The following is a 57,671-nucleotide window of genomic DNA, read 5'->3' on the forward strand; positions in this document are numbered from 1 at the left end:
ATATTAATATTAAAATATATATTTGCAAATTACAATATACATAATTAGGTACATGAAATAAAATAATAGACCAAAGATGCGTTGTATATTCTGTGTCAGACAAGGAAGCAAGTTTGGCTAATAGCGAGCTATTAACTAAATTTACTGACGCAGTATGACGCAAAACAGACGAGCATACTGGTCTATTATTTTTTGAATGTGCCTTAAATCATATATATTGCCTAAAGTATTATATCATATAAAAGAGTTCAAATACACATTGATTCAACTCATTTTATAATCACCGTTAATATATCTTCTAAAATTAAGCACATGAGAAAGCTTTATTAGGACTATATAGTTTAACTTTAGTTATCCTTAATTATAGCCAAAATTTAAACTTATCAACAATTTATAAAAAAAATTTTTATTAATTGTACATTTTTTTAATTTTTGTTACTTATAAAAAAACTTAGAGCAACTTTAAAATAAGTTAACTCTAAGTCTGTTAAAACAATATTTTTTTCATTAACCCAATATAAACTATAGTTCCTACAAAAATATAGGTTATGCTATAAACAATCGGCATCATAAGTATATTTAATGAAAATTTAACTGCATTAATACAAGAACTAGTTATATTACTTACAGGAGGTAAAATCCACATAAATGTTTTCATGATGGGACACTCATTTACTATTGGTATTTTTACAATAGTAATAATTATAATTAAGAATAATATTAATATTGATTTATTTGAATTTCCAATAATTCTAGTTTGAAAAATCATTCCAAGCAATACTCCCATAAATGCAGATAATATAAGAATTAAAAAACCTAATACAATACTATCCACTCTAATTCCATCATTATTAAGACTACTAACTAATGGCCATATTACCCCTATTAATGATAATAAAATCCCTATAATAAACATAAATGCTATTTTTGAAATCCAATATAAATTTCCATTGTTTATCTTAAGAAATACGATTTGTTCTGTTCTCCAATCCTGCAATTCACAATAACCGAATCCCATCCATGTCATTATACAAAATACTACACTAACACAAATTGTAACATCTGATACAAAATCTACTGAGCCTGTACCATAATAAATCAACTGAAATAATAAATAAAATATAAATGGTACCATAAACTTATTATATTTAAGATATATTTTAGAATTATATTTTAATAATGCTATCATAATGTTCCTCCGTTTATTACTTAAAATATTTCAATATATAACCATAATTTAACATTTCCAAAAGTACTTTATTGCTACAACTTTCTTTTACCTTTAATTTCAAGATTCCTTGCTTCTCATCACATTCCAAAATATCTTCAAATTCTGAGATTAATTTTGTATTAGCTTTTTCTTCTTTTTCAAATATTAGCGTATTATATTTAACTTTTTCTATTTTAAGTTTTTCTAATTCAATTAGTTTCCTATCTTTAATTCTAATAACCCTACTAGATAACTTATCTACTAAAAATTGTTCATGGCAAGACATAATGACAGTTACGCCTTTAGATATTAAATTTTTAATAATTCTAATAAAATTCTTTTGTGAATTAATATCTTGTCCTGACAAAGGTTCATCTAATAATAATACATCAGAATTAGAAATTAATGCTTGAATTACTGCTACCTTTTGTAATGAGCCCTTAGATAAATACTTCATTGGAACATCTTTCATACTTTCTAAATAAAACTTTTCATAAAAATTATTTACCTTAAACTTAAATTCTTCTTTTTCTATATTATCTAAGTTTGCTATACATTTCAAATATTCTTCTACTGTTAAATTTAGTTTTGAATAATTCTCAGGTATATAATTGAACTTTATTCCTTTATCAATTATTACCTTACCACTACTCAAACTTGTAAGTCCGGATATCATTCTAAGAAAAGTACTTTTCCCCATTCCATTATTTCCTAAAATAGCTACACTTTCTCCTTTTTTAAAGTTGATATTCACTTTATCAAAAATTATCTTCTTTCCAAACTTCTTCGTTAAGTTCTCTACCTTAATTATATAGTCTTCCATATTTTTTCTACCTCGTAAAAATAGTAATGATATTTGCATGTCAGATTTTCTTAATTCTCCACAACAATTATCACTACTATCTTCAATATAAACATTAATTTAAAATTTATTTTATTGTTACTGTAAAACTAGTAGATGTCTTAGTTATTGAATCTACTGTTACTTTTGCTGAATATGTCCCACTAGCTGGTGCATTAAGATCTACACTAAATGTACCATCACTTTGTATTACAACAGCATTATTAATAACTTGTGGATTTAATGACGATCCACTCTTTAATAATTCAACTGCAGCAACTTTACCTGATTCACAATCTACCTTACCTGTTACAGTTACTTTACCTTTATCATCTGATGTAGGTGAAATATTTATTATTACAGGATTTTTAGGTTTTATTTTACAAGCTATATCTGATTTACTTGATACCTTATATGCTGTAGCCGTATTAGTATCTGAAGTTATCCCTGTCCATTCATAAGCAAATTCGCTAATTCCTGAAATTCCACTTATCATTGCAGGCGTTATTGTGATACTTACATTATCTTCTGCAAGTACTGCATCACCTGATTTAATTGATGTGCTAGTATTAGATTTATTATTTACTTCAGTTAAACTTACTCTACTTCTATTAATGTCTATTGAGCTCGTACCACTTAATGTAATATTAAATGTATAATAATTTAATATTTTAGAATTTGGTGCATTATTTATTTCAATTTGTTCTCCTATCTCTTTATTGTTAACAAATATCTTATAGATTCCATTTTCTAATCTCTTTGTTTTTACCTTACCTAATGCATCATTCATTACTGATATTGAAGTTCCTACGTTTCCATTATCTAATTTTTTCTTTAAGGTTATTGTTCCAACTCCATCCCATGCACTACCATCTTTATTAATAGTTATGATTGCTTCATAGCCTTTTTTCAATGCATCTTCTGCTGATTTTAATGCATTTGTTGCACTTTCTATTTGCGATAATGTTGAGTTTTGATTTTGTTCAACTTTTATAGCATTCATTACTGCTGGTACATATTTACTCCAAGTTTCTTGTGGATAATCTGTTTCAACCTTCTTCCAAGTAGTACGATCAACCTCCATAGCATTATCTAAAGCTGCTTTTAATTCTTCTCTTGCTTTTTTTAATTTATCTGCCGCTTCTGAGTTTGCATCATCATTTTTCTTCAATCTTGTTTGAGTCATAACTGCATCATTAAACGTCTTACTAATAATTCCAACTTCATCTACAGTGTATTCTAGAGGTCTATAAACACCCTTAGCAACCTCTGTTGTATATTTATTAGTTGATTCAATTAAATTTGCATAATCTGATTTATTTAATCCAAGAGCTTGTGCAGATTTACTGAATCCATCTGAATTAAATAAATTTACAAGGTTTGAATATTTAGTATCCCCAGCATCTTTTTTCATTGCATCATTAATAGCATTCAAGCCATCTAAAACCTCTTGAGCTATCTTATTAACATAGAAGTACCCTGATGATTCACGTTCCAATGCTCCTATTGTTATTTTAATTTTATATGCCCCTTTGCCTAGCCCTGTAAAATCAGTTGTAAGATTTCCATCTCCATCTATCTTCACATCTGATCCACTCTTTGTAGCAATTAAAGCACCATCTTTAAATAATTCAACCTTTGCATTTTGATTTTCATATTTATATATCTTCGCGGTAACTTTAGCATTACCTGAATTATCATTAGCTGCTACACCATTTATATTATTTATTATCACTTCATTTGGAGAAACTTCACAAACAAGTTCTACCTTCCCATGTGCTTTTAAATCTTTAATTGAGTATGAAGCAGATTTTGATTCTTCTAAACCATTAATATTTTTCCATGAATAAGTAAATTCTTTTGTCTCATTACTATTAGCATTCATTGTAAGCACTAAATCATTATTAACATCATCAAGTATAGCATCACCAGATTTAATTGATGAATAACCAGTTACAGTATTACCATATTTAGCAGTAATTTCACCATCTATAATATCTGAATTTTTCATTTCAAATTTTACTGTGTAATAATATAAATTTTCTTCAGGTAATTTAGTACTAGTACCCTTATCAGGTACTGTTATAGACTTCCCTGTAGGCTTTCCATCAACTAATATCTTATACTCTCCTTTAGTTAAAGTTGCCTTATATGAACTTTCTCCACCACGATCTGCTTTTATTGGAGTAGACAATCCTTTTTGGAAACTTATATTTCCCTTAAAATCAGTCCACTTACAATCATCAGTTGCACCGTTTTTATAAATATTAACAGTTACTAAATGTGCCCCTGTTAATGCATCCTTAGATGAATTTAAATAATTTATTGCACCTTCTACATTTGATAAAGGAGAATTATCATCACTTTCAACTTCTTTTGCATTTGTCAAAGCTAGCATATACCTATTCCAACTATCTTTAGTATTTTCTTCTTGTTGTGCTATTAGGTTTGTCCTTAAAGTTCCATCAGAATATTGTTCATTAATAGTTTTAGTTAATTTTTCTTTTGCCTCTTTTAATTTCTTATCTGATTCTGTTTTATTATCATTTTCCTGTTTTAATCTAGCTTGGCTTACAACAGCCATGTTAAATGTATTCGAAATTCCTACTGCTTCACTTTCAAGCTCTTTTTTATATGCGTTTTTATCAGAATTTCCTGATATATAATTTCTAGATTTTATATCATCATAAATTGCCTTTGCAACACCTAATTGATAAACTTGATTTTTATCAGATGGCAACTCTAATTCTTTATACTTATTATATTGGATTTCACTTGCTCCAATCGATAATATATTATTTTGAGTTAATTTTTCCTTAACTGCTAATACTTTTGCATCTTCATCACCTTGAATATTTACGGCATTATTTATTTCTTCTACTGCCTTACCTAATTTTGTATTAAATCTCTTAACATATGCAATAAAGTCCTTTGTTAAAGGAGTTGCATCTCCCTTTGAAATAGTAGCTGTTAATTTTACTTTTACATTATTACCATTACCCTCAGGTCTAGTTACTTTCCCAATAACATTATTCTTACTTGAAGGGTCTTCTTCAATAGTAATAACTTTATCAGTATCTCCATCAACATTATTAGCTGTCCATTTAATTGTAGTGCCATATGTTCCTGTCGTTGGTAAATTCAAATCTGAAGTTACTAAGCTTATATCACCTAATTTAAGAGCATCTGCGGCATTTTGAATATCACTATTTGATATATCATTCTTTGATAACACTTTAAACTCTTCTGAAACTGCACTTACCTTTCCTACTGTTACCTTCGCTGTAAATGTCCCTGCTACCATGTCTATAAATGTACATCCTATATATCCATTGCTATTTATTGCTACAGTTTGTGTTTTTCCTTCCACTACTTGTCCTGTAGTTTTATCAATTAATTCAATAGTTGCTTTTGTTCCAGATGCAAAATTCTTTGCGTTTGTAGTTACTTTAACGCTGCTTACTCCTGAATCATTAGTAAATACTTTAGATGTTACCTTTGCAAGTTGTAACTGTTGATTATCTGATCCATTATTTGACTCACTTCCAGAACCTGATTCTGATCCACCAGAAGAACCCTTTTTAACCCATTTAGCATGTAACTTAAGATTTGATCTTACTTTTGTATCATCTGTAAATTCCTTATCAAAATCTTCATCCTTGTACCATCCATCAAATTCATAGCCGTCTCTTGTAGGCTCATCTGGTAAGTCTATTGTTTTTCCTGGTTTTATTCCAGTTATTGATGATACCTTACTTCCCCCATTTGAATCAAAAGTGACCTTAAATTTAATCTTTACTTCTTTAACATCATCAAATATATCATCTTCATCCTCTTTATAAGAAGAATTATTTGAATTAGCCCCCCATGATTCACCATTTTCAGTATACGGAGGTTTAAACTTATCATCTAAGATGTTGTTATTTATATCAAAGCTCTTATTGGGAGTTGGTATTTTATCTCCTACTGCTATACCTTGTTGATTAAATGTATATGATCTACCATTTATAGAAACATTGCCTGTCTGCATAATTCCATTCCCACCAAAAGCATAAACCTTACCGTCAATTTCGATTATGCCTGTCTGCATTACACCAGTAGAATCTGTATAATACCATGCACCCCAGTCATTGATCCAACCTTTTCTCATGTTTCCACTATAATCAAAATAATACCACTTTCCATCAATTGATTTCCAACCTATTGCTTTAGAATTATCCTCTATCCAATTCCAATTTCCGTAATTATCTTTATTCCATGATGCTGAAACTCCAGTCGGTGCAACACTTAAAACAGTTGTAGCTGCAAGTACTGCTGCCACAGCCTTCTTTAAAAGAACATTTTTCATTTGATCTCTCCTAACCTAAAAAAGTAATATTAAATTTAATAATACTTTTTTTAAAAACATACTCTTTCACTTATTAAAATTTATTTAATAAATACATAAATATTTAATATAATCTTTCATTATTAATCCTTAATATATTATATAATACAATAATACCAAATTTTATTAAGTATGTAACCCTAAAAAGTAAAAGTAACTACATAATCATTTAATAAATATTCATTATACAGTAATATAAATCTTGTTTAGATTTATACGTAAAAATAAGATTAAAGCTGTATCAAAATAAATACTAGAACAAAAGTGGCTACGCTACATTTTAATGGAAAATTAGCAGTTGATAATGGACAACTGTGGTTGAAAGCCTTCGGCTTTCTGAAAAATATATATTTTAAAAATTACAAAGTGATTTCATCCTAAATTGTGAATTCAAAATCTCTTATTTACCTTAGATTTTATCAGCCTTTTAAGCTTAAGAAATTCTATGCTAGTCTAAAGATAAAAAAAGTTGATATTAAGTATGAAACTCATACTTAATATCAACCTTCGTTTAAACAAAATAAAAAAATATATAAATATATTTTTTAAGACTTCCCTTAATAAATATTAAAAAATTGGAATTATATATAATTAATAAATTCATCCTTTTTATATCCATACACCTTTATAGAATTATTTAAAATTTCTCCAGGAACATGGATTTTTCTTAATATATTAACAATTTTATTTTTCATTTCTTCATTATCAACTTTAATTTCTAACCATTCAATAGTATCATATCCCATCAATTTAAAATGATAAAACCATTCTCCATCCCAATTGCTTAAATAACCATTATCAATATTTTTCACTCTCCACATTATTGTTTCATGGTATTGATACATTGCTAATCTAATTTCTTTCCATTTTGTATTATTCATCAAACTATTAAATTCCTTAAAATTCATTTACTCTTCACTCCTAATGGTAGAATCCTTTATATAATACCATTATACTGTTAATTAATCGTTTTTAACTTCCTCTTCTGCTTTGATTTCTTCCTCACTAACCATAGATTGAGTTTTTATGTAAGTTAAATATTGCCTAAAAAGTACATCAACTAAAAGGAAAAAGAATGCTGTTGTTTCATGTACTCTACCTTTATCAAGATTGATTTTTGCAGTTGATATGTATAAATTATATTCACAATTTCTTGCTAATATATTGTCACTAAATTTAGTCATTGATATGGTATTAATTCTATTCATTTTAAAAATAGTAGTTATCCCTTTTAAAAGTTCATTATTTCCAGATAATGATATTGCTATAAATACATCTTTATCTGTTATATCTGAAACTACAGTTTTTAATTCTGTTTCTCCTTCTATTACATAAAAATATTTACTCACTATTAAAAATGTTCTTTGCATTTCTTTTGCTACTGCTGTTTGAGTCATCCCTGTTCCATATACAAATACTCTCTCAGCTTTCTGTATTAATTCACATATTTTAGAAAGCTTTTTAGTATCTAAATGCCTTCTAGTTTCTTCTAAATCTAAATAAAATTTGCTTACATAATCTTCTTCAGTATTTTCCTCTTCTTGTTCTTCCCATCTTAAAAATACTTTAAATTCACTATATCCTTTAAAACCCAATTTTTGAGTGAATCTTAAAATTGTTGTCCTTGATACATTACAATTATCAGCAAGGTCATTTATAGATATATTTCGACATTTCTTTTTATTACTACATATAAACTTTAAAATATATAAATCATTTTCATTAAGCTTTGAATAATTATTATTTACTACCTCTTCTAACCTCATCTCTACTCCCCCCGATTATTATAATTATATCAAATAAATATAAAATAATGTATATCAATTATTTTATATGATATGCTATATAATGGAAAAATTCTTATATAACATCTTAATTTAAAGATGTTAATGAACAGTCTACAATTTACAATTGTGGTTGAAAGCCTCTTACTTTCTTAAAATATATATTTAGAAATCATATTATGATTTCATCCTAAATTGTCAATCGTACATTCTCCATTATCAATTCAAAAATATTTCTTTAGGCACATGAAAGAAAATAACAACTCCAAGATGCTATGTATATTTTGCGTCAGACAAGGAAGTAGAGTGGTTTAATAGCGAGCTATTAAACCACTCTGCTGACGCAGTATGACACAAAATAGACTACATATTGACTTGTTATTTTTTTGAATGTGCCTTAGCATTAACTTTTTTCAGTGTTTCAAGTTGCAAAATCCTATAATTTTCTATGCAAAAAAAGATTGCTTAATTTTGAGTAATTCAAAATTAAACAACCTTTCATACATTACAAATTTGGTTATTTTGTGAGAAATATAAGTAATAATTAAAAATTAATTTCTAAAATTCACATTCTGAAACATAAATTTTCACACAATGTAATTTTATATTTTGATACTCGAACTTACTCAACAATTGTGTGTAAATCAAGTTTCCTTTTAACTTTACAAGTATATAATAAACTTTATTTTAATTCTGGCCAGTATTCTTTGTTAGCTTCAATTAAATCATCAAGGATTTGTTTTGCAACTTTTGCACTTGGTACTGTCTTTGATAATGTAATTGCTTGCCATAATTTTTGATATGAACCTTCTGCCCATGCTTCAACTGTTAATTTTTCTACTGAAACTTGTTGTTCCATTAATCCTTTTTGGAATTGTGGAATAGTTCCAACAACTAATGGTTCTGGTCCTTGACTTCCAACTATACATGGTATTTCAACCATTCCTGTTTTATCAAAATTTTCAATAGCTCCGTTGTTTTCCACTATTAATAACATTCTTTCTTTAGTGTTATATGCAATAGCTCTAGCTAAATCAACTATATATGAAGCATGTTCATCAACATGTAATTCACAACCTTTTGCTGTTCCTGCATTTACAACTTTTTCACATTCTCCAAATACGAATTTTTCTCTTCCGTCCATAACTTCATTTGCTCTAGTGTATTCTTTATTAGAATGTTCTACAACATAATCTTGGAATAAGTAGTACTTTAAGTATGTGTTTGGTAAAGTTGTTGGATCTACTGCAAATACATCTTTTGCTTTTCCAAAAGTATCATTCCAGCTAGCATCTGTATGTTGGTATTCTTCAACATCAACATTATATCCGTATTTAGCAACATGTTCTTTTATCTTTGGCATTAAGTCGTTTCCTTCTTTATCTTTAACACTTGTCCACCAACCAAAATGATTTAATCCAAAGTATTTGATTTCCATTTCTTTTCTTGAAGATAAGCCAACTATTTTAGCCATATGTTCTTCAATTCCAACTGGCATATCACAGATGTTTAATATCTTTGAGTTTGGTCTTAACTTTCTAGTAGCTTCTGCAACTATTGCTGCTGGGTTAGAGTAATTTAACATCCATGCATCTGGAGAATATTTTTCCATATAATCAATTATTTCAAGTATTCCACCAATTGAACGCATTCCATACGCAATTCCTCCTGGTCCACAAGTTTCTTGACCTAATACATTATATTTTAATGGAATTTTTTCATCTAATTCTCTCATTGCATATTTACCAACTCTAATGTGAGCCATTACAAAATCAATATCTGTAAATGCTTCTTCTGGTTTTGTTGTTTGCATAAATTCTATTTCAGGTGCTCTTTCTTTTAATATTATTTCACATGCCTTAGCAACCTTATCTTGTCTTTCAGAGTCATTATCATAAAATTTAATCTTTCTAATTGGGAATTTTTCTAAGTTTTCAAGTAACATTAATACTATTCCTGGTGTAAATGTACTTCCACCGCCTGCTATTACTACTGAGAATTTTTTCATTTTTCATTCCTCCTAAAATTACTATATTTTATCCATTAGCTAATATCTGTAATATTCATAACAGCTATATACTTCTGGATTGATTTTGCCATCTTTTAAATTGATGATTGTCTTTTTGTTAAATTATATTTATTATTTAATATGATTTATTGCCATTATAGGGTTAATCATATATTTAACTTTTTAAACTGGGGTATGTTTTAAGTAAATGTTAATTTAAAACATACCCTTAAAATCTTATCCTAAACTTTATAGTAATGATTCAAATCTTTCCCTAACTTGTGGTACTGATAATCCTACTATAACTTGTATTGCTTTTCCTTTATTAACTAAACCATGTGCTCCGGCTTCTACAAAGACACTTGTATCTTTTACTAAGCTTGGATCTTTTACTGTAACTCTAAGTCTAGTTGCACAATTAGTAACATCTTGAATATTATCTTTTCCACCTAAAGCTTCTAAAAATGCTTTTGCTTTAACATCTCTAGCATCTTCTCCTTGTGATGAGCTTTCTTGATTCTTTTTAGCTTTATAATCAGCTTTTCTATATAGCTTTTCTTCTCCACTATCTGTACGTCCTGGAGTTTTAAAATCAAACTTAAGTATTAAGAATCTAAATACAAGGAAATAAATTCCTGTAAATATTAATCCTATTATTATTTGAGTTATATAAGTTCCTGGATGATATTTAAATAATGGAAGCCAGTTTTGAGCTGCCCAATCTATTAAACCTGATCCAAAGTTACCTGTTACTCCAAATGCAAATGATGTTGCTGCTAATGTTGCTGCTAATAATGCATGTACTAAGAATAATACTGGTGCAATAAATAAGAATGTAAATTCAAGTGGTTCAGTAATTCCTGCAAATACTGCTGTTAATGTTGCTGGAATTAAAAGTCCTGCTACTATCTTTTTCTTTTCTGGTTTTGCTGTTGCATACATTGCTAATGCTATACCTGTACAACCAAAGACTTTTGATAATCCATGTAAAGCAAATCCACCTTCTGGGAACATCTCTTTTAATGTATGAGCTGTATTAGTAAACTCTTGTATATGAGCTGGCCAATAACTTTGAATTCCTTCATTAACAACTGCTGGTCCAAATATAAATGGTGTATAAATAAAATGATGTAATCCTGTTGGTATTAATATACGTTCTAAGAATGTATATATCCAAACTCCAAATACTCCTGAAACTTTCAAGAAACCTTGCATTGAATTAATTCCACCTTGAATAATTGGCCATATGAAACATAATGCTAATGCAACTGGTATCATTACAAAGAATCCAATTATACATACAAAAGATGATCCTTTAAATACCCCTAACCATTCTGGTAATTCTGTATCAAAATATTTGTCATGAATGAATACTGTAATTGCTGAAATTAGTATTGCTCCAATCATTCCTAGATCCAATGTTTTTATGTTAGCAATCATTGCTAGTCCACTTGTTCCACCTGGTTCTAAACTATAGTCAACACCAAATGATGGTCCCCATAAATTAAGCATCGCTGCCATAAAATAATTGAAAGTGATGTATATAACTAATGATTCTAAACAAGCACGTGCATTGTTTTTCTTTGCTAATCCTATTGGAAGTCCGATTACAAATAATAATGGTAATTGTCTAAACACAGTCCAACATCCTTCTTCTATTACGTACCAAATGTTGTACCACATAGTTCCTTTTGTTGCTATCGAACCCATCAAATCTGGATTTTTAAATAATATTGATAGTGCTACCATTATTCCTGAAAATGAAAATAATAATACCGGTGTAAACATAGCGCCACCAAATCGTTGGATTTTTTGCATCATAACATTTTCCCCCTCATCATTTTTCTGTTGTTGTATTGCTTTGTTGTGTTTATATTATCACCCTAAGATTACGTTTACAATAGACTTTAGATATGTAGTTCTTTTTCACACACATTGGTATTTGTTATTATTTATGTGAAATTTCACACCTTGTAGATATGCTATTGTTTTTACTTTAATCTATCTTTAAAATTAGAATTAATCACATTAAAAGATAATAATGTACAAGCATTAATCTATTATTTTTGTGATTATGCCTTATATAAATTAACCTTAAAGTTTATATAGTTCTAAAAATAATATATTAGTATCTTATTAATCCATATTGCTACATTCTCATTAACACATCTTGATACGCATTAATATATTATTTTTAGTATCATATACCTAATGTAAACATTTAACCAAATTAAGAAAGGATGATAATAAATAATGTTTAATTTTTTTAAAAAACCATTACATATCATAGCACCAATTTCTGGCCAAACAATAAGTCTTGATAAAGTTCCAGATCCAGTATTTGCAGAAAAAATGGCAGGTGACGGTGTTGCTATAGACTCTACAGATGATACAGTAGTTGCCCCTTGCGATGGTACAATAACACTGATAATGGATAGTAAACATGCATTTGCAATGACTACTGATGAGGGAATTGAATTATTAGTACATGTAGGTTTAGAAACTGTTGAATTAAATGGAGAAGGGTTTGAAGTTTTACAAAAAGTAAACACTAAAGTAACAGCTGGAACTCCTATCTTAAAATTAAATAGAACTTTCATAGAATCAAAAGGAGTTTCTCTAATAACTCCTGTACTTATAGTTAATCATGACAAATTAAAACTATTAACTCCAATAGTTAATCAAACAGTTTGTTGTGGAGAAACTCCTGTTATTGAATATAAACTATAATTAAAAAACAATGTTAATATTATAGTATAAACAAAGTTATTAGTCGCAGTGAAACTTGCTTTCATCTGAAGATTAGAAATTGTTATCAATGAGCCTATAACCGTTATGAAATTAAAGATACTAGTTATCGAATAAAGCTCATGTAAAGAGAAATTTACTTAAATATATTAAATTAATATGGACCTATCTAAAAAAATCCTCCAAAGTTATAATTTTTGTACCTTTGGAGGATTTCTTATAACAACTCAAAAGCTGCATTTATAAGGCTTTCTTTTTTCTATCTGATTTTTTTATTTAGACCCTATTGAGTTTTGTTGCATATAATCATCTATTTCTTCACATTCTTATAATAATTATATATAAATTTAAACTAAGTTTATTTTTTTAGTTATCTTAATCTTAAATTTTAACAAATACTTTTAAAGGTGTGTATAAATATGAAAAGTAATGTAAAAAGTAACTTAACTTTAATTAAAATAAAAATATTTTTAGTAGTTGTATTATCTATTTTTATATTTTATCTATTTGGTAAAAATAATTTAGTTGTTGGAATAGGTGCTGTTATTACAGCATCAACGATATTCAAAGAAGATTATAAAGGTAATATACTCTCTACTACTTTATTGTTTTCCACAATAAATGTTATTATAGGCATTTTTGCATATATTACAAATATAAATCCACTTTTAGGAATAATCCTTACATTCTTTATAAGTTTTATTATTTATTATATATTTAGTTATGATGCTAAGCCATTAAAAAGTCTTGGTTTTATAACAACATATTTAAACTTAGTATATTCTCCAGTTGAATTAAACTATATGCCTATAAGATTACTTGCTCTTATATTTTCTGGAATATTAATAATGTTATTATACTCTGCCTTCTCTAAATATGATTTTCATAAAATTATAAATAACGAAATTATAGAGATTGTAGATTTAATTTTAGACGAAATAAATTTAATTTTGACTGATAAAACAATACATTCTAAAAATAAGTTAATTAATACAAAATTAAAAAATATTGAACTAAAGATATATGAAAAAATAGAAAAATCCAGAAAAGACTTAAACAGTATTTATATAAAATATATAATAATAGTTTTGTGTAAAAAAATTAGTACACTTATTCCTCTCTTAAAGAAAAGAGGAGGTAATATAGTTCTTCTAAAAAAAATTAAAAAAATATTTGAAGATATAAAATTATATATATTAAATGAAAATAATTTGGAAAATCTAAAATTCAACCTAGAAAATCATTATAATAATCTAAAAACAAAAAACTTATCAAATGATATAGATAAATATAATTATTATAGTTTAAAAGCTTCAATAGAAGAAGCTTATATTTGCATAAAAGATATAGATAATACTACCTCTATTTATATGAATCAAACTATTAAATTATTAAAATTAATTAAAGAAAATATGTATGGATTAAAGAATAATTTTACAATGACTTCATTAAGATTTAATTTAGCCATAAAAGCATCTATATTAATTTCTTTATCTATTTTTATAGTAAATTATTTTCATATATATGAAGGACAATGGACTATATATGCAATAATAGTATTTTTATTGCCATATGCTGAACAGACTAATCAAAAAATTAAAGATAGAGTAATTGGAACAATTATAGGTTCTATTTTATTTAATATAATAAACTTTATTATAAATGGTAATATAATTTTTATGATAATTTTATTAATTATATTTGCGTATTTTTTAATCTTTACAGTTTCTTATGATATAAAATGTATATTTATAACCTTTACTTCTATGTTAAGTATTAAAATAATGTATCCTACTAATGTAATTCTTATATTAACTGAATACAGAATCCTATTTACATTAATAGCTGCAATTGTTACAGCTATTATAATAAATATTTTCTTTCCTTACACATTAAGAGACGATACTATAAATACTTTAACAAAATATATAAATTTAAATCAAAGTATATTAGATGAATTAGAGAAAGATAAGATAGATAAAAATAGATTAGATATTATGATACTTACTGATAATTATCTTTGGAAAAAAATAAACTTCAACAATAAAGAATTAAAATTTAATGATATTGATAATTTATTAAGTGAGCAAAGCAATTTTATTACTGATATAAGTTTTTTATTTAAAACAGGTAGTTATTTAGATGATAATCATGCTTTTATAAAATCAATATCAGAAAATTTGAAAGTAACTATTAATCAAGAAGATCTCGAAAAAAAAGCAAAACAAATTTTCACTTCATTAAGCAGTGATACTGAAAGATTAATATTAATACATATATGTAAAATACACTCTCATGTAAAAAATATATATTTATTAGCTCAAAAAATTATTAATAACTTATAAACTTAAATATGGAACAAAATTAGTATAATAAATTTCTATATTAAAAAAGTGATAAGAAATTAATTTCTTATCACTTTGAAATGTTTTTTTGTTTAATAACTATCCAGCTGAAGGATTGATCTTACTTATTATTGAAATATTAATATACAAACAATCGTTTAACTTGTTTAATGTCGACATATGTATTTGAGTTAAACTATTATGAAATCAACATGATAATTAATGGTAATAATCGAAATTTTGTCGCAAAACAGATATAATTAAAATTCGGATTATTTTTAAGCTGAATAGTTATCTTGTAACTATATATTTACATAACATATGGATTAAGTAAACCGTTATTCTTCTAAATTCAAAAAACAATACACCAAAGGCAAATAAATAACTTATCTGTATTTAATGTATTGTTTATTCTTAATTATTCTTTTTATTCCTTTTTTTTTCTCTTTAATGCAATAAAATAAACTATTCAAGTTCATTTTTGGGATTATTTAACTTAAATTAAAGATTATCAAAATAAATATCAAATATAATTTCATCATCTTCTACCCTTATTTTAATATATCCTTTATGCAAATTAACTATTTCTTGTACATTATACAATCCATAGCCCCTTGTATCATTACTTTTAGTTGAATATCCCTTTTTAAATATTTTATTTAGATTAATATCTTCTGAATTAACTACTTGGTTTTTAATAACTATATGTGATTTATTAATTTCAGAAAAAATCTTAATATCTATATTTTTTTCATTGCACTCATTTCTTAAAACTTCATCAAAAGCATTGTTTAATAAGTTGCTTAATAAATTAGAAGTTTCTTGATAAGTTAATATATCATCAAGAACATAATTTTCTATCTCATAATGAAAATTAATATGATACTTTTTTGCTTTACATAAACTTCTATATATTATAGATTTAATAACTACATTCTCTATGTATATAAGCTCATTTATATTACTATCATATATATCTTCATCTTTTATATAATTAGTAATTGCTTGTTTTATTTCTTTTTCATCTAAAACTTCCACTATTCCTCTTATTGTATTTTTATAATTAGCAAAATCATGTTGTCTTCTTTTTATTTCTTCCACTATTTCATCAATAAGATTGTTATATTCATTTGAAAGTTTTAACTTTTCTTTTTCCTTTATTACTTTAGTAAGATATAAGTATATTAATATTTGAGAAATAAACAATACACTTATTATAATTATACTTATATATGTATTATTAAAAATTATTTTACTATCATACTCACAAATAATTTTGAAAACTATAACATATACACCAAATATTGAAATTAAATATATTAAAATATTACTCTCGATATTATCAAAACTAATTTTCTTCTTCCCAAACTTCATCTTTGAAAATATAATTACTATAATCAACACTAATGATTCAACAACCATTCCTTGACGTGTATAAGTAGATATAAATCTAACAGCAATTAGAGAAAATATTAATTGTAGAATTATATCTACAAATAACACTAGAAGAAACACTAATACAGTATCTTTTAATCCCTCTTTATATATAACTTTAAGTACTGTAATAATAGCTATATATGATATAATAAAATTTAATTTAAAATGCTGATTTCCTGTAAGTATAATAGAAGAACTAATTATACAAAAAAATAATTTATATAAGTTATTATTATTTTTTGTTAAGCATGTCCATAAATAAATCACACTAATTGAATCTATACTATTTATTACAAAATTTTCTAACATACTATCACTTTTCCTTTGTTAAATTCATATATAGAAATTAGTATCTAACAAAAATACTTCTCCCTATATAATCCTATCATTTCACTAATCTTATACTAAATATCACTCCCCATCTTCTTTAAATAAACGTAACTACATCATTACACTACTACACTACTATTATCGTACTTAAAGTGAATTTTTTTAGAAAATTTTAAAAATATATTAACTTTAATAAAAATAATAGTTGATTTGTCGATTTCTGGTATGTTCTATTTTAAAATAAATTTAAATAATCTTTGAAAAAATGTATTTTTTCCCATAAAATTATACATTTTTAATAATATTAGATATTATTAGATAATATTGATAAATATTAGATTAATTTGATAATTTTTCATAATAAGTTATAATATTATATGTATATATTTACCTAAAATATAAGTGAGGTTAAAATGTTAAAAACATTATCAAATTTAATATCTAAATATTTAGCTCAAAATAATAGTTCTTTAACAAAAAATGATTTGCTAAAAATACAATATTCACTACAAGTAATCTTAGGAGATTTAATTAAATTCTTGATTTTATTCTTAATATTTTTAAGTTTAAATGAATTATCTATTTTTTTATTTTCATTTATTATTTTAATTTCAATAAGATTATTCTTAGGTGGTATTCATTGTAAAACTTTTAGTTCATGTTTAATATTTAGCGTAATTTATTTTTTAAGCATATTATTTTTTAGTAACTTATCAATTAAATTACCTACTAATTTTTATTTATTATTTTTTATATTTTCGATTATTACTATTTTAATTTTTGCTCCATGTAATAATGGAAAAAGGCCTATAAAAAATAAAGTGATGTTAAAAATATTATCTTTAATATCACTTACTTTTTGGAGTATTTTATTTTTTAGATTATCTAATACGAAAATATGTAATTGCATATTTATAAGCATATTTTTACAAATACTTCAAGTAATTATACTTAACATAAAAGGGGGAATTTCAAATGCAAAAATCTATAAGACTTTTTTCAACAGTATTAATTAAACTATTTGGTTTAATATCACACTCAACTTGTACTGGGTTTTATGGCGAACCAGATTATCCTGAGGAATTAAAATAACTTATCTAAAAAAATACTAATAAAATGAATAAAAAAATATTATAGTTTAATAAACGAATTACAAAAAACATTAGATAATCTGAAAGTTAAAAGCAATAAAGAATTAAATTTTAACATCATATAAACTTTAATCCTTTTAGGTACTTTTCTTTTGGTAAAACTACTAATCCAAACCTTAATGAAATATAAAAAAATCACCTATAGGAAGACACTTTTTTAAGTTTCTTCCTATAGGTACCATTTTACACTACACTAAATAATATAATTTTTTATTTAGTGTAGTGTTTTTTCTTTATTTTTTCTTATTATTATTTTAGAATATAAAAATTTCTAATTAATTCACTTATATTAGAAATTTTTAAAGCAAATATCAAAGATAATCTCATCAGATTCTAGGTTTATTTTTATATGTCCTTTATTAGAATTAACTATTTCCTGCACATTATATAATCCATAACCCCTTTTATCATGATCCTTAGTTGAATATCCCTTTTTAAATATTTTACTTATATCAATGTTATTAGGATTAGCAACTTGGTTTTTAATAATCAAATGTGATTCATTCATTACAGCGCAAATCTTAATTTCTATATTTTTTTTATTACACTCATTTTTTATAAGTTCATCAAAAGCATTATTTAATAAATTACTTAATAAATTAGAAATTTCATGATAATTTAAAATATTATCCAAAATATTATTTTGGATTTCATATTTAAAATTAATATTGTATTGTTTAGCTCTACATATATTTCTGTATATTATAGACTTAATAATAAAATTATCAATATATATAAGATTATTTATATTATTATCTGATACATCTTCACCTTTTATATATTTAATAATTGCCGGTTTTATTTCTTTTTCATCTAAGACTTCCACTATGCCTTTTATTGTATTTTTGTAATTAGCAAAATCATGTTGCCTTCTTTTTATTTCTTCTACTATTTCATTAATAACAACATTATATTCAGTTGAAATCTTTAATTTCTCTTTTTCTTTTACTAATTTAATGAGATAAATATATATCAATATTTGAGAAATAACTAGTACACTCATTATTAGAAAAATTAATAATAAATTATTTAAAATTATTTTATTATCATAATCCCAAATAAATTTAAAGACTATAGAGTATATACTAAATATTGATATTAGGTAAATTAATACACCACTATCTATAGGCTTAAAATTAATATTTAATAAGTTCAATTTTGAGAATATTAATATACCTGATAATATTATAAACTCTACAATAACTGCCTTAAGTGTATAGTCATAAATAAATCTATCAATAGCTAATGAAAACATTAATTGCAAAATCATATCTATGAGCACTACTAAAAAGAACTTTAATATTATTTCCTTTATATTTTCTCTATATATAAGTTTAATTATTGTAATATTTATTATATATATAACAACAAAGTTAATTCCTAATTGTTCAGTAATTGTAATCATAGGTGAAATAAGTAATACTGATAATAATAATTTAAATATATTATTATTTTTTTTAATAAGGCTTGTATATAAATATAATATATTAATTGTATCTAGCCCATTTATAAGAAAACTACTTAACATAGTATCACTTTACCTTTTTTAAACTGGTCTATAACATTATTTTTAAATTTATACCCTAAAAATGCTTGTTCAGAAGTTCCATTAAAATATATAATACTTAACTTACTATCTACTTTTTCTATTTTAGATATATGATCTACATTTATAGCAAAAGCTCTATGACTTTGCAGTATATTTTCTGAATCAATTAATTTCATTATTTTTTTTAAACTTATGTTAGTAGCTGTATATGTTCCTGTTGGAGTATGTATATCACAATTTTTTCCCTTTACTTCAATAAAAACAATTTCTTTTATCTTTATTCCTATATATATTCCACATTTTAATGTTACAACAATTTCTTTATTATCTTCTAAAGTTTTTTTATTTTCATTAAGAATAATTCTATTCAACATGGCATATACATCATCTTTATCATATGGTTTTAATATATAATCATAACAATGTACCTGTTTAAATGCTTGAGTTATATATTCAATATGAGTTGTTAAAAAAATTATTTGATTAAATTCATATTTAGGAATATTTCTAATCTTTTTTGCAAGATCCAACCCTGAAGATTCTTTTAAACTAATATCTATTATAAACATGTTAATTTCGTTATTTTCTATTATTTCTAAAGCACCACTTTCACTATCTGCTTCATAAACTCTCACAAAATCATATGTAGAAGTTAACATTTTCTTTAAAATAGTCCTTTGCATAAAATCATCTTCTACTAAAATAATTGAGTACAAAAAATCCCTCCAATCCAAATTTTAATCATTTACTACTTTTATTAAATTTAATAATTAAAACTTTTATATAAATTTTAATTCTTTATTTAATAATTCTAAATGAGATTTCTGCCCCGTTTTGCTGTTTTGCTATCTAAAAAATCTGTTTTAATAAAAATATTAAATTTACTTTAATACTCTCTTTAAAAGCTTTCTTTGTCTATGATACAACATTATAAAATATTATACAATTTTCATGCTATAAACAAACTTTTTAGTTAAATTATTATAATTGAACTAAAATACTATTACTTTATATTGTCGTATCAATATAAAATTTTTTTAGTAAAAATCTATATATTCTTAATAAAATAATAAAAATATGCCCTCCTTATATTAAACAATTTTATTCTTTAAACTGTTTAATATAAGAAGGGCATATAACTCTTAAGGAAAACTACTTTAATAAGCGACAGTTAAAAACATAACAATTTCTAACTGTCAGTTCAAAGCAAATTTTACCCGTGTCTAAAACTTTGTTTATACTACAATATAAACTGTTTTTAAACATAATTAATTCATGCTTACTATTTTTTTAATGGGCCTTCATTTTTAGCTTGTACTCCTATATCAGCGAAATCTGAGAATAGTCCGTCTACATTAACGTCAAATAATAATTTTCTAATAAGTTCATCTGCATCTTTAGCGTACTTAGGTAAATCATCTTTACGTACTGTGTATGGATGTATTTCAAGGTTATTATCATGTGAATCTTTTACAAAGTTTGGATTACAAACTAAATCACTCTTTTTTTGTTCCCCATTTTCATCTAATATTTGATCTATAGATGGTCCTACACCATCAGCATATTTTGATATTTCTTTTAACCCTTTAGCTGAAAGTAAATATGGAACATCATCACCTTTGTTATCATCCCAATCTGAATGACCTATTAATTGAACTAATTTACATTTAGGTTTTAGAGTTTCCTTAAACTTCTTTAAATAAGTTGGATCAAAACATTGAATATAACACTTAGCATCTTTTTTATTATATCCATATTTATCAAGCATTTTTAAAGTTATCTCACCTATATCAAATCCATTTTCTTTATAGAATTTAGGGAACTTTAATTCTGGATATATTCCCACATCACGTCCTGTACTTTTATTAAGTCCTTGAATCAGTTGAATTTCTTCCTCTAAAGTTGGTACTTCAAAATGAGAATTATCTAAGATAAATCTATCTTTGAAAACAGGATTTCCTGTTGCGAGGTCTATACGTTCATGTACACTAAGTTTTTTAATTTCATCTAATGTAAAATCAACTATATAATACCTTCCATCTAAACGTTTTCTTTCCGGGTAAAGCTTGGCTACATTAGTTGTAGTATCTAAATGAGTATCATGCATTACTACTGGAATACCATCTTTAGTAATATTAACATCTGCTTCTATATAATCTACGCCCATTGCATATGCCATAGAATATGCTTCCAAAGTATGCTCAGGTAAATATCCTGATGCTCCTCTATGAGCAATTATTTGTTTTTGTGGTTCAGTAGCAGCATGTACTTGTGTTGGCCTTACTAAGGCAAATTGTGTAATTGTAAGTGCTGATAGTACTAAAGCAATAGTTTTTGCATGCATTTTTGTTTTCATAATAAACTCCCCTTTTTTTAATCATATTTTTAATACGAAAACAAATTTTAAAAAGTAAATATTTAAATTTTTAATTATATATTATCTCTTATACATACAAATATATTATCTCTTATATAAATTTCAAATTATATTTTCTCTTTTTAAACGTTTTCTTAAATATTTTATGTAATTATTGTAATATTTAAACATTAAATATTCAAGCAAATTTTTACAAATTATTTTCTATTTCAATCTCAATATTATACAAAATATATTTTTTTATATCATAAAATATAAAACTTTTAATTTTTTATTTACAATAATTTGTTTTAGTTTTAATTTCATTAAGAAAAATATTAAATTTATTTTTCTTAATGAATAATTTTCCAAGTGGTACTATAGAAATGTCGATTTTTTACGCTCCCCATTTTTTAATAATTATAAAGAAAATATGATAAGTAAATTCCTATCTCCATAAGCTTATAAAACAATCTAAACATTTACTTAAAACTTAGCGATATTTTTAAATAAAAAATCATAAATCAAATATATTTTTCTTATATCTTTTCGGGTATCTTTTAAAACATTCTTAACATTTAGTATAAGAGCTCACTAGTATTGGAATTTACTTTTAAAATTATCTATCTCTATTTTTATAAATTACATTTTAATATAAGTCATACATTAATTTAAATTTTAATAATTTCCTAAAAATAAAAATACACCAATTCTTAGTATTAAATTTATTTATAAAACAATTATACTAAAAATTGGTGTGGTTATTTATAAGTAAGTTTTTTATTAAATGCTCTTAATTAAAATATATATTAAATTAATATTATGTTTTAAATGAATATTGATATTTTAGTATAAGGGCAAACTGGCATTTTAAAACATAGGCTAAATTAAAGATTTTCTATTAAAAGCTTTCTCCCAGTCTTCTATAAATTTATCAACACTCCAATCAGTCATTGGATGTTCGATTAATTTATTAAAAATATCTTTTCCAACTGTAACAGAATGTCCACCTAATTTGCTTATTTCATGTACTTGTTGAACATTTTTAAAAGAAGCAGCTAAAACTTTAGTAGATAGATTATATTCTCTTATCATATTTATTAAACATCCAACAACACCTACGCCATCACCACTTAAATTATCAATTCTATTTACATAAGGAGCTATATAATCTGCACCTGCAACTGATGCCATTAATCCTTGTTGAGCTGTAAATATAGCTGTAGCAGTTATATTAAAATCCTTTGACTTAAGAATTTTTATAGCTTTAATCCCATCTTTTGTAACTGGAATCTTAATATATAAGTTTCCCCCTATATTTTCTTTTAAATACTCTGCATCTTTGATCATACCTTCAGTAGAAGTGGAAATAACTTGTGCATGTATCATTGTTTCTTCCCCAACAACAGTACGAATCTCTTTTAATAAACTTATTAGGTCTTTATTTTCCTTGGAAAGGATACTTGGATTTGTCGTCACTCCACTAAGTGGATAATACTCCATAGCATCTTTAATTTCTTCAATATTTGCTGTATCTATCATATATATCATAATTAATTCCTCCTAAAATACTTCTTCTGTTCTTGATATTATATCTTCTTGAGTAGTTGAATCTAACGTTACAAATTGAGCACAATAACCAGCTACTCTAACAATTACATCTCTATATTTTTCAGGGTCCTTTTGAGCTTCTCTTAAAGTTTTAGTATCTATTACATTAAATTGTATATGCCATCCTTTCATTGCAACAAAAGATTTTATAAGATTAATAAACTTTGTAAATTGATCTTCTCCAACTAATAAATTAGGTGAAAATTTCATATTTAATAATTGTCCACCGGTAATTAATATAGTAGGTAACTTAGTTATAGATTTTAAAACAGACGTTGGTCCTTCTATATCTGATCCTTGCATTGGAGATGCCCCTTCTGCTGCTGGAGTCCATGCGACTCTTCCATCTGGAGTAGCACCTGTTACACATCCCATTGGTACATTAGAAGAAATTCCAGATGTTGAAAGTCCATAAATTCCACCAATAGGTCCTCTACCATATCTTGTTGTTTTATATTTTGATATTTCATTTATATAAGTTTGATAAACATCTTTTGCCATATTATCAACATAATCTATGTCATTTCCATACTTAGGTGAAGAAGATAATATTTTTTTAACTTTAATTCCTTCTAAACCTTCAAAATTATTTTTTAATGCACTCATTACTTCTTCTTTAGAAAGTATATTTTTATCAAAAACAATATCTTTTAAAGCTGATAATGAATTGGTTGCATTTGCTAAACCAACTTGAAGACCTGCAACTATATCATAAACACTTCCGCCTTCTTTAATAGATTTTCCTCTACCTATACAATCATCTACTAATGATGAACAGAATATATCTGGAAATTCTTCAAGGTTTGTATCGGCAATTTTATCTAATGCAACAGTTAATTTTGTGTAGTAAGCTATGTTCTTTTCCCATGCTGTCCATAATTCTTCAAAATTATTAAAGTTTAATAAATCTCCATTTCCACTAAGTAAGGTTTCACCTGTTCTTTTATCATATCCATCATTTAAAGTTAACTCTACTACTTTTATCATGTTTAAAAAGCTCATACCAGTACATCTATATCCCCATTTTCCAGGAACTGCAACTTCTACACACCCTACCATTGTATAATTATATGCATCTTTATAATTAACACCTTTATTTAATAATGCTTGTATTATTATCTCATCAGTATGAAGTGCTGGCATTCCAAATCCTGTTTTTATAACATTTGCACATTCTCTTATAAATCTTTCACTACTATTAGAAAAAAGTCTTGCTGAAAGGTTTGGTTGAGTTAATTTCATTTCCCCAACTGATTGCAATATTAAATAACTTAAATCATTTGTACAATCTTCTCCAAATTCATTACATCCTCCAATTGTTACATTTTGATAAGTTGGATATCCTGCTCCATACCCTGCATGAGATGTTGGACGAATCTTTAATATAGAAAATAATTTTATCCATAAACAATGTAATAATTCTTTAGCAAAATCTTCTGTTAAGGTTCCATTTTCTATTCCTTCTTTATAGTAAGGATATAAATATTGATCAACACGACCTAATGATGCTGAGTGACCATTACTTTCTATTTGTATTACTAAATGTACAAACCAAATCATTTGAACTGCTTCATAAAAGTTTTTTGGAGCTTCTTTTGGTATTCTTGAACATATATCTGATATTAATAATAATTCATTTTTTCTATTTATATCTTTTTCTTTAAGTGCTAATTCTTTAGCAAGTTCACTATATCTTAATCCAAAGTTTATGATAGCTTTATTTATGATTATTACTGATTCTAAAAAAGCTTTCTTTTTAAATCCATCATTTGCACTTATATCAATTTTTTCTAAAGCTTTTTCTGCTTCTTTTATTATTCCAGAAAGGCCTAATTTTAAAGCTTTTTCAAAGTCTGGAACTATATGACCATCTCCTGAAGTCATATTTCCTTCTCCATGTATTGCCTTAACATTAATTGCTTTTTTTATTTCTTTTGGCATTATTCCATAGCACTTATCTCTTAATGTTTTGCCCTTCCAGTATTGAACTATTTCCAAAAGTTCATCTATATTTTTTTCATCTATATAGAAATTATCTCCTTCTCTTTTATTAAAATTACCACATTCTTTTAATTCATCTTCTATCCATTGAACAGCATATTCAGGAAATATTGGTGCTGTTCTTTCATCAGAACTTTGATTACTAACTATAAGTTCACCATCTTTAATATAAATACTCATATTTTCTAAAGTCTTTTCTACAGCCTTAGCTCTCTTTATATATATTGGCTTATCTTCATTTTCCTTATAAGCTTCAGTAAAATATCTAGCTCTTTCAATACAAACAGAAGGAGTTTTATTAAGTACGCTCTCTCTTAATTTTTTTATTCTTTCACTTTTAATTGTATAATCTCTCATTTTTACTAACCTCCTATAACACATTTAATATTATTTTTTTCAATAATTTCTTTTAAGCTTTCTGTTTTATCCTTATTAGGCGTTTTCATATCCTCAAGATCATAATTTCTATTTAATTGATTATACTTTTCTTTACCTAATGAATGATAAGGCAATAAGTGAATTTCTCTTATTCCATTTCTTAAAGCTATATTAATAACTTTTTTTATATTTTCTTCATTATCATTAAAAGTTGGTATTAATGGAATTCTTATAATTATATTGTTATGAACTTTACTTAAACTTTCTAAATTTTTAATTATTAGAAAATTATCCACACCTATAAATTTTTTATGAAGTTCATTGTTAGTATTTTTAATATCAAACATAACTAAATCACAAAATTTTGATAAATTTAAAAGAATTTCAGTATCTCCAAATCCACTTGTTTCAATTGCTGTATTAATATAATTTTCTTTGCATTTTTTAAGTAAATCTAATGTAAATTCTCCACTGCTTAATACTTCTCCACCTGATAATGTAACTCCACCTCCAGATTTAGAATAAAAAATTTCATCTTTAATAACTTCTTTAAATACTTCATTTATAGTCATTTCTGTTGCAACCAAATTCAAAGCATCTGTAGGACACATCTTCGTACATTTACCACAACTAGTACATTTATCTCTATCAATTTTTATTAGATTATCTTCAAAAGAAAGTGCATTTTTATCACAATTTTTTATACAACTTCCACAACTAATACATTTATTCTTGTTATAATATAGTTCATTTTTTTTACTTTGAGTTTCAGGATTACTACACCATATACATTTTAGTGGGCATCCCTTAAAGAAAACTACTGTTCTAATTCCAGGTCCATCATGGGTAGCATATTTTTCAATATTACAAATAAGTGCTTTCTCCATAATTTGTATTCAGTGAGATACATACTCTTATGAATAAATTCTCACTAAACTTCACCTCCTTCAAGTAGTATTATTTTTTATCATTTAATTTTATTTGTTATTATTTATTATTGTTTGATTTTATTTTAACCCTCAATTTTATATTTGTCAATAATTTTAATATCATTTAGTATTATTTATTATCATTTTAGGCTATAATAATAATTAATTATTATGTTATTATAATTATGAATTAAATTATAAAGCTATGATTTAAGTAAATATTGATATTATAGTATAAACAGAATTCTAATCATCAGATAAAGTTTATATTTAACTAATGGTTAGAATTAGTTATTTATTGACATGTAACTGCTATAAAATTACAGATACTTGTTATCAGATAAAATTTGGATTTTCACTTTTACTTAAGAATTCTAAGAAGAAAATTCCAATGCCATTTTTGTTCTTATACTAATATCAATACTATTTTAAAATATAGCTAATTATTAAAATCAATTGTTTTATTTTAGGAAGGAAGTACAAAATGTTTCAAGAAGAAAGATTACAAGAAATAATAGATATAGTTAATAAAGAAGGAAAAGTTTTTGTTAAAAATCTTAGTGAAAAATTTGGTGTGTCTGATGGAATGATACGTAAAGATCTTCAAAGATTAGAAAGTCTAGGTAAGCTAACAAGAACTTATGGTGGTGCTATAGCAAATAATGAAATTAAAAAAACTTTAAATATTGATACTAGAATGCATAAAAATGTTGAAAATAAACACGTAATTTCAAAAAAAGCATTTAATATAATAAAAGATTCTGATACATTATTTTTAGATATCTCTAGTGTAAACTTTTTATTAGCAGAATTAATTGCAAATAGTGATAAAAAAATAACCTTAATAACAAATATGTCATCTATACCTGAATTATTTAAAAATAATTCTAACTGTAAACTAATTGTTATTGGTGGAATTTACAATAAAGAATTAGGCGGAACAGTTGGTGCAGAAACTATTAATACATTAAAAAAATATAGATTTGATAAAGCCTTTATTGGAAGTTCAGGCATAAATTTAGAAAATGGAGATATTTATAATTTTGATTTAGAAGAAGGAAATACAAAACAAGAAATAATTAATTCAAGTAATAATTCTTACATATTAATAGAAAATGAAAAATTTTATTCTCATGGTATATATACTTTTTCAAATTTAAATGACATTAATGGAATAGTTACAGATAAAATTCCAGATAGAAATGTAGTGAAAATATTAGAAAGCTTTAATGTTGAATTATATAATTAAATTTTTAAGCAATGTTACTATTTTAGGCATAATTATTTTTACTAGCACTTTTAACATTTTCACTGTGTGTAAGTTCTAATAACCAAATCATAGATTTAGACTATCACTTATAGTGTTACTTATAGATAAAATATCAAAAAAGTAGCCCCATGATCGTAAAGGAAGCTACTTTTTTAATCTAGTAATAACAGTTGCCTAAGCAACTTAGATTCTATATTATAGGGTGTTTAAAACATATTAGCAGTATGTTTTAGCCCTATTTTTTATTAAAACTCTCTTCTATATTGTCCGTAGAATCAACAGGATTTACAATATGTTGTCTATTTTCACCTGATTCATAAACTAAACCATTTGATGTTTTAACAACATATTTATATTCAAAATTCATTCCTAAAGGAAGAATTATACTATTTGTTGATTTCCAAATTGGCCAACTCTCACCACTTAATTCAGGTGCATTATTTATATCCCAATTTCCCAGTTCAGGAATATTGCCTACTACATATACTTTTTCTCCAAATTTTGTATTATCATTAAATATAGAAAAACTTAATTTAGTTTGTGGGAATTCTTCTGCATCAAATTTAGGATCATAATGACTTCTCAAATTAACAAATTCACCAAAATACTTTTTTGCAACGTCTTTATCTCTTATAACAATAAGATCATCATCTGAAACAACTGTAGCTGAAAACCAATTTGCAGAACCTGTAAGGACAGTTTTTCTATCTATTACAGCAAATTTATGATGCATAGTAGAATATTTATTTCCGTGATAATTAGTATGAACTTTAACCACATCTATTCCATTCTCTGAAAGCCATTCATCTGTTAAATCATTTGGAGTTGTCTTTCCATAATATTCCCCTTCATCTGCAATATTACTTTCTAAAACTAATCTAACTTTTACACCTCTTTTTTGAGCTCTTATTAATGCATCAAGCATGTCCTTTTCTACACCATTATCATTAAAATTTAAATGACGTAATGTAAACATTGATATGACTACTTCATCCTTTGCATTTTCAATTTCATTATAAATAGCTTTAGGAATATTATGATATTGAGAATAATATACATTGATTTTACTTGCTGCATTATTCTTATATGTAATCTCTCCTAAACCTGCAACACTTTGAAAAATTTGCTCGTAAACAGAAGCTAATTCTTTTGAAGTGAAAAAAGATACATTTTCACAATTTTGCTCAGCAGCTCCATACTCCCAATTATAAGAACCAGTTGACACCACATCTCCATCATATATTGCAATTTTAGTATGATTTGAAGCTGCAAATCCTTCTCTACATACTCCTAAAACTTCAATTCCTGCTTGTTGCATCTTTTTGTATTCAGTTTCCCAAGTTTTTGATGCATACATATGACTAGAATCACTTAGTATTAAAACTTCTACACCTTTATTATGAGCTTCTATCAGTTTATCAACAATTCTATAATCATTTATATCATAATAAGAAGCATGAATATAATGATATCCATCAGGATCTTCTTGCTTGTTTTTTATTACTTTTTCAATTTCTTTAATAACTCTACATTCTGGATTACCATAAGGTGCAAAATATACATCTGTTTTTGGTATTGAATCTTTAAATTTATGAGATATAGTTTTTGCTAAAGATGTATCCACCACTTCATTAGGATTTATATAATCATTATCTTTTGCAACTTTAGGTATTCCTATATTGCTTTTTAAATTTGTTTTATCTAAATCCTTTAAAGTTGCAATAAGATATTTATTTTTTGATGGGCATAATTCTCTTTTTCCATCATTATTTATATCTTTTAAAATATTGTATGTAATATATACATTTTTTATTTCACCATTCCAACTAGGGTTAGTATCAATATTTATTATATCAGTTCCCCACTTTTCTTTGCCATTTTCTATATTCCCTTTATATTTTAAGTAATATAAATAATGTTCAATAGCTCCATTTTCTCTTTCTATATGCATATTAAGAGTCATTTTTTTGTGATATTCATAGTTATTTACCCCTAAATCTACATAAGCTCTAATTATATCTTTATTTTTATTATCCTTATCAAACCAAAAGCCATAATCTATAGGTGTTGCAAAATCTTCTTTTTTGACTTCTATATTTTCATTGTTTTCTTCTATATCTTCAACATTTTCTTTGGCATCTTCAGTTATATCTATAGCCTTATCTTCATCTTTTTCAACTTTTTCAGTTGTAACAGTACAATTTTCTTTATTTTCTGTTTCAATTTTATCTAATTTATTATCCTTGTTTAAATCATTATTCTCACTATTTAAATCATTGTTTTTAATTATATTATCCGTATTTTGATTATCTAATTTATCATCTTTAATTTTATCTTCTACATTTTTTTCGTTTACTTCAGATTCATTTGACATATCAGTTATATCTATAACATTTTCTTGATTTATTTCAATTTTATCAATTGTACTTGCAAATGTTACTCCATTTAAATTAACAAATGTTATAAAAATTACTGTTAAAACTAAAACTTTAATGCTTTTAAATTTACTCAATTTAAATTCCTCCTATGAAGTTACTATTTATATTTTTACTCTTGTGATGGTAGCCAATTATTTAAAGTATCTCCATATTCTCCACTAACCTCAAAAGCTCTTGATGTATCTGAAATATCTATAGTACGATTTGCCCCATTTTCCCATTCTTCATTACCGTTTGCTCTTACTATTACATATTTATATTCAATTTTACTTCCTTGTTTAATATCAGCTTTAACAAACCAATCTGGAAATAAATCATCAGATGTTGACATTTCTAATCCACTTTCTACCTTCCATTCTCCTAACTCTGGTACATTTCCTACAACAACAACCTTATCTCCAGGCTGTGTTAATGAACAATTTGTATGAAATAATATAGGTGTCTTTTCTCTAATCTCTTCACCTTCAAAAGTGCTTGATATACCTTTATATACATGTACTAAATCTAAAAAGTTTTGGTGATATCTTTTTGCAATATCTCTATTATTTAAAATTAAAATATCTTCATCATTAAATTTTGTACCAGATGCTGTCCAGTTAGCAGATCCTGTTATAACTGTTTTATCATCAATCACACAATATTTTTGATGCATAGCTGAGAATTTTGATAATTTATTACCAACTCTATATAGCTCTATATTAGGTTGATTTTCTAACTCTTCATCTATTTTAGAAAAATCGCATTGCTTCTTTTCCATTATTACTTTTACCTTTACCCCCCTTTTAGCTGCATCTAATAAACTCTTACCTATGTATTTATTAGTAAATGTAAACATTGAAACTTCAATAGATTTATTGGCTTTTCCTATTTGTTTTTCAATATACCTTGATAAACCTTGTTCTGGAGAAAAATGAATAGATACCGCATCACTATCCTGGTCTTTTTCTATTTCAAAAGGTTTTTTTTCAAATAATTGAAGAATTTGATTTCTATAAATTCTAGCTACTTGTTCATTTCTTATAAGAATCATATTTTCATCATTACAATATGCAGCTGTGGCATTCCAATTAAGTGATCCAGTCATAACAGTTTTTTTATCTATTACAACTGATTTTAAATGCATTATTGAATAATTTGTAGTTCCTACTGTCTTTTCTGGCTTAGATTTCACAACCTCTATACCATTTTCTTCTAAATAGTCATCCCCTTTATTCCATTCTTTAATTGCATTGTCCTTGTCCACCACAACTTTAACATTTACTCCTCTTTTTGATAATTCAACAAGTTTAGATAATATTGGTGTTAAACGTATATTATAATGTGCAATAACTACTTCTTCTTGTGCTTCATCTAAAACTTTAAGTACTTTTTCTACTTGATTATCAAACGGTGAAAAAGATACTTCAGCATCTAAATTCGATCCCTCTAACTTATCTTCATTAAGTTCATAACTTACAGCTGCAGCAGTAGTTGATTTATTAACACAACTAGCATTTGCTGGAATAGCTTGTGTTGAAATAAACATATTGCAAGCTATTAAGACTGATGTTATACAACATAATATTCTGTTTCTTTTCATTGTAATTACCCCCTAAAATTTAAAATCGTTAATTATCATACCCTAATAATTTTTGGAAGTAAATACTTAAAATTGTAATATTTTGTAGATATTTTGTTTAATTACTATTTTCTTAATAAAATACAAAAACCATATATTTAATAACTATTTTTTTGTTATAAATCACAAAATATTAATCAAAAAATTAATAAATAAAAATTTTTAACAATATATACAATTATTAAAATAAAATAATATTAGGGTAATATATATAATTATGAAACTTTATAGCAAACTATGACAGAATATTATAATTAATATATTATTTTTAAAATTAAAAGTATAATTGTTTTTAAATTACAAATTTATTTATAAATCATATTAATAAAAATAATATAGAAACCTATTCATTTATTATTTTATTTAAGGCATAATCAAAAAAAATAACAAGTCAATCTACCAAGCCTAATTTTCATTATTTAAAATATAATCTAAAACAGGATCTTTTTTAAACTAATTAGTATACTTACTTGACTTTATGTATTTATTAAGGTATAGTATAACTCTAGACAGGAGTTATTTAAAAACTATGTCTTATAATATTAACGCGGGGTGGAGCAGTTGGTAGCTCGTCGGGCTCATAACCCGAAGGTCGTAGGTTCAAGTCCTGCCCCCGCAACCATAAAAACACCTATACTTATGTATAGGTGTTTTATTATTTTAGGCTATGTTTTAAGTTAATGTTAATATTATAGTATAAGGACGAACTGGCATTGGAATTTGCTTTTTAGAACTCTTAATGAAGATTTGTACAATTAATTGCTTGTCATCAATCTTTGATTGGGAGCATGCATTAATTGGACTAAGCTTTATTTTAGAGTTCTTAAAGTAAATTCCTTTGTCCATGAGTTTTATACTATAATATCAACATATTTTTAAAACATAGCTTTATATTAAGATTTAAACATAAACTTCAAATATATCTTTATTTTTAATATTTAATTTTTCCTATTTAAATTAATCTCCACCTTTATAATCTACTCCAATCTACTTTGCAATAACTTTCCTTCCTAAAATATACTTTCTATACTAATAGTATTATAATAGATAGATAATACCAAAAGCATATTTACTAAAATAAAGTTTCTTTATTTAATTCTAGAATGATTGCTTATTATATTAGGCACATGAAAATAGGATAGAAAATGGACTTTTTATTTTTTCATTGTGCCTTATTAAATCTAGACGTAATTTAAAATAGAAAAGAGTGATTTTATGTTTCTTGATGTCAGCAAAGACTTTATTAAAAAAGATCTTAATTCAACAAAATATAGGAAAAGGAATTTTAACCAAATAAACTTATTATTTCAGCTAAGTAAGAAAAATGATTTTACTATTGATAATCAGACTTGGGATGATTTGATGATGGATGATGTCTTTTATGAATTAGATAGAACTTATTCAACAGAAGGTGAAGCTGCTTTATATAAAATGCTTAGAAATCCAATAATGGATGAAGAAAAGTTAAAAGAAAGATCAAAATTAATAGATTTATTTAAGAAAGATTTAGATTTAACAGTAAATTTAAGAAGAATATTTTATAATATGATTTATGATAGTAAAAATAGATTACTAGATATGATAAATGATTTAATTCCTGTAAGTAAGTTAAAATCCTTGATTTATGGCATTGCAGGTATTATACCTATACTATTAATATTAGCTGCTATTATATTTAAAGAACCTAAACTAATGATTGCTGTACTAGTAGATATATTTATAAATATGTATATACATAATAAAGAAGAAAGCACCATAAATGCTATAGGACTTATCTATTTAAGAGATTTGATAAATACATCAAAAAAATTATTATATATTAAGAATGAGGAAATTAAATTATATACTACAAAAATGAAAGCTTTGTTAAATGAATTAAGTGTTTTAGATAAATCTACATACTTACTTAAAGTACTTAATTCTTTTGGTGGACTTTTACAGATGTTTTCTATTCCTTTTCTTATAGAAGAAAGTGTATTTTATAGAATGAGTATAAAATTAGTTGGAAAGAAAGATAAGATATTAGAATTATATTATTTAGTTGGAGAACTTGATGCTTTAATTTCAATTGCACTTTATCAAAATGATAATAAGAAAAAATACTGCACACCACAGTTTATTAAGGAAAATTCATTAAAAATAATAGATGGAATACATCCTCTTCTTAAAGATCCAGTTGCAAATTCACTTGAAATTTCCAAGAAGGGAATTGTTTTGACTGGGACAAACATGTCTGGTAAGTCTACATTTTTAAGAATGATAAGTACTAATATACTTTTAGCACAGACTTTTAATTTTGCTTTAGCACATGAATATAAAGGATGTTTCTTAAATATAATCTCATCAATAAGTCCAAAGGATGATATTACTAGTGGAAAAAGCTACTACTTAGCAGAAGCTGAATCTATTTTAAGAATAATAAAAGGATCAGAAAAGGAAATCCCTGTTTTTTGTGCGATAGATGAAATATTTAGAGGAACAAATCCTGCTGAAAGAATATCTTCCTCAGCAGAAATACTTAATTATATCAATAAAAGAAATGCGATTTGTATTGTTGCTACCCATGATAGAGAGCTTTCAGATATTCTTAAAGAAAATTATGATTTCTATTATTTTAGTGAAGATGTAGATAATAAAAATGGACTAAAGTTTGATTATAAACTTAAAAAAGGCATATCTAAAACAAGAAATGCAATTAAACTTTTGGAGTATATAGGATATCCAAAAGAAATCATACAAAATTCCTATAGAAGAGTTGAAAGAATGGAAAATTTCATTTAAAGATAAATAAAAGATATTCTATTTAAGGAGATAACCATATGATAAAAAATCTGTTTAATAATTTTTTAAGAAAACTTATGATTGGAATATTTATTTTTTCTATTATAAGTTCTATCTTAGTCAATTTCGTTGTAAATTTTGCTGTATATATTGAAATTCCAAAAGGTATGAAGCTTGTAGCCAATATTTTTTCTATGTCAATAATACTATTAGGACTAGGTATAATTTTTTATAAAAGAAATAATATAATAGATTGGTTACAAAAACTACTAGATACTAAAAATTTAATAATTTATATATTGCTTATTAGTTTTATAATTAGAATTTTGTGGATAAGCTTAACTAAAACTATACCTATTTCTGATTTTGCAATTATGTATAACTCTAGTAAAGATGTTTTTAATGGAAATTTTAGTTGTTTTCATGGATTTAATTATTTCGCTAGATTTACTCATGATACTATTCCAGTATTATATTATTCTTTATTTTTTAATTTTAATGATAATCCAATTTTTTTAATTAAACTTTTTAATGTACTTTTTTCAACTGTATCAGTTTTTATTATGTATTGTATTGTAAAAGAGTTATTGGGTTATAAAAGTGCAATTGTATCATCAATACTTTTTTCTTTATTTCCACCATTTATAATGTATAACTCTCAAGCATTATCAGAAAATATAGCAATACCATTCTACTTGCTTAGTATATATTCTTTTATAAAATATATAAAAAATATGAATAAATATAGATGGATATTTTTTAGTGGACTAGCTCTTTCATTTGGAAACCTATTTAGAATGGTAGGAATTATTTTCTTAATAGCATATTTAATGTATTTACTTATTTATACAGGATTTAAAAGTTCTATAAAACCAATTTTAATTACTGTTATTATGTTTATATTACCTCTGTATATTATAAGCTCTGTACTTCTTAATAATAAAATAACAGAATCACATTTATGGAAACCTAAAGAAACAGTTTTAACTAGTGTTTTAAAAGGCACAAACTTAAATTCCTTTGGATTTTGGAATGAAGAAGATTCTAATATTCCAATCAAATATAATTATGACAATGACAAGATAAAAGAAGAAAGTATAAAACTAATTCAACAAAGATTACTACATTCACCTATAAAAAACGTAGCAGCTTTGTATATTGGAAAACTATCAGGTGAGGTTGGTGTTAGTGATTTTGGTGCTTTTCAATTTACAGTAATAAGTAGTGACCAAACACTGGGAATTAGAGTATTAAGATATTTTGAATTTACCTTCTTAACCTTAATAACCCTATTTTATATATTTTTACTTTACTTTGGTATTGTTGGTTTAAGAAAAAATAAAACTTTATTAACTGAATTAAATTTATTTTTAATACTGTCATTAGGATTTACTTCATTTTATTTGATTTCTGAAGTTCAACCTAGATACTCTTTTATTAGTTGCTGGACATTAATCATTTTTGCTGTAGCAGGATTAAAAGCTAAAAGATCTACTAAAAAATTTAATACTTAATTATTTTACCCCCAAAAACAAAAGTAGCTATGTCACCCTTCAATGGATTGTAATTAAAGGTTTAAAAAATTATGGTGTTGAAAAAGAAAGTTTTGAAATCGCTCAACGCTAGATTCGCCTTTGTACAGAAATGTTGATAAAATATGGGGAATTATATGAGAAATATAATGTAGTTGATTTTAATATAGAAACACCTGGACGATACAAATTACAAGAAGGATTTGAATGGACAAATGGTGTTTACGAAAAAATAATTTCTAATATGTTTAAATATAACTTTTAAATAAAAATAGTAGTGATATTGTTGTAGCAGACATTTGAAAATAAACAGAAATATCCTGTAAAATTTTCTTAGTCCTGCGAAACAATTATCACTACTATTTAATATTATTTTAAACTATATTATTTATGCTTTTTTAACAAATTCAGATTTTAGTTGCATAGCTCCAAAACCTTCAATTTTACAATCAATATTATGATCTCCATCAACTAAACGTATATTTTTTACTTTTGTACCTTTTTTAATAGGTGATGAACATCCTTTTACTTTAAGATCTTTGATTACTGTTACAGAATCACCATCATTTAAAATGTTTCCATTTGAATCTTTTACAACAAGTTCATCATCATTACCAGAATTTTGTGATTCTAAATTCCATTCATGAGCACATTCTGGGCAGATAAAAAGATTTCCATCTTCATAAGTATATTCTGAATTGCATTTTGGACAATTTGGTAAATTAACCATTAATTCATTTCCTCCATTCGTTAGTGTTAGGCTTATATAATATCATAGTCTTATTATATTAACAAACCATTATACATAATCACATAATTTTTTCCTATATAGATTGTTCAGTAATTTTAGGTTGATTGTTCTTTTTATTATTTCTTATTTGCAATTTATCAATTAAAGATATTGCAAATCCAATAATGCATCCTATTGCAGCAAGAGCATATACCCATTTCATGCCATATATAAATACATCTCCTCTACCTTCTACATAACCTAATACTCTATAACCTATTTTATAACTCATTCTGTTATACAATACAGTAGTTGAAAATGAAACTCCAAAAACAAATCCTAAATTTCTAATAAGAGCATTTAATCCTCCAGCTATTCCAAGCTTACTTTTTTCAACTGAAGACATAACTAAAGTATTATTAGGCGATTGGAAAATCCCATTACCTAAAGCTACTATAGATAGAGAAATTATTATTATTAAAAATGATGAATATTCATTTAAAATTGTCATAGTAAATAAACCTATTGCACTTATCATAAGACCTGTTAAAGTAAGTATTTTACTTCCTATTTTATCTGCTAAATATCCACTTATTGGGGCTATAACAGTTAAAACTATAGGATAACCCATCATAATAAATCCAGTTGTTCCTGGAGATAATTCTAAAACATCCTGAAGATAAAAAGGTTGTATTATATTTATACAACTGATTCCTACGAATGATAAAAATGCACAAAATACATTAATAGAAAAAACTCTATTTTTAAATATTGATAAATCTACAAGTGGATCTTCTATTTTTAATTCTAATACAATAAATATAATAAAACTAACTAGAGCTATTATAAATGATAAAATTACTGTTATATGGTTATAACCAATCTTTTGTCCTGTAAGTAGTCCTTCAAATAATGAAACTATACATATAAGAAAAAGTATAGCTCCCTTATAATCTAAAGTTTGCTTTGTATTTACGTTTATTTTATCCTTAGGTAAATATTTCATAGCTGCTATAAATGCTAGTGTTCCTATTGGAACGTTTATTAAAAATATGTACTCCCAGCTTACTATCGATATTATTAATCCCCCTAAAGGTGGTCCAAGTAAAGTTCCAAGTGCTACGAAAGTTCCAGAGATTCCAAGTGCTCTTCCTCTTTCATTCTTTGGAAACGTATGTGTTATAATTCCTTGACTTGTTGACATAGTCATTGCTGCACCTATTCCTTGAACTATTCTTGAAAATGTTAAGAAATTAAGTGTAGTTGATATTCCACATAATAAAGAACCTAAAACAAATATTATAAATCCATATTTAAATACACTTGTTTTTCCTTTTATATCTCCTAACCTTCCAAATATCAGTATAGTTGCAGAAATTACTATAAGATATGTTGTGACTATTTGTTGTATACCAGCCATAGTTGTTGAAAGATCCTTTGCCATAACAGGTAACGCTACATTTATTATGCTACTATCAAGACATGCCATAAATGGTGACATAACTACTATCGCAAGAATTATCCAGTTATTTCGGCTTATATTATTTTTTTCAATTTTAGTCATGTTTTAATTTAAATCCCCTTTCTTAACTTAATCTTTAGTTTATTTAATAACATATCATAACGATATTATTTCCACTACAAATTATAACATAATATATCCTAATGAATTTTTTTAATATTACTATTTATTTTCCCCCTCTATACTTAATAACTTTAAGTTTATTTCTAATGAATAAACAGAAATAATAAAAGAAACAATAATCTATAAAAGCTTAATATATAAGTCTAAGTATCTCTTGTTAATTTAAAATATATTTCTTATAAATTTAAACAAAAAATTAAACAATGAATAGGAGCGATTATCTATGGATAATAAAAATACACTCTACCCTACTAAAGAAGAATTAGTACGACAAATATTAGAAAAAGATAAGGATATAAAGGGAAGTAATATTGATGAAGAATTACTTCATGAACTTATTAGTGGTAAGGTTTCAAAAAATATAAATACTATAAATACTGAAAACTTAACATTTGGACAAAAAACTGCTGATAAAATAGCCACATTTGGTGGTAGTTGGACATTTATAATAACTTTTGGCGTGGTACTAGCAATGTGGATTATAATAAATACTATTATTTTAAGTAGTAAAGCATTTGATCCCTATCCATTTGTATTTTTGAATTTAGTATTGTCCTGTCTTGCTGCTATACAAGCTCCTATAATCATGATGTCACAAAATCGTCAATCAGAAATAGATAGATTAACTGCTGCAAATGACTATCTTGTTAACTTAAAGTCTGAAATTATAGTAGAAGATTTACATAATAAAATTGATTTGTTATTAGAACAACAAGAAGAATATAAAAAAAATCAAGAAATGCTCTTAAAGATAATAAAAGAATTAAAAAGTAATAGTTAGATAAAATTTTATATTCTTATTAATTTTAAGCCAATGATATTTTTAATATCATTGGCTTAATCATATTTATTTAATTTTTTTATTTTTACTTTTCTAAAGCTATTTAACGAACATAGTATAAATGTTAAAATATCAATTTTTCTTGATTAAATATACAGTATTATTATTTTTCTTTAAGTATTTTTATAAAAATGTATAAAATAATTATTAATATAACTATATAAACAAAAATTCTGCTTATCTGAGTTATTATTGGAATTATATTTTCCCACGAATCTCCAAACCAATATCCCAAGCCTAAATACATACAAGTCCAAAATAGTTCTCCTAAAGCTGCAAAAACAGCAAAATGGGATAATTCATATTCTGTAATACCTGCTGCTGCATTTATAAATGGACCCATTGGTGATATTAAAAATCTAGTATAAAAAACTGCTCCCTTTCCATGTTTCTCTAAATATTCATGACCTTTTAATATTTTAGGTTTAATATAAATTCTAAGCTTAGAATACTTATTTAATGTCTTATGTCCTATCATTTTCCACAATAGATAAGCTATTACATCCCCAATACATAAAAAGATCCAAACCTCTATAAAAAGAACAAATATATTAAACTCACCAGCATAAGCAAAAGCCCCTGAAGCAATTACTAACAAAGTCCCCCCAGTAGGAATTCCTATGCACTGGATCAAAAGTAAAACACCCAAAAACCAAACATTATATATCCTTAAATATTCTATTATAACCTGATTCATACTTTTTTACCTTTGGGTTCTTTATCTGGTCCTATAATCTTAGATAAATTATTTTTCATTGTTTCAAGTGATATATCATATTTTTGGGATAAATTTTTAATAGGTATATTTTCATCTCCTGGTTCTGGAACAATTTCAAAAGTCTTAAAGATTTCTTCTTCACTTATGTCATACTTTTTAGATAATTTTTTAACTGTAATCCATTTATAAGTACTCATTTCACCCAAATGTCTACTTTCTTTAGTAGGCATCTTAACATTTTTAACATCTTTATGCAATCCTACAGATGTTTGAAGTATAAATAAAGTAATTAGAACAATTAAAACTGATAAAATGCTTAATATTATCTTTTTTTTCATTCTTATCACCTCACTTAATATTTAGTATGTATTTTATATCTCAAAATATTTAATAAATATTATATATTAAAATGTTTATTAAATAAATATACTTATTCATTTGATAAAAAATTATTATTTGAAAGTTTTTAATATCTTTAGCTTAACTTCTTATGAATAAACTGAAACCATAAAAGAAAGACTAATATAAATTAACAAAAGAAATTGGTTATGTTTTAAAACAGTAGTCAGTATAAATTATGTATTAAAATTAATGCCCCTTATACCAACCCCTAAAATCTTAATAAAACACATATTTAAAAATAAGTTTATAACAAAAATAATATTCATAAAAAATTTATTTGAAAGGAGCTTTTTTATGCCTACCATTAATATGCTTTCTTCAGCTGATAAAGTAAAAGGACAGGGTGTTTTATCAGCTTACATTGAACAAGTAAATTTAGTTAAAAATGGCCTTAATGACAATTATAAAGTTAAAATAAATAAATTTAACTTGTGTGATATTATGCATTATCATACTATTGATCTTAAATTTTTTTTAAGTATTCCATTTTCAAAACACCTTGGTACAACTGTAGCTTATGTCCACTTTGTACCTGAAACCATCGAGGAAAGTTTAAAATTACCTACTTTAGTAAAAAAAATATTTTATAAATATATAATTTGGTTTTATAAAAATGTTGATTATTTAGTTGTAGTTAACCCATATTTTATTGATGTTCTTAAAAAATATAAAATAGATGAAGATAAAATTAAATATATACCAAACTTTGTATCTGAGGATAATTTTTATAGATATGATCAGAAAAAAATTAATACTATAAGGAAAACTTATGATATTCCATTAGGAAAATTTGTTGTATTAGGAGTGGGGCAAGTCCAAACTAGAAAGGGAGTTCTTGATTTTATTGAAGTGGCTAAACGCCTTCCTCATATTCAATTTATATGGGCAGGTGGATTTTCTTTTGGTGCAATAACTGATGGATACAAAGAACTAAAAAAAATAACTAAAAACCCACCTGATAATGTCAAATTTTTAGGTATTATTAGTAGAGATAAGATGAATGATATTTATAATATTTGTGATTTAATGTTCCTACCATCTTATAATGAATTATTTCCTATGTCTATTCTTGAATCTATGGCATTAAAAGTTCCTGTACTTTTAAGAGATTTAGATATATATAAAAATATTTTATTTGATTATTATTTAAAAGGAAATAATATAACAGAATTCGTTGACATTATAAATTCCATGGACAAAAAAGATGAACATTATAAAACTTGGTGCAATAGCTCATGGAAATGTCATGAATTTTATTCCAAAGACTACATATTAAAAATGTGGCAACAATTTTATGATTACATATTTTTTAACAGAAATAATAAAGCTAAAAAATTTAGGAGCATCTTAAATGAAAAATAAGATATTTAATTCAATTATAGTAATAGTATCTGCTTGTATTTTTTTATCATTTTTCTTTTTTACCAAAGGTTTAAATACTTTTATTGAAGAATTAAAAACTTTAAATAAATTATGGCTAATATTATCTCTGATACTAATGATTCTGTTTTGGTTCTTTGAAACTATTTGCCTTTATATAATAACCAAAACATTTCATAAAACAAATAATTTATTTACTAAATCATTAAAATTTGAAATGATTGGACAATTTTTTGGTGCTGTTACACCATTTTCAGCTGGAAGCCATCCTGCCCAACTTTATGCAATGATTGAAAGTGAAATTCCTGCTGGAATAGCTGGTTCTATTTTAATGATAAAATTTATAATACATCAAGCTGTAAATATAATTATCTTAATTCTAGCATTTTTATTTAAATTCAATTACTTTAACTCACGGGTCAACTACTTTATATATCTTTGTGTTTCAGGCCTTATTGTTCATATAATAATTATGATATTTGCTATATTATTTTCAATTAATAGTAGGTTAACTAAACGCTTTTTAATATTTATTTTTAAAGTGTTAAAAAAATTTAAGATAATAAAAAATATTGAATCTTCATATAAAAAAATTGAAATTGAATTAGAGAATTTTCATAAAAATGCAGCCTTAATAACTAAAAACATAAAAATGTGCATTTATGCATCTATACTTACATTTCTTCAATGGATAGCTTTTTTTACCATACCTTATTGTATTTATAGAAGTTTTGGTTTTAATTCTGCTGATATATTAACCATGATTACAGCTCAAATTTTTTTAATAAACTTTATGGCAATCATCCCTCTTCCAGGTGCAGAAGGTGGTGCTGAGGGTGGTTTCTATTTAATTTATAGTTTATTCTTTAACTCAGATATAATTATAACAGCAATTTTTTTATGGAGAGTAATAACCTATTATTCTTCAATAGCTGTAGGTAGTATATTTAGTTTATCAACACAAACTAAAGAGAAAAACTAAATAAAATAAGGCTATGTTTTAAAGCATAGCAAAAATTTAAAGGGTGTCATAATTTTACCGACACCCTTTAAATATAACTAATTTTTTTCATTATTTATGATGTATCAATCTTAATAATCTTATGTTCCCTTCTTTAATAGATTGTTTAACAAATTGTTTATTAAGTTCTTTATTCTCATTCATAATGTTATAATATCCTCTCAATACTTTATCTGCAAAAATATTACCAGAATATCTATTAGCTGTAATAATAGCTTCTTTACTCATTCTATCTCTCAAATAATTATTATCCAACATTTTGCATATGTAATAAGCAAATTGATCTTTTTCTTTATATGAAAATCCATTTTTGCCATCTTCAATTAATCCATCTATACAAGGATCATATTTACAAACAACTGGACATCCACTACTTAATGCCTCTATATAAGTTAATCCTTGTGTTTCACTAGTAGATGCTGTAACAAATATTTCAGCTATTTTGTAATATTTATATACTTCTTCTGGCTTTATCATCCCTGTAAAAATAACATTATCTTTTAAGTTTTGTTTTTTAACTAACTCTTTTAGTTTATTAATATATGGCCCTCCCCCTACAATCATTAACTTTACATTTTTAAATTTATTTATAACATTCGGTAAAAGTGTTAAAATTTCATCTATATTCTTTTCCTCTGCTACCCTCCCAACATAAGTTATAATTCTGTCATTTTGATTAATTTTTAGTTTACTCATAATTTCTAATTTTTGTTTTGATGATATTGTGTGCTGAAATCTTGTTAAATCTATTCCTGTTGGTATTACATACATAGGCTTATCTATGCCATAATTTAATAACGTATTTTTAGTTTTTTCTGTTGGGACTATAACGCTATCTAAACTATTTAAAAGTATTTTTGTTATTTTTACTGATATTTTTTTATTAATTATTTTTCCACCTAATAAATAATTAAGATAATTTTCATACATAGTATGATATGTATGTATATGTGGGATTTCTAATTTATTAGCTATATATTTAGATACTAACATCATAGAAAATTCTGTCTGAGAATGAATGATATCAGGATTCCATTTAATAATTTCTTTTATAAAATTATTATGTAAAGGAAATTTAATTCTAGCATCAGGATAAACTTTAATTCCAATAGATTTTAAATAATAAACATCTCCATCTATTTTTTCATCACTATTATAAGATAAAGTTAAAATCTTAACATCATGTCCTTTATATTTTAATTCTTTATATAAATTATTTACTGAAGTAGCAACGCCATTTATCATAGGCAAATATGTATCTGTGGTTATTAGAATCTTCATTGTTTATCCTCCTATAACTAACTATAAACAAAAAACATATTTTAAATTTATATGTCCATGTTAGCTAAATATTAATTAATGATACAGTATTTATTACAATACATACTTAGTGTTTCCATTAATCAAAAAAACAAACATTATTTATACTCCAAAATAAATACTGAAGCATAGTAAAAAAGAAGAATAATATTCTTTTTACCACAAATTATGACATAAGCCAATGATACTTTTAATATCATTGGCTTAATTATAATTATTTAGTGATCTTTTTTTAATCTATAGTTTTACTTTTCCAATACCACTTAGGAAATAAAATTGAAAATGCTAGAAGTAATGGAGAAGAAATGTTACTATACAAAGTGCTTATTGCATAATATGAACTCATAGATACATAGTATAACAATATAGTTCTTAAAACAGCTTGACTTATATTTAAAAATCCCCAAGCTATAGTAAGTATTCTCCAAACTGATTTATACTCTGGTTGCTTCTTAAATTCTTCAGAAACATTTTTTAAATAACTTTGCTCTACTATTATTTGAATTAATGATTTTTCAAATAATAATGAACCAAAAAAAATTAAAGCATATAAAATATCTTGTATTATAGGAGATATTAGATAAAAGGTTGGATTTTTAGAAATAATTGTACCTATAAGTCCAATTGCAGAGAAGATTGCACTCATCGATGCAAGTGCATTAATTCTATGTTCTTTAATAAAATTGATTAAAACTACACCTATACTCCACACTCCAGATAATATTATTCCATCAAAAGTCATTTGTAATTTGTCAAAAACTGAAAATATTATAATAGGAATAATTGCACTTACAACAAAATCTTTATTTAATATATTTTTTAATACTGAATTATTTTTATTTAAATTATCAATTGATTTTTCCATTGATTTTCCCCCTAATATTTTTCACGTCTATTTGCAGCTTTTACATAAGCATCTGGATCAATAATATTTTTATCAAGTATTTCTTGAGTTTCAGATCTTATATATCCGTCATTTATTACTTCTTTTCCAGCACTTTTTAATGCAGCAAAAAACGGACTATACATTTTGCTTAATATATCATTAGTATTAACACTATTAAGAACTCCACCTTGTGAACATAAAATAGTGCCTGCTAGATTCCCTTTTGTTAGAACTTTAAAAGTTTCTAATAATCCTGAAAAGTTATAACTACCAGGAAATCCTGAATTTGAAATTAGTACAGTCTTAACAGGAGTTTCTTTTTTAAATCTCCTTGGATGAGAGTACCCTTCATCAACTTTAACTATTTCTTTATTATTTAATGGAAGCATTCTATCCATAAAATCCTTCATAAGCCCAGTAACAGTATAATAATATAAAGGAGTAGCATAAACTATTATATCTGCTTTTAGTATCTTATTAAGTAATTCCTCCATATCATCTTTATGAATACATTTTCCTGGAGTCTTTGTCCAACAAGTAAAACAACCATTACAATGTTTTATATTTTTATCTTTAAGATATACTATTTCTGTTTCTGCACCGGCTTCTTCACATCCATTAAGAAAAAATTTTAAAAGAACTTGTGTATTCCCTTTTTCCCCTCTCGGACTTCCATTTATAGCCAAAACCTTCATTTCAAATCTCTCCCTTTTATTATTAGCTATGTTTTAAAATATCAACATTCACTTAAAACATAGCGTAATATTTTATAAATCTTTTATTTCTTCTAAAGCATTTAATGTTTCTTCACACCATTTTATTTTTGCTTCCTCATCATGCTTTCCAAAATTAAGAGTACTAAGCCATAATATTAAATTCTTTTTATCTATATTATTTTTCCCCTTAAGTAAATTCTCAACTTCTGAATATTTTTTAAGATTTTCTTCTGAATCTTCCTTTAATTTTTGAATCTTTTCAATAACATTTTTTATAGGTATATCTTTTGATAAGAATATTTTTAATAAAAGTTCTGATCTAATAGGTTCTTGCTCTACCGGAAGAGTGATCCATTTTTCTAATTCTTCTCTACCTTTTTTAGTAATAGAATATATTTTTTTTGATGGTCTTCCTTCTGTTTGTTCAACTTCTTTTGTTATTAAAAATTCTTCTTCCATTTTTTTAAGTACAGGATATATATGTCCGTAATTTTCATTCCAAAAATGACCTATGGAATAATCACAAAACTTTTTTATATCATAACCTGAACCTGACATTAAGCTTAATACCCCTAAAAGAGCATATTTAGTTTTATTTACCTTTGCCAATTTAACTTCACCTCTATTATATATCACTATGATATATAATATATATCACTGTGATATATAAGTCAATATATTTCTTCATTTGTAAAATAAGTAATTTAATTAAATATTACAAGTATTTTTAGATTTTATAAAAATACTTGTATCTTCTTTATACTATCTATAAAAATAGTAAAAGTTCTAATTACTATTTTTATAGTAATTAGAACTTTTATAGTCTTTCTATATTTGAGCTACTATTTTATTTATATTTATTCTTCTCTAATATTTATCTTTATAATAAATTTCTTATTTATTTTACTTTCTTTGTATCAAATGTTTTTGAGGTCTTATAGTTATATCCGTAATAACCATGCCTTCCCTTTGAGTTACTACCATTTCTACGGTTTTAGCTATTTCTTTAGCTGTAATATAACTTTCAGTAATCTCTCCTTCTTTGAAATTTGCATTTCTATAGAAATTTGTTTTTGTCATATCTGGATGTATTGCGATTATCTTTACCCCATACTTTCTAGCCTCATCAAATAAACTATTTGAAAAATGAGTTAATCCAGCCTTTGTAGCTCCATAAACACATCCATATGTACTAGATTTTTTTGCTTCTATAGATGATATATTTATTATAAATCCTGAATTTTTCTTTAAATCTCTAAGTAACATCTGAGTTATTATCATTGGCGCTTCCAAATTTATAGTCACCATTTCATGTATTTTTTTAGGATTTAATTCTTCATGTGGACCAAAATAACCAACACCTGCATTATTTATTAGTATATAAACATCCTCCTTATTCTTTATCTCTTTTATCTTTTCACAAAGAATAGAAGTTTTAGTCATGTCACAAGTTACTCTAATAAAATTATCTTCATTTAAATTAATCTTAGAAAAATCTCTCCCAATACCATAAACCCTGTATCCTAAATTTATCAAAACTTTGCTTATTTCAAAACCTATTCCAGAAGAAGCTCCTGTAACAATTGCAGCCTTCATTTCATCTTTCCTTCCTAAATATATATCTTCTCTTTTGGCATATATTTCTGTGTTAATTCATATGCATACTGTACCATTTCATTAGACATATCTTTTGAATAACTACAGACTCCATTAATTGTTTCGAAAGGATAATTTAATATGATAGAGTCACCTCTTTGCTTTCTCATCTTCTTTAAATAATCCTTTGAAACTCTAAAAACGCCTATACTTACATCATTTATTTTTTCTGGATTTAATTCTTTAAAAGTGCTATCTATTAGATTTTTGTATTTTTCTTGCCATCCTTCTATATAAAGCATAGGATCAAAACACACTCTAACCTTCCACCCCTTATCTATTGCATTCTTTATACTTAAAAGTCTTGCATTCATAGAAGGTGTTTTATGCTCATATGTGTTTATAACTTCATCTGGTGATAATGTCCACGCTAAAATTACATTTTCTTCTGCCTTTATATTTTCAATTGCTTTAAAGTTAGCACTTTTTGTTCTAATCTCAATAGTTAAATTTTTATGTTCTTTAGCAAAATTAATCCACTGAGTAGAATATCCAGTTAAATTTTCAAATGCTAAAATATCTGTATCATAAGAAATACATAAATATACTTTATGATCTGCTAAGAGTCTTTCTGTTTTATTTAATATATCTTCAATATTAACAAATATAACTATATTTGAAGAAGGATACATTCCCTGAAGATAACAATATTCACAGTCATATATGCAATTCATCATATTTGAAGTGTAGTAAAAATAATCATGTCCAAAGTCTTCACAAACCTCAGCACCCTTATATATTAAGTTGTCCTTTTTTATAGCAAGTATTAATTTAGAACTTTTCTTCTGAAGTGTAAAGTTCTGATGACTTCTAGAAAATACATCCTTATAATGATTTATTGGAATTATTTTAGCATCACTAAAATGCTTAAGTATTTTCTTTGTATTTGGATGATTTAAGGCTTCATCTTCAATATATATATGTGAAAAAGAAGGATTAAATAATTTTACTTTTAAGTTCTTCAAAATAATCCATCCCTTCTTTTTTAGATTTGCACTCTATCTTCTCATAAATTCTTATATTCTCATTAAATTTTCCTTTTTCAAGTTTGTAATATTTCAAAAGTTGATTTAATCTATTTGCCATAGTTGATGTTAATCTTAATTTTTTTATTATATTTTTAGCAATTATTTTTTCTTCATTTTCTAAAATATCTCCACTATTAGAAAAAGCTTTTTTAATTTTATTTATCCAATCTATTATCTCTAACGATTTATTCTCAATTAAATTAGAAACTTTATTTATATCTATCTCACCATCTAAATAGTCTGAAACAATTTTTATAAAATATATCTGATGAGATTTTAAAAATACTAAGGCTGCTTCATATGTTCCTGAAGATTCCATATCTATTAATTGTCCTTGAATCTCTAAATTTTTATTATTTATTACTGTAGGTACGGTTTCAACTGCTCCCTCTTTAAAAGAATGTTTTAAAATCATATCTGGATAAAATGCCTTTTTAGTATCATAGTCAATAATCTTATTACACAAAAAAACATCTCCAATAAGCATGTCCTTATTTTTAGCACCACAAATTCCAATATTAATAAATATATCAGTAGATTTAGGTTCATATTTTGAAAATAAATATGTAATAGCTACTGCAGACATTACTTTTCCTATGCCAGTAATTAGTAATACTATTTCTTCTTGTTCATTTTTGAATACTTGAAATTTGTGGCACTCTAAATCCTTTTTTAAATTGAATTTTTTTATAAAAGGAGATGCTTCAATATACATAGATGTACTTATAAATATCATAACTAATCACTCCCTTATTTTTATATGTTTGGAAAAATATCTCTATAGAAATACTTTACTACATAAAAAAGCGATTAACAAGTTTGTAAACATCAAAGATTTATATTATATAGTAAAAAAAATGATTGTCTTAAATATCATATATTTAGGACAATCATTTTTTATTCTTCTCTTTAATTTTTAACTATATTTTTAAATAGGATTGATATTGCAGTATATATTACAATATCAAATAAACATTTACTTAAAGCTCAGTCTAATTTTTTAAGTTTATTTATCTATAACAGTTTTAGCCATTTTTATCATTTGATCTTTATCAACATCATTATATTCCATATTAAAAATTGAATATTGAACACCATTTTGATACCAATAAACAGATTGGCTATTAGATTCACTAATTTCATCACTACCATAGCCAACATTTAACTTTCCTTCTTCCATTAATTTTATCTCTTCTTCTGTCTTTACATAATCTTCTGGAACAAATTTATTATGCATGCTATGATAATACATTTTAACTCCTTTATATTCTGTCATGTTATCTTTAAGTCCTTCTATATTCTTATTAAAGTCTTTTTCATCTATAGATTGTGCATTCATAGATAAACTTTGACCTTTTTGAGTTCCTTCTTTTGTATATTCAAAATCTGCTGATTTCATTTCTCTAATTTTATTTCCATTATCATCTACTTCCGCATCATTGGAAATATTAAATGAAGCAAATTTAAATCCATTTTCAAATGAGTCTACATATTTAGGCAAAAATCCTACTGTATCTTTTACTTTATCTTCTACGGGGAATTGGGTGATTTGAGTATCCCTAGAAACACTTGAAATAAAATGTGTATTATTTGTTGCAGCAACACATGTTACTGTTGTTGCTACACATAAAACTCCTGCAATTAATGCTGTTCTACCTTTTAAAAATCTAAATTTCATATCTAAAAATCCTTTCTTAAAAATTATATATATTTTAATAATCTCTTTACTTAAAGATTCTATTTATCTATAACAGTTTGAGCCATTTTTATCATTTGATCTTTATTAAGATCATCATATCCCATATTAAAAAGTGAATATTCAACACCATTTTGATACCAATAAACAGATTGGCTATTACATTCACTGATTTCATCAGTACCATAGCCTATATTTAACTTTCCTTCTTCCATTAATTTTATCTCTTCTTCAGTCTTTACATAACCTTCTGGAACAAATTTATTATGCATACTATGATAATACATTTTAACACCTTTATATTCTGTCATATTATCTTTAAACATTTCTATCTTCTCATCAAACTCTTTCTCATCTATATCTTGAGCATTCATGAATAAACTTTGACCTTTTTGAGCCCCTTCTTTTGTATAATAAAACTCTGCTGATTTTAGTTTTCTAACTTCATTTCCATTATCATCTTTTTCTACCTCATTACAAACATTAAATGACTCAAATTTAAATTCATTTTCAAATGAGTCTACATATTTAGGTAAAAATCCTACTGTATCTTTTACCTTGTCTTCTGTAGGAAACTTTTTAACCTCAGTTAATTTAGAAGAACTTCCAATCACATGTGTACCTTTTGTTGCTGCAACACAACTTACTGTTGTTGCTACACATAAAAGTCCTGCTACTATTATTGTTTTACCCTTTAAAAATCTAGATTTCATATCTAAAAATCCTCCCTTTTTCTCTTTTAAAATTCCACCTCTAATTTTAAAAAACATATTCTCTGGAGTTGAAATCTCTTCTGCTTTATTGCTTAAACATTCAGTAATTTTTTTATCTATATCCTCATTAAATTTTCTTCTCATTAAGATTCACACCCCTTTATCTTTTCATATCTAGTAACTTCATTATTTAATAAACTTGCCTTTAATTTTTTTCTTGCACTATGAAGTCTTGATTTTACTGTACCTTCAAAACACCCCATAACTTTTGCAATTTCTTTTACAGACAATTCATTAAAATAAAAAAGTACTATAACAGTTCTTTGTTTTAAATCTAAATGCTCAATCTCAGCATGAAGTGTTTCTGCCTCCTGATCTTTTATATACATATTTATTGATTTTTCAATACTGTTATCATCAGCTTTTTCAAAAATATTTTCTAATGGTAATGCTTTTTTATCCTTACCTGCATGTTTCCATGCAATTCTTGTAAGTATTTTAAAAAACCATGATTTAAACTGATCTACATTTCTTAAACCCTTAGCACTTAAATAACATTTTATAAATGCCTCTTGCACAATATCCTCACTTGTAAATTTATTGCCTGTAATAAGATATGAGTATTTAAATGCTTGATCTTTATATATTTCAAATATTTCCCCCAAAGCATTCATGTCACCAGCCTGGATTTTTTTAACAATCTCTGCTTCACTCACCGGTAATATCCCCTTTCCTAAATAATCCCTTTTAAGATGCATCTATATATAAGAGCCTCCAACTCTATAAATGGTTCATTCTCCATATAAAATTATTTTAACTAATAAAAACCATGTTTTAATTGTCAATTCAAAAATATATCTGTCACCTTAGATTTTATCACTCTTTTAGGCTTCAAAAATTCTATACTTTCCTGGTCTATACATCAAAAAAATAGTAGCTTCACTTTTAAGCGTGAATCTACTATTTCTTTTAAGGCAGATACTGGACTATTATTTTTTTGAATGTGCCTAAACAATAACTTCAAATATAATTTTATATGCCTTTATTTACATGTATTTTCTCTTTTCGAATCTAGAATTATCCAGTCAACAGAATCAAGTTTCTCCATAAGTGCATCCATACCATTTTGCAACTTATATTCAATTTCTTCCTTATACAAAGGAAGTACGTAATATATATTAATTCTATTACCATCCTTTGTGTTTATTACACTGATTTCTTCTTTAAACATATTGAATACAATACCATTTAAACCTGTATTTTCTGCATATGGATCATATGTTTCATAATTTGGTACAGTATGTCCATATGAAAACCATGTATTATATTCATGAGGAAAACGTGCCATCTGCTTCATTAATCTTATAGGCCAATAGTTATTCTCATCTTTTATGCTTTGCTCTGTTAAATCCCAGTCTGCAGGTAAAAACATCATTAACTCTGACCTAGAATATAAATCTCTTTCATCTTCTGGTATTTCATCGGGGAGAGTCATAGGCATACTACTCATACCAGTTGTAAATAATACTTTAAAAGGTTGATTTTCTATTGGTTCCATAATTGTTATATCAATATGTACAATATCAGAAATCAACTCATGAAAAGTAGAAGATTGCCTTCCTGGAAAAACTTCATTGAAATGTTTTGTAATTTCTTCTGCATATGGTGTAAAGGCTACATTATCCTCCTCATTTACTGACCCCTTATAGCTATAAATATTTGTCCCATCTTCTGACGTACCTTCGGATTTGCCACCAAATATCTTTTTAAATATATTTTTCATTTATACTCCTACTTTCTATTATTCAAATTTAATCATAATTGTATATATTATACTATCTAATATTAAATTAAAATATAATGATTATTTAATTTTAATATTATTTAAATTTCTAAAGTATATTGATATAAAAAATTTTAATTCTTCAATCAAACTAATTATTTAATTAAAACAATTATTTTTAATCTTATAACATCTAACCTTTTATAATTTTCTTATCGTATGTATTACCATGTCTTACTCTAAATATAAAAAATAGTAGCTTCACTTTTAATCGTGAAACTACTATTTCTTTTAATGCAGATACGGGGCTATTATTTTTTTGAATGTGCCTAAAGTTAAATATCAATAAATATCATTTATTTAAACTCTCTATTTCAAGATAATTTTTTAATTGATCTAAACCTTTTTTATGTGCAACTTCTACATGCCAAATTTAAAATTATCTTTAATGTATAGCTTTCTTTCCATATCTTTTTCCTGTGCCTTCAACACTTGTAATTGTAATTAAGGCATCTTCATCAAAACCGTGTACAATATTTTTTAATTTTGCTATTTCAAGTCTTGATAAAACAACATATATTACATTTGTTTTATTCCCACTATAAGCACCCTTTCCATCAAAAAAGGTAACTCCTCTTCCTAATCTTGCCATTATAGCTTCAGAAATATCTTTGCTTTTTTCAGAAACAACAATTACTGCTTTTGATTCATCAAGACCTTGAACAGTAATATCTATTGTTTTAAAAGCTATAAAATAAGCTATTAAAGAATACATTGCTCTATCCCATCCAAATATAAACGCTGAACTTCCTAATATAAATAGATTAAAGAACATAACTATTTCACCAATAGAAAACGCACTTTTTTTATCTAATATTATAGCAATGATTTCAGTTCCATCTAAAGAACCACCATTTCTTATAATTAAACCTATACCTACACCCATTATTATGCCACCAAAGATAGTAGCAAGTAATGTGTCTTGTGTTATACTTGGAACTGAATGAAATAAAGTTACACAAACTGATAAACATATTACTGAAAATATCGTTGATAAGGCAAATGTTTTTCCTATTTGTTTATAACCTATAATAACAAAAGGTAAGTTAAATAAGAATATAAATATTCCCAATTCAGCTTTTGTTAGGTAACTTGCCATTATCGATATTCCTGTCATCCCACCATCAATTATGTTATTAGGAATTAAGAATATTTCAAGTCCTATCGATGCTAAAAGTGCACCTAATACCATAAAAAAAATCCTATTAATATGAGTTAAAATATTGTTATGCTTTTTTATAATAAATCATCTCCTTTATTTTTAATATATTTTAGTTTAGCCTTTTAAATATTTTAGGCTAAAATTTGCACTCTATAAAATATATATATCCAATTTCAAATATTTTTGATAATATAAAATTCAATAACTTGAAATCAAAAAATTATTTTTATTTAAAATGTAATTTATTTAATTATGTTAAGTTTATTATATCAATCTAATGGTTTACTGATTATACTAGGAAATTTAAAGCTTCCTTGTGGCAATTCTAATATCTTATCCATAATATTACATAAAGCTTTAACCTTTTGTATATATTCATCAAGAGTTAATTTAAATATTCCTAAATCAAATAAGAAATTAATAATTACCATAAAAAATTGTGCTACTTCATCAGGATACTCTGTTTTAAAAGTCCCCTCATTAATACCTTGTTTGATCAAAATTGAATAAATTGGTGAATATACCTTTATAGTATCTATAATAGCCTTTTGATGTATTCCTGAATTTTCTTCATCTTGTAATTGAGAACTTAGACTAAATTGACTCTTTATAGTTTTTAGTTGTACAGCTAAAACTTGTTTAAATTTTTCTATAGAATTGATATTATTATTAAGTATTTCATTAATTTCACTTACACTATCTAATATGTACCTATTAAAAACAGCTAAAAATATATCTTCCTTAGATTTAAAATAGTAATAAAATGTTCCTTGTGCTACACTAATTTTTTTGACAATATCACTAACTGCTGTTTTATTATAACCTATGGTTTTAAAAAGCTCTTCTGCTGTATCAATTAATTCATTTCTTCTTTCTTCTCGTTCCTTTGTAACTCTAGGCATTAAATTCACCTCTTAATTCATACTATATAACTAGGATACCTTTTTTGACTGACTAAAGTCAATATAATAAATATCCTATTTTATCAAATTTATTCTATATTAACTATATATTGTCTTTTTGATTATACATTTAAATCTTATATATGTTTTAAATTTAAATCCTAAGCAAAAGAATATATAGTACTTTAATTTATTGAATAATTATTATTTCAACATATATATTTTTTTAGCCATGCACCCTTTCCAAACGTAGTGCAGAAATAATGGTGCGGCATATGATTATTTTTTATTCTTTAGGTTTTATTTCTTAATCTTTAAGCAATAATATAATCTAATTTATCTACAAATTGTAAAAATATAATTTCCTAAAGAATAAAACAGTGACTACACCACACGCTCTTCTAGATGACTTTTCAAACATTATACATTTCTATTTTTATACTCAGATAATCCTAAAACCATATAAAAATCACGCTTTCAATTCCTAAAAATTCTATAATTTCTTATACAATAAAAAAGTTGTCTCAGAAATTTAATACAACCTATTATTTATTTTCTATCTTATTAAAAAAATTTATTACTCTTAAAGCAGCATTATCTTTTTCCTTAGCTTCCACCATTAAATCAATCTTAATATCCTGAATTAATGAGATAAATGATTTAATATCTTCTTCTAATATATAATCACTATGGCTTTTATCATAAAAACCTATTTTGCCACTACTAATATGCATCTTAGGAATGATTCCTGTATAATTCCATGTATCTTTTATAATCTTTATATCGTCATTTGTTATCTCTCTTTTTTTATTACAACGATGATGATGGACATCTAAAACTATTGGGATAGACGTCTTTTCACTGATAAATAATACATCATCTATATTAAATGAAACATCATCATTTTCTAATCTTAACATCTCTTTAACGCCTTTTGATAACTCCTTATATACCTCTATAAATCTATCTATTGCACTAGTTTTATCTCCATAAACTCCACCTGTATGAATGATAATATCGCTGCCTCCAAGAAGATTTAATACTTCATAATGATGATTTAAGTAATTTATGCTATTTTCAACAACACTTGTTTTAGTACTATTTAGAACTGTAAATTGATCTGGATGCATCGAAAGTCTTATATGATTTTTTTGTACAATATTCTTTATCTCATCCATTATCTTTAACAGCTCTTCATCTTGTTGCCATCTCCACTCAAAATCTTTTAATATATCTGGATGATCTACTAAAGGTAATAAATTGCTAGTAATTCTATACATAAATATTCCATTATCAATATTCCACCTTAATATATCTTTAGTTAACTCCAAATTATTAACTATCTTATCTCTTAAATAATCTATTCCATATTTGTATACAGAATTAAGCCTACATTGCTGAAAATTTCTTGGCTTTAAATTATTATTTATACAAGCATAACCAATTCTTTTAACCACTTTTATCACCCTCAATAAAATTTAATTATATATAAGTTCAAATAAAATTTGTTCATTAATATAAATCTTAAAATATTTATAAATGATATCCCTTATAAATGTAGCTAGAAACTTATATAAAAAATTTATGATATATACTTCTAACTAAATATTTTTAATTAAAGATATAATTTTCTATAAAAATTATATAAAATATTATAAATGTATTAACTTAATTAGAACATATCTATTTAGCTTAAAATTAATTGTTATTTAACCTTAAAATATTATTATAACCATGCAGCTAAATTTAAATGAAGAATTATAATAAAAATCCTATAAATGAAAATATAATTGAAGTTGATAACTAGATTGAAATATCTATAATAATAAATAACTTATTATTACAAAGTAAGGGACAGTAAATAATTTTGTTTTTACACGAAACTATCTATTGTCCCTTTACTATTCTAATTTCTATGACTATGATCTTTATTTAAAAATTAAGAACTCTGCTTATACTAAATATTTACTTAAAATATAGCCATCTTATCTATCAAATCTTTGAAGTCCTGCTGTAACTTCATGTGAAACTTCATTAAGATTATTTGATAGATTATATATATCTCCAGTTACATTTTCTAGTTCACTTGCTAGAGATACTATTTCTTGTGATGAAGCAGATACCTCTTCTGAAACTGACGATACTTCCTCTACTTTTTCAAATATCTTACCACTCTTCATTTGTATTTGGTTAATATCATTATCAATCAATTCTATTTGTGGAATTACAATATCTAAACTTTCATTAACTTTAGAAAATATATTTACACCTTTTTTCATTTCTATAACTTGATTTTCTATAGTTTTAT

At 25.2% G+C, this 57,671-nt stretch carries 46 protein-coding genes and 1 tRNA gene (1 of these 47 running past the window's edge); 12 read left to right on the forward strand and 35 right to left on the reverse strand.

Annotation, left to right across the window (positions count from 1 at the left end):
* Positions 1 to 487: 487 nt before the first annotated feature.
* From ACYUET_RS06545 to ACYUET_RS06575, 7 genes are all read right to left on the reverse strand, one after another.
* Positions 488 to 1,189 carry a hypothetical protein gene (locus ACYUET_RS06545; RefSeq protein ID WP_460278506.1) on the reverse strand — a complete coding sequence of 234 codons (702 nt, stop codon included), beginning with the start codon at positions 1,187 to 1,189 and terminating at the stop codon, positions 488 to 490.
* 16 nt (positions 1,190 to 1,205) lie between these two features.
* Positions 1,206 to 2,033: an ATP-binding cassette domain-containing protein gene (locus tag ACYUET_RS06550; RefSeq protein WP_460278507.1), complete on the reverse strand. Its 828-nt coding sequence runs from the start codon at positions 2,031 to 2,033 to the stop codon at positions 1,206 to 1,208.
* A gap of 106 nt (positions 2,034 to 2,139) precedes the next feature.
* Positions 2,140 to 6,399: an InlB B-repeat-containing protein gene (locus tag ACYUET_RS06555; protein WP_460278508.1), complete on the reverse strand. Its 4,260-nt coding sequence runs from the start codon at positions 6,397 to 6,399 to the stop codon at positions 2,140 to 2,142.
* A gap of 620 nt (positions 6,400 to 7,019) precedes the next feature.
* Positions 7,020 to 7,346, reverse strand: coding sequence for a DUF6678 family protein (locus tag ACYUET_RS06560; protein ID WP_460278509.1), 327 nt, complete (start codon positions 7,344 to 7,346; stop codon positions 7,020 to 7,022).
* 54 nt (positions 7,347 to 7,400) lie between these two features.
* A complete protein-coding gene (locus ACYUET_RS06565; protein ID WP_460278510.1) occupies positions 7,401 to 8,204 on the reverse strand; it encodes a MurR/RpiR family transcriptional regulator in 804 nt (267 codons plus the stop codon).
* Between the two features lie 700 nt (positions 8,205 to 8,904).
* A complete protein-coding gene (locus ACYUET_RS06570) occupies positions 8,905 to 10,230 on the reverse strand; it encodes a 6-phospho-alpha-glucosidase (RefSeq protein WP_460278511.1) in 1,326 nt (441 codons plus the stop codon).
* Between the two features lie 249 nt (positions 10,231 to 10,479).
* The gene (locus ACYUET_RS06575; protein WP_460278512.1) at positions 10,480 to 12,051 is read right to left on the reverse strand and encodes an alpha-glucoside-specific PTS transporter subunit IIBC; all 1,572 of its coding nucleotides are present in this window, start codon (positions 12,049 to 12,051) and stop codon (positions 10,480 to 10,482) included.
* A 432-nt stretch (positions 12,052 to 12,483) separates the two neighbouring features.
* Here ACYUET_RS06575 and ACYUET_RS06580 point away from each other — a divergent pair, with 432 nt between their 5' ends.
* Entirely contained in the window at positions 12,484 to 12,960 is a 477-nt protein-coding gene (locus tag ACYUET_RS06580) for a PTS sugar transporter subunit IIA (RefSeq protein WP_460278513.1), read from the forward strand.
* 437 nt (positions 12,961 to 13,397) lie between these two features.
* Positions 13,398 to 15,323: an FUSC family protein gene (locus tag ACYUET_RS06585; protein ID WP_460278514.1), complete on the forward strand. Its 1,926-nt coding sequence runs from the start codon at positions 13,398 to 13,400 to the stop codon at positions 15,321 to 15,323.
* Between the two features lie 501 nt (positions 15,324 to 15,824).
* Here the strand turns inward: ACYUET_RS06585 and ACYUET_RS06590 are convergent.
* On the reverse strand, positions 15,825 to 17,069 hold the full coding sequence (locus ACYUET_RS06590) for an ATP-binding protein (protein ID WP_460278515.1): 1,245 nt from the start codon (positions 17,067 to 17,069) through the stop codon (positions 15,825 to 15,827).
* 434 nt (positions 17,070 to 17,503) lie between these two features.
* On the opposite strand from ACYUET_RS06590, the gene ACYUET_RS06595 reads away from it, so the two are divergent.
* Both ACYUET_RS06595 and ACYUET_RS06600 read left to right on the forward strand, forming a co-directional pair.
* Entirely contained in the window at positions 17,504 to 18,106 is a 603-nt protein-coding gene (locus tag ACYUET_RS06595) for an accessory gene regulator B family protein (RefSeq protein ID WP_460278516.1), read from the forward strand.
* Complete coding sequence (locus tag ACYUET_RS06600) at positions 18,066 to 18,182, forward strand: cyclic lactone autoinducer peptide (protein ID WP_460278517.1); 117 nt, start codon at positions 18,066 to 18,068, stop codon at positions 18,180 to 18,182. Before ACYUET_RS06595 ends, ACYUET_RS06600 begins: the two co-directional genes overlap by 41 nt.
* A 348-nt stretch (positions 18,183 to 18,530) precedes the next feature.
* Here ACYUET_RS06600 and ACYUET_RS06605 read toward each other — a convergent pair whose 3' ends face one another.
* The 6 genes from ACYUET_RS06605 to ACYUET_RS06630 form a co-directional block, all read right to left on the reverse strand.
* Positions 18,531 to 19,769, reverse strand: a complete 1,239-nt coding sequence (locus ACYUET_RS06605; RefSeq protein ID WP_460278518.1) for a GHKL domain-containing protein — start codon at positions 19,767 to 19,769, stop codon at positions 18,531 to 18,533.
* Positions 19,763 to 20,506, reverse strand: a complete 744-nt coding sequence (locus tag ACYUET_RS06610) for a LytR/AlgR family response regulator transcription factor (protein WP_460278519.1) — start codon at positions 20,504 to 20,506, stop codon at positions 19,763 to 19,765. Before ACYUET_RS06610 ends, ACYUET_RS06605 begins: the two co-directional genes overlap by 7 nt.
* 566 nt (positions 20,507 to 21,072) lie before the next feature.
* A complete protein-coding gene (gene glpQ / locus ACYUET_RS06615; RefSeq protein WP_460278520.1) occupies positions 21,073 to 22,146 on the reverse strand; it encodes a glycerophosphodiester phosphodiesterase in 1,074 nt (357 codons plus the stop codon).
* An 882-nt stretch (positions 22,147 to 23,028) separates the two neighbouring features.
* Positions 23,029 to 23,697: a fructose-6-phosphate aldolase gene (locus ACYUET_RS06620; RefSeq protein WP_460278521.1), complete on the reverse strand. Its 669-nt coding sequence runs from the start codon at positions 23,695 to 23,697 to the stop codon at positions 23,029 to 23,031.
* Between the two features lie 12 nt (positions 23,698 to 23,709).
* A complete protein-coding gene (locus ACYUET_RS06625) occupies positions 23,710 to 26,115 on the reverse strand; it encodes a glycyl radical protein (protein ID WP_460278522.1) in 2,406 nt (801 codons plus the stop codon).
* Positions 26,116 to 26,120: 5 nt separating this feature from the next.
* The gene (locus tag ACYUET_RS06630) at positions 26,121 to 27,023 is read right to left on the reverse strand and encodes a glycyl-radical enzyme activating protein (protein ID WP_460278523.1); all 903 of its coding nucleotides are present in this window, start codon (positions 27,021 to 27,023) and stop codon (positions 26,121 to 26,123) included.
* Positions 27,024 to 27,549: 526 nt separating this feature from the next.
* Between ACYUET_RS06630 and ACYUET_RS06635 the strand changes: the two genes are divergently transcribed.
* Entirely contained in the window at positions 27,550 to 28,314 is a 765-nt protein-coding gene (locus tag ACYUET_RS06635) for a DeoR/GlpR family DNA-binding transcription regulator (RefSeq protein WP_460278524.1), read from the forward strand.
* Between the two features lie 256 nt (positions 28,315 to 28,570).
* Here the strand turns inward: ACYUET_RS06635 and ACYUET_RS06640 are convergent, their stop codons facing one another.
* Entirely contained in the window at positions 28,571 to 30,847 is a 2,277-nt protein-coding gene (locus ACYUET_RS06640) for a phospholipase D-like domain-containing protein (protein WP_460278525.1), read from the reverse strand.
* Positions 30,848 to 30,882: 35 nt separating this feature from the next.
* Positions 30,883 to 32,352 (reverse strand): phospholipase D-like domain-containing protein, encoded by a 1,470-nt coding sequence (locus tag ACYUET_RS06645; protein WP_460278526.1) that lies wholly within the window; start codon positions 32,350 to 32,352, stop codon positions 30,883 to 30,885.
* Positions 32,353 to 32,937: 585 nt separating this feature from the next.
* Here ACYUET_RS06645 and ACYUET_RS06650 point away from each other — a divergent pair.
* From ACYUET_RS06650 to ACYUET_RS06665, 4 genes are all read left to right on the forward strand, one after another.
* A tRNA-Met gene (locus tag ACYUET_RS06650) sits at positions 32,938 to 33,013 on the forward strand.
* A gap of 593 nt (positions 33,014 to 33,606) precedes the next feature.
* The gene (locus ACYUET_RS06655) at positions 33,607 to 35,172 is read left to right on the forward strand and encodes a MutS-related protein (RefSeq protein ID WP_460278527.1); all 1,566 of its coding nucleotides are present in this window, start codon (positions 33,607 to 33,609) and stop codon (positions 35,170 to 35,172) included.
* Between the two features lie 38 nt (positions 35,173 to 35,210).
* Positions 35,211 to 36,686 carry a glycosyltransferase family 39 protein gene (locus ACYUET_RS06660; protein ID WP_460278528.1) on the forward strand — a complete coding sequence of 492 codons (1,476 nt, stop codon included), beginning with the start codon at positions 35,211 to 35,213 and terminating at the stop codon, positions 36,684 to 36,686.
* A 112-nt stretch (positions 36,687 to 36,798) separates the two neighbouring features.
* On the forward strand, positions 36,799 to 36,969 hold the full coding sequence (locus tag ACYUET_RS06665) for a trehalase family glycosidase (protein ID WP_460278804.1): 171 nt from the start codon (positions 36,799 to 36,801) through the stop codon (positions 36,967 to 36,969).
* A 123-nt stretch (positions 36,970 to 37,092) separates the two neighbouring features.
* Here ACYUET_RS06665 and ACYUET_RS06670 read toward each other — a convergent pair whose 3' ends face one another.
* Both ACYUET_RS06670 and ACYUET_RS06675 read right to left on the reverse strand, forming a co-directional pair.
* Positions 37,093 to 37,434, reverse strand: coding sequence for a zinc ribbon domain-containing protein YjdM (locus ACYUET_RS06670; RefSeq protein WP_460278529.1), 342 nt, complete (start codon positions 37,432 to 37,434; stop codon positions 37,093 to 37,095).
* Positions 37,435 to 37,528: 94 nt separating this feature from the next.
* Entirely contained in the window at positions 37,529 to 38,998 is a 1,470-nt protein-coding gene (locus tag ACYUET_RS06675; RefSeq protein WP_460278530.1) for an MFS transporter, read from the reverse strand.
* Positions 38,999 to 39,302: 304 nt separating this feature from the next.
* Here ACYUET_RS06675 and ACYUET_RS06680 point away from each other — a divergent pair, with 304 nt between their 5' ends.
* Positions 39,303 to 39,860: a DUF1003 domain-containing protein gene (locus ACYUET_RS06680; RefSeq protein ID WP_460278531.1), complete on the forward strand. Its 558-nt coding sequence runs from the start codon at positions 39,303 to 39,305 to the stop codon at positions 39,858 to 39,860.
* Between the two features lie 163 nt (positions 39,861 to 40,023).
* On the opposite strand, the gene ACYUET_RS06685 is transcribed toward ACYUET_RS06680, so the two are convergent.
* On the reverse strand, positions 40,024 to 40,518 hold the full coding sequence (locus ACYUET_RS06685; RefSeq protein ID WP_460278532.1) for a DedA family protein: 495 nt from the start codon (positions 40,516 to 40,518) through the stop codon (positions 40,024 to 40,026).
* 95 nt (positions 40,519 to 40,613) lie between these two features.
* Positions 40,614 to 40,976 (reverse strand): hypothetical protein, encoded by a 363-nt coding sequence (locus tag ACYUET_RS06690; RefSeq protein ID WP_460278533.1) that lies wholly within the window; start codon positions 40,974 to 40,976, stop codon positions 40,614 to 40,616.
* Between the two features lie 358 nt (positions 40,977 to 41,334).
* On the opposite strand from ACYUET_RS06690, the gene ACYUET_RS06695 reads away from it, so the two are divergent.
* Both ACYUET_RS06695 and ACYUET_RS06700 read left to right on the forward strand, forming a co-directional pair.
* On the forward strand, positions 41,335 to 42,402 hold the full coding sequence (locus tag ACYUET_RS06695; RefSeq protein ID WP_460278534.1) for a glycosyltransferase family 4 protein: 1,068 nt from the start codon (positions 41,335 to 41,337) through the stop codon (positions 42,400 to 42,402).
* Entirely contained in the window at positions 42,392 to 43,402 is a 1,011-nt protein-coding gene (locus ACYUET_RS06700; RefSeq protein WP_460278535.1) for a lysylphosphatidylglycerol synthase transmembrane domain-containing protein, read from the forward strand. The genes ACYUET_RS06695 and ACYUET_RS06700 overlap by 11 nt, the downstream gene beginning before the upstream one ends.
* Positions 43,403 to 43,492: 90 nt before the next feature.
* Here the strand turns inward: ACYUET_RS06700 and ACYUET_RS06705 are convergent, their stop codons facing one another.
* The 15 genes from ACYUET_RS06705 to ACYUET_RS06775 form a co-directional block, all read right to left on the reverse strand.
* Positions 43,493 to 44,722, reverse strand: coding sequence for a glycosyltransferase family 4 protein (locus tag ACYUET_RS06705; protein ID WP_460278536.1), 1,230 nt, complete (start codon positions 44,720 to 44,722; stop codon positions 43,493 to 43,495).
* 271 nt (positions 44,723 to 44,993) lie between these two features.
* Positions 44,994 to 45,626 carry a VC0807 family protein gene (locus tag ACYUET_RS06710; protein WP_460278537.1) on the reverse strand — a complete coding sequence of 211 codons (633 nt, stop codon included), beginning with the start codon at positions 45,624 to 45,626 and terminating at the stop codon, positions 44,994 to 44,996.
* Between the two features lie 11 nt (positions 45,627 to 45,637).
* Positions 45,638 to 46,342 (reverse strand): flavodoxin family protein, encoded by a 705-nt coding sequence (locus ACYUET_RS06715; protein ID WP_460278538.1) that lies wholly within the window; start codon positions 46,340 to 46,342, stop codon positions 45,638 to 45,640.
* Between the two features lie 72 nt (positions 46,343 to 46,414).
* Entirely contained in the window at positions 46,415 to 46,972 is a 558-nt protein-coding gene (locus ACYUET_RS06720) for a PadR family transcriptional regulator (protein ID WP_460278539.1), read from the reverse strand.
* Between the two features lie 294 nt (positions 46,973 to 47,266).
* Positions 47,267 to 47,959 carry an SDR family oxidoreductase gene (locus tag ACYUET_RS06725; RefSeq protein WP_460278540.1) on the reverse strand — a complete coding sequence of 231 codons (693 nt, stop codon included), beginning with the start codon at positions 47,957 to 47,959 and terminating at the stop codon, positions 47,267 to 47,269.
* A 14-nt stretch (positions 47,960 to 47,973) separates the two neighbouring features.
* Positions 47,974 to 48,984, reverse strand: a complete 1,011-nt coding sequence (locus ACYUET_RS06730) for an SPL family radical SAM protein (RefSeq protein WP_460278541.1) — start codon at positions 48,982 to 48,984, stop codon at positions 47,974 to 47,976.
* Entirely contained in the window at positions 48,956 to 49,783 is an 828-nt protein-coding gene (locus ACYUET_RS06735; RefSeq protein ID WP_460278542.1) for a 5'-methylthioadenosine/S-adenosylhomocysteine nucleosidase family protein, read from the reverse strand. The genes ACYUET_RS06730 and ACYUET_RS06735 overlap by 29 nt, the downstream gene beginning before the upstream one ends.
* Positions 49,784 to 50,053: 270 nt before the next feature.
* Positions 50,054 to 50,725 (reverse strand): hypothetical protein, encoded by a 672-nt coding sequence (locus ACYUET_RS06740; RefSeq protein ID WP_460278543.1) that lies wholly within the window; start codon positions 50,723 to 50,725, stop codon positions 50,054 to 50,056.
* A gap of 59 nt (positions 50,726 to 50,784) precedes the next feature.
* Positions 50,785 to 51,600, reverse strand: a complete 816-nt coding sequence (locus ACYUET_RS06745; RefSeq protein WP_460278544.1) for a hypothetical protein — start codon at positions 51,598 to 51,600, stop codon at positions 50,785 to 50,787.
* Positions 51,600 to 52,172 (reverse strand): RNA polymerase sigma factor, encoded by a 573-nt coding sequence (locus ACYUET_RS06750; protein WP_460278545.1) that lies wholly within the window; start codon positions 52,170 to 52,172, stop codon positions 51,600 to 51,602. Before ACYUET_RS06750 ends, ACYUET_RS06745 begins: the two co-directional genes overlap by 1 nt.
* Before the next feature lie 326 nt (positions 52,173 to 52,498).
* Positions 52,499 to 53,239, reverse strand: a complete 741-nt coding sequence (locus tag ACYUET_RS06755) for a suppressor of fused domain protein (protein WP_460278546.1) — start codon at positions 53,237 to 53,239, stop codon at positions 52,499 to 52,501.
* Between the two features lie 445 nt (positions 53,240 to 53,684).
* The gene (locus ACYUET_RS06760) at positions 53,685 to 54,491 is read right to left on the reverse strand and encodes a YitT family protein (protein ID WP_460278547.1); all 807 of its coding nucleotides are present in this window, start codon (positions 54,489 to 54,491) and stop codon (positions 53,685 to 53,687) included.
* Between the two features lie 239 nt (positions 54,492 to 54,730).
* Positions 54,731 to 55,363, reverse strand: coding sequence for a TetR/AcrR family transcriptional regulator (locus tag ACYUET_RS06765; protein ID WP_460278548.1), 633 nt, complete (start codon positions 55,361 to 55,363; stop codon positions 54,731 to 54,733).
* Between the two features lie 545 nt (positions 55,364 to 55,908).
* Entirely contained in the window at positions 55,909 to 56,820 is a 912-nt protein-coding gene (uvsE, locus tag ACYUET_RS06770; protein ID WP_460278549.1) for a UV DNA damage repair endonuclease UvsE, read from the reverse strand.
* Positions 56,821 to 57,348: 528 nt separating this feature from the next.
* Positions 57,349 to 57,671: the 3' portion of a methyl-accepting chemotaxis protein gene (locus ACYUET_RS06775; protein WP_460278550.1), read on the reverse strand. Its footprint extends 1,741 nt past the window's final position; only the last 323 of its 2,064 coding nucleotides appear in the window; the start codon falls outside the window, past its right edge; the stop codon is at positions 57,349 to 57,351.

The organism is Clostridium sp. CTA-5 (genome assembly GCF_054768135.1).

Coding starts and splice junctions, on each gene's coding strand:
- ACYUET_RS06545 (WP_460278506.1), bottom strand. CDS start 1,189: ATGATAGCATTATTAAAATATAATTCTAAAATATATCTTAAATATAAT.
- ACYUET_RS06550 (WP_460278507.1), bottom strand. CDS start 2,033: ATGGAAGACTATATAATTAAGGTAGAGAACTTAACGAAGAAGTTTGGA.
- ACYUET_RS06555 (WP_460278508.1), bottom strand. CDS start 6,399: ATGAAAAATGTTCTTTTAAAGAAGGCTGTGGCAGCAGTACTTGCAGCT.
- ACYUET_RS06560 (WP_460278509.1), bottom strand. CDS start 7,346: ATGAATTTTAAGGAATTTAATAGTTTGATGAATAATACAAAATGGAAA.
- ACYUET_RS06565 (WP_460278510.1), bottom strand. CDS start 8,204: ATGAGGTTAGAAGAGGTAGTAAATAATAATTATTCAAAGCTTAATGAA.
- ACYUET_RS06570 (WP_460278511.1), bottom strand. CDS start 10,230: ATGAAAAAATTCTCAGTAGTAATAGCAGGCGGTGGAAGTACATTTACA.
- ACYUET_RS06575 (WP_460278512.1), bottom strand. CDS start 12,051: ATGATGCAAAAAATCCAACGATTTGGTGGCGCTATGTTTACACCGGTA.
- ACYUET_RS06580 (WP_460278513.1), top strand. CDS start 12,484: ATGTTTAATTTTTTTAAAAAACCATTACATATCATAGCACCAATTTCT.
- ACYUET_RS06585 (WP_460278514.1), top strand. CDS start 13,398: ATGAAAAGTAATGTAAAAAGTAACTTAACTTTAATTAAAATAAAAATA.
- ACYUET_RS06590 (WP_460278515.1), bottom strand. CDS start 17,069: ATGTTAGAAAATTTTGTAATAAATAGTATAGATTCAATTAGTGTGATT.
- ACYUET_RS06595 (WP_460278516.1), top strand. CDS start 17,504: ATGTTAAAAACATTATCAAATTTAATATCTAAATATTTAGCTCAAAAT.
- ACYUET_RS06600 (WP_460278517.1), top strand. CDS start 18,066: ATGCAAAAATCTATAAGACTTTTTTCAACAGTATTAATTAAACTATTT.
- ACYUET_RS06605 (WP_460278518.1), bottom strand. CDS start 19,769: ATGTTAAGTAGTTTTCTTATAAATGGGCTAGATACAATTAATATATTA.
- glpQ (WP_460278520.1), bottom strand. CDS start 22,146: ATGAAAACAAAAATGCATGCAAAAACTATTGCTTTAGTACTATCAGCA.
- ACYUET_RS06620 (WP_460278521.1), bottom strand. CDS start 23,697: ATGATATATATGATAGATACAGCAAATATTGAAGAAATTAAAGATGCT.
- ACYUET_RS06625 (WP_460278522.1), bottom strand. CDS start 26,115: ATGAGAGATTATACAATTAAAAGTGAAAGAATAAAAAAATTAAGAGAG.
- ACYUET_RS06630 (WP_460278523.1), bottom strand. CDS start 27,023: ATGGAGAAAGCACTTATTTGTAATATTGAAAAATATGCTACCCATGAT.
- ACYUET_RS06635 (WP_460278524.1), top strand. CDS start 27,550: ATGTTTCAAGAAGAAAGATTACAAGAAATAATAGATATAGTTAATAAA.
- ACYUET_RS06645 (WP_460278526.1), bottom strand. CDS start 32,352: ATGAAAAGAAACAGAATATTATGTTGTATAACATCAGTCTTAATAGCT.
- ACYUET_RS06655 (WP_460278527.1), top strand. CDS start 33,607: ATGTTTCTTGATGTCAGCAAAGACTTTATTAAAAAAGATCTTAATTCA.
- ACYUET_RS06660 (WP_460278528.1), top strand. CDS start 35,211: ATGATAAAAAATCTGTTTAATAATTTTTTAAGAAAACTTATGATTGGA.
- ACYUET_RS06670 (WP_460278529.1), bottom strand. CDS start 37,434: ATGGTTAATTTACCAAATTGTCCAAAATGCAATTCAGAATATACTTAT.
- ACYUET_RS06675 (WP_460278530.1), bottom strand. CDS start 38,998: ATGACTAAAATTGAAAAAAATAATATAAGCCGAAATAACTGGATAATT.
- ACYUET_RS06680 (WP_460278531.1), top strand. CDS start 39,303: ATGGATAATAAAAATACACTCTACCCTACTAAAGAAGAATTAGTACGA.
- ACYUET_RS06690 (WP_460278533.1), bottom strand. CDS start 40,976: ATGAAAAAAAAGATAATATTAAGCATTTTATCAGTTTTAATTGTTCTA.
- ACYUET_RS06695 (WP_460278534.1), top strand. CDS start 41,335: ATGCCTACCATTAATATGCTTTCTTCAGCTGATAAAGTAAAAGGACAG.
- ACYUET_RS06700 (WP_460278535.1), top strand. CDS start 42,392: ATGAAAAATAAGATATTTAATTCAATTATAGTAATAGTATCTGCTTGT.
- ACYUET_RS06705 (WP_460278536.1), bottom strand. CDS start 44,722: ATGAAGATTCTAATAACCACAGATACATATTTGCCTATGATAAATGGC.
- ACYUET_RS06710 (WP_460278537.1), bottom strand. CDS start 45,626: ATGGAAAAATCAATTGATAATTTAAATAAAAATAATTCAGTATTAAAA.
- ACYUET_RS06715 (WP_460278538.1), bottom strand. CDS start 46,342: ATGAAGGTTTTGGCTATAAATGGAAGTCCGAGAGGGGAAAAAGGGAAT.
- ACYUET_RS06725 (WP_460278540.1), bottom strand. CDS start 47,959: ATGAAGGCTGCAATTGTTACAGGAGCTTCTTCTGGAATAGGTTTTGAA.
- ACYUET_RS06735 (WP_460278542.1), bottom strand. CDS start 49,783: ATGATATTTATAAGTACATCTATGTATATTGAAGCATCTCCTTTTATA.
- ACYUET_RS06740 (WP_460278543.1), bottom strand. CDS start 50,725: ATGAAATTTAGATTTTTAAAAGGTAGAACAGCATTAATTGCAGGAGTT.
- ACYUET_RS06745 (WP_460278544.1), bottom strand. CDS start 51,600: ATGAGAAGAAAATTTAATGAGGATATAGATAAAAAAATTACTGAATGT.
- ACYUET_RS06755 (WP_460278546.1), bottom strand. CDS start 53,239: ATGAAAAATATATTTAAAAAGATATTTGGTGGCAAATCCGAAGGTACG.
- ACYUET_RS06760 (WP_460278547.1), bottom strand. CDS start 54,491: ATGGTATTAGGTGCACTTTTAGCATCGATAGGACTTGAAATATTCTTA.
- ACYUET_RS06765 (WP_460278548.1), bottom strand. CDS start 55,363: ATGCCTAGAGTTACAAAGGAACGAGAAGAAAGAAGAAATGAATTAATT.